This is a genomic window from Brenneria sp. hezel4-2-4 (assembly GCF_013155275.1).
GTDB lineage: Bacteria > Pseudomonadota > Gammaproteobacteria > Enterobacterales > Enterobacteriaceae > Brenneria.
Map to the genome: position 1 here is coordinate 57,672 of NZ_JABJXS010000006.1, position 57,671 is coordinate 115,342.

At 53.3% G+C, this 57,671-nt stretch carries 48 protein-coding genes, 3 pseudogenes and 1 riboswitch (2 of these 52 cut by a window edge); of the genes and pseudogenes, 21 read left to right on the plus strand and 30 right to left on the minus strand.

All coding sequences use genetic code 11. The annotated features are described in order from the left end of the window. The 16 genes and pseudogenes from lpxC to mraZ form a co-directional block, all read right to left on the minus strand. On the minus strand, positions 1 to 607 hold the 5' portion of the coding sequence (lpxC, locus tag HOY33_RS13360; protein WP_172290855.1) for a UDP-3-O-acyl-N-acetylglucosamine deacetylase. Its footprint begins 311 nt before the window's first position; the window shows 607 of its 918 coding nt (coding positions 1–607); it begins with the start codon at positions 605 to 607; its stop codon lies beyond the left edge, outside the window. Between the two features lie 102 nt (positions 608 to 709). Then, positions 710 to 1,861, minus strand: a complete 1,152-nt coding sequence (gene ftsZ, locus HOY33_RS13365) for a cell division protein FtsZ (RefSeq protein ID WP_172290714.1) — start codon at positions 1,859 to 1,861, stop codon at positions 710 to 712. Positions 1,862 to 1,929: 68 nt separating this feature from the next. Beyond that, entirely contained in the window at positions 1,930 to 3,186 is a 1,257-nt protein-coding gene (gene ftsA / locus HOY33_RS13370; RefSeq protein ID WP_172290715.1) for a cell division protein FtsA, read from the minus strand. After that, positions 3,183 to 4,043, minus strand: a complete 861-nt coding sequence (gene ftsQ, locus HOY33_RS13375; RefSeq protein ID WP_172290716.1) for a cell division protein FtsQ — start codon at positions 4,041 to 4,043, stop codon at positions 3,183 to 3,185. Before ftsQ ends, ftsA begins: the two co-directional genes overlap by 4 nt. Position 4,044: 1 nt before the next feature. Continuing rightward, positions 4,045 to 4,965 carry a D-alanine--D-alanine ligase gene (locus tag HOY33_RS13380; RefSeq protein WP_172290717.1) on the minus strand — a complete coding sequence of 307 codons (921 nt, stop codon included), beginning with the start codon at positions 4,963 to 4,965 and terminating at the stop codon, positions 4,045 to 4,047. Next, positions 4,958 to 6,390 (minus strand): annotated as a pseudogene (gene murC, locus HOY33_RS13385) (UDP-N-acetylmuramate--L-alanine ligase). Before murC ends, HOY33_RS13380 begins: the two are co-directional and overlap by 8 nt. A gap of 105 nt (positions 6,391 to 6,495) precedes the next feature. Continuing rightward, on the minus strand, positions 6,496 to 7,587 hold the full coding sequence (gene murG, locus HOY33_RS13390; protein WP_172290719.1) for an undecaprenyldiphospho-muramoylpentapeptide beta-N-acetylglucosaminyltransferase: 1,092 nt from the start codon (positions 7,585 to 7,587) through the stop codon (positions 6,496 to 6,498). After that, on the minus strand, positions 7,584 to 8,786 hold the full coding sequence (gene ftsW, locus HOY33_RS13395) for a cell division protein FtsW (protein WP_172290720.1): 1,203 nt from the start codon (positions 8,784 to 8,786) through the stop codon (positions 7,584 to 7,586). The genes murG and ftsW overlap by 4 nt, the downstream gene beginning before the upstream one ends. Next, positions 8,786 to 10,102, minus strand: a complete 1,317-nt coding sequence (gene murD, locus HOY33_RS13400) for a UDP-N-acetylmuramoyl-L-alanine--D-glutamate ligase (RefSeq protein ID WP_172290721.1) — start codon at positions 10,100 to 10,102, stop codon at positions 8,786 to 8,788. The genes ftsW and murD overlap by 1 nt, the downstream gene beginning before the upstream one ends. 3 nt (positions 10,103 to 10,105) lie before the next feature. After that, positions 10,106 to 11,188: a phospho-N-acetylmuramoyl-pentapeptide-transferase gene (gene mraY / locus HOY33_RS13405; protein ID WP_172290722.1), complete on the minus strand. Its 1,083-nt coding sequence runs from the start codon at positions 11,186 to 11,188 to the stop codon at positions 10,106 to 10,108. Beyond that, the gene (gene murF / locus HOY33_RS13410) at positions 11,182 to 12,543 is read right to left on the minus strand and encodes a UDP-N-acetylmuramoyl-tripeptide--D-alanyl-D-alanine ligase (RefSeq protein ID WP_172290723.1); all 1,362 of its coding nucleotides are present in this window, start codon (positions 12,541 to 12,543) and stop codon (positions 11,182 to 11,184) included. The genes mraY and murF overlap by 7 nt, the downstream gene beginning before the upstream one ends. Beyond that, entirely contained in the window at positions 12,540 to 14,027 is a 1,488-nt protein-coding gene (gene murE / locus HOY33_RS13415) for a UDP-N-acetylmuramoyl-L-alanyl-D-glutamate--2,6-diaminopimelate ligase (protein ID WP_172290724.1), read from the minus strand. Before murE ends, murF begins: the two co-directional genes overlap by 4 nt. Beyond that, positions 14,014 to 15,777: a peptidoglycan glycosyltransferase FtsI gene (locus HOY33_RS13420; protein ID WP_172290725.1), complete on the minus strand. Its 1,764-nt coding sequence runs from the start codon at positions 15,775 to 15,777 to the stop codon at positions 14,014 to 14,016. Before HOY33_RS13420 ends, murE begins: the two co-directional genes overlap by 14 nt. Positions 15,778 to 15,800: 23 nt before the next feature. Further along, on the minus strand, positions 15,801 to 16,121 hold the full coding sequence (gene ftsL, locus HOY33_RS13425) for a cell division protein FtsL (RefSeq protein WP_172290726.1): 321 nt from the start codon (positions 16,119 to 16,121) through the stop codon (positions 15,801 to 15,803). Then, positions 16,118 to 17,059 carry a 16S rRNA (cytosine(1402)-N(4))-methyltransferase RsmH gene (rsmH, locus tag HOY33_RS13430; RefSeq protein ID WP_172290727.1) on the minus strand — a complete coding sequence of 314 codons (942 nt, stop codon included), beginning with the start codon at positions 17,057 to 17,059 and terminating at the stop codon, positions 16,118 to 16,120. The genes ftsL and rsmH overlap by 4 nt, the downstream gene beginning before the upstream one ends. A gap of 2 nt (positions 17,060 to 17,061) precedes the next feature. After that, positions 17,062 to 17,520 carry a division/cell wall cluster transcriptional repressor MraZ gene (mraZ, locus tag HOY33_RS13435; RefSeq protein ID WP_136166100.1) on the minus strand — a complete coding sequence of 153 codons (459 nt, stop codon included), beginning with the start codon at positions 17,518 to 17,520 and terminating at the stop codon, positions 17,062 to 17,064. Positions 17,521 to 18,411: 891 nt separating this feature from the next. Here mraZ and HOY33_RS13440 point away from each other — a divergent pair. Continuing rightward, positions 18,412 to 18,855: an L-alanine exporter AlaE gene (locus tag HOY33_RS13440; protein ID WP_172290728.1), complete on the plus strand. Its 444-nt coding sequence runs from the start codon at positions 18,412 to 18,414 to the stop codon at positions 18,853 to 18,855. 23 nt (positions 18,856 to 18,878) lie between these two features. On the opposite strand, the gene def is transcribed toward HOY33_RS13440, so the two are convergent. The 6 genes from def to HOY33_RS13470 all read right to left on the minus strand — a co-directional run bounded on the left by def (position 18,879) and on the right by HOY33_RS13470 (position 26,293). Beyond that, positions 18,879 to 19,400 carry a peptide deformylase gene (gene def / locus HOY33_RS13445; protein WP_172290729.1) on the minus strand — a complete coding sequence of 174 codons (522 nt, stop codon included), beginning with the start codon at positions 19,398 to 19,400 and terminating at the stop codon, positions 18,879 to 18,881. Beyond that, a complete protein-coding gene (locus tag HOY33_RS13450; RefSeq protein ID WP_172290730.1) occupies positions 19,387 to 20,640 on the minus strand; it encodes a DUF2075 domain-containing protein in 1,254 nt (417 codons plus the stop codon). The genes def and HOY33_RS13450 overlap by 14 nt, the downstream gene beginning before the upstream one ends. Positions 20,641 to 20,738: 98 nt before the next feature. After that, positions 20,739 to 21,743 (minus strand): catabolite repressor/activator, encoded by a 1,005-nt coding sequence (gene cra, locus HOY33_RS13455; RefSeq protein ID WP_172290731.1) that lies wholly within the window; start codon positions 21,741 to 21,743, stop codon positions 20,739 to 20,741. 263 nt (positions 21,744 to 22,006) lie between these two features. Next, positions 22,007 to 22,498 carry an acetolactate synthase small subunit gene (gene ilvN, locus HOY33_RS13460; protein ID WP_172290856.1) on the minus strand — a complete coding sequence of 164 codons (492 nt, stop codon included), beginning with the start codon at positions 22,496 to 22,498 and terminating at the stop codon, positions 22,007 to 22,009. A gap of 2 nt (positions 22,499 to 22,500) precedes the next feature. Continuing rightward, positions 22,501 to 24,219: an acetolactate synthase 3 large subunit gene (ilvI, locus tag HOY33_RS13465; protein WP_172290732.1), complete on the minus strand. Its 1,719-nt coding sequence runs from the start codon at positions 24,217 to 24,219 to the stop codon at positions 22,501 to 22,503. Between the two features lie 268 nt (positions 24,220 to 24,487). After that, positions 24,488 to 26,293, minus strand: a complete 1,806-nt coding sequence (locus HOY33_RS13470) for a long-chain fatty acid--CoA ligase (protein ID WP_172290733.1) — start codon at positions 26,291 to 26,293, stop codon at positions 24,488 to 24,490. A gap of 402 nt (positions 26,294 to 26,695) precedes the next feature. Here HOY33_RS13470 and leuA point away from each other — a divergent pair, with 402 nt between their 5' ends. From leuA to HOY33_RS13515, 8 genes and pseudogenes are all read left to right on the plus strand, one after another. Beyond that, positions 26,696 to 28,276 (plus strand): 2-isopropylmalate synthase, encoded by a 1,581-nt coding sequence (leuA, locus tag HOY33_RS13480; protein WP_172290734.1) that lies wholly within the window; start codon positions 26,696 to 26,698, stop codon positions 28,274 to 28,276. After that, positions 28,276 to 29,367 (plus strand): 3-isopropylmalate dehydrogenase, encoded by a 1,092-nt coding sequence (leuB, locus tag HOY33_RS13485; protein WP_172290735.1) that lies wholly within the window; start codon positions 28,276 to 28,278, stop codon positions 29,365 to 29,367. Before leuA ends, leuB begins: the two co-directional genes overlap by 1 nt. A gap of 2 nt (positions 29,368 to 29,369) precedes the next feature. Beyond that, the gene (gene leuC / locus HOY33_RS13490) at positions 29,370 to 30,770 is read left to right on the plus strand and encodes a 3-isopropylmalate dehydratase large subunit (protein WP_172290736.1); all 1,401 of its coding nucleotides are present in this window, start codon (positions 29,370 to 29,372) and stop codon (positions 30,768 to 30,770) included. Between the two features lie 13 nt (positions 30,771 to 30,783). Beyond that, positions 30,784 to 31,386: a 3-isopropylmalate dehydratase small subunit gene (leuD, locus tag HOY33_RS13495; RefSeq protein WP_172290737.1), complete on the plus strand. Its 603-nt coding sequence runs from the start codon at positions 30,784 to 30,786 to the stop codon at positions 31,384 to 31,386. 497 nt (positions 31,387 to 31,883) lie between these two features. Further along, positions 31,884 to 32,843 carry a sugar-binding transcriptional regulator gene (locus HOY33_RS13500; protein WP_172290738.1) on the plus strand — a complete coding sequence of 320 codons (960 nt, stop codon included), beginning with the start codon at positions 31,884 to 31,886 and terminating at the stop codon, positions 32,841 to 32,843. A 95-nt stretch (positions 32,844 to 32,938) separates the two neighbouring features. Next, positions 32,939 to 33,547 (plus strand): annotated as a pseudogene (locus HOY33_RS13505) (sorbitol-6-phosphate dehydrogenase subunit); the annotation flags it as partial. After that, positions 33,525 to 34,256, plus strand: a pseudogene (locus tag HOY33_RS13510) (zinc-binding dehydrogenase); the annotation flags it as partial. The pseudogenes HOY33_RS13505 and HOY33_RS13510, both read left to right, overlap by 23 nt. 65 nt (positions 34,257 to 34,321) lie before the next feature. Continuing rightward, positions 34,322 to 35,155, plus strand: coding sequence for a shikimate 5-dehydrogenase (locus HOY33_RS13515; RefSeq protein ID WP_172290741.1), 834 nt, complete (start codon positions 34,322 to 34,324; stop codon positions 35,153 to 35,155). A 240-nt stretch (positions 35,156 to 35,395) separates the two neighbouring features. Here HOY33_RS13515 and sgrT read toward each other — a convergent pair whose 3' ends face one another. After that, entirely contained in the window at positions 35,396 to 35,560 is a 165-nt protein-coding gene (sgrT, locus tag HOY33_RS13520) for a glucose uptake inhibitor SgrT (RefSeq protein WP_172290742.1), read from the minus strand. 90 nt (positions 35,561 to 35,650) lie between these two features. On the opposite strand from sgrT, the gene sgrR reads away from it, so the two are divergent. From sgrR to ilvN (HOY33_RS13560), 8 genes are all read left to right on the plus strand, one after another. After that, a complete protein-coding gene (gene sgrR / locus HOY33_RS13525; RefSeq protein WP_172290743.1) occupies positions 35,651 to 37,309 on the plus strand; it encodes an HTH-type transcriptional regulator SgrR in 1,659 nt (552 codons plus the stop codon). 37 nt (positions 37,310 to 37,346) lie between these two features. Next, a riboswitch (TPP riboswitch) is annotated at positions 37,347 to 37,455 on the plus strand. Positions 37,456 to 37,535: 80 nt separating this feature from the next. Then, on the plus strand, positions 37,536 to 38,522 hold the full coding sequence (gene thiB / locus HOY33_RS13530; RefSeq protein WP_172290858.1) for a thiamine ABC transporter substrate binding subunit: 987 nt from the start codon (positions 37,536 to 37,538) through the stop codon (positions 38,520 to 38,522). Further along, a complete protein-coding gene (thiP, locus tag HOY33_RS13535) occupies positions 38,498 to 40,108 on the plus strand; it encodes a thiamine/thiamine pyrophosphate ABC transporter permease ThiP (RefSeq protein WP_172290744.1) in 1,611 nt (536 codons plus the stop codon). Before thiB ends, thiP begins: the two co-directional genes overlap by 25 nt. Continuing rightward, positions 40,092 to 40,739 (plus strand): thiamine ABC transporter ATP-binding protein ThiQ, encoded by a 648-nt coding sequence (gene thiQ / locus HOY33_RS13540; protein WP_172290745.1) that lies wholly within the window; start codon positions 40,092 to 40,094, stop codon positions 40,737 to 40,739. The genes thiP and thiQ overlap by 17 nt, the downstream gene beginning before the upstream one ends. 754 nt (positions 40,740 to 41,493) lie before the next feature. Further along, positions 41,494 to 44,178 (plus strand): bifunctional acetaldehyde-CoA/alcohol dehydrogenase, encoded by a 2,685-nt coding sequence (gene adhE, locus HOY33_RS13545; RefSeq protein WP_172290746.1) that lies wholly within the window; start codon positions 41,494 to 41,496, stop codon positions 44,176 to 44,178. A gap of 293 nt (positions 44,179 to 44,471) precedes the next feature. Further along, a complete protein-coding gene (ivbL, locus tag HOY33_RS13550) occupies positions 44,472 to 44,573 on the plus strand; it encodes an ilvB operon leader peptide IvbL (RefSeq protein WP_172290747.1) in 102 nt (33 codons plus the stop codon). Positions 44,574 to 44,689: 116 nt separating this feature from the next. Then, on the plus strand, positions 44,690 to 46,354 hold the full coding sequence (gene ilvB, locus HOY33_RS13555) for an acetolactate synthase large subunit (protein WP_172290748.1): 1,665 nt from the start codon (positions 44,690 to 44,692) through the stop codon (positions 46,352 to 46,354). A 4-nt stretch (positions 46,355 to 46,358) separates the two neighbouring features. Further along, positions 46,359 to 46,652, plus strand: coding sequence for an acetolactate synthase small subunit (ilvN, locus tag HOY33_RS13560; protein ID WP_172290749.1), 294 nt, complete (start codon positions 46,359 to 46,361; stop codon positions 46,650 to 46,652). A 127-nt stretch (positions 46,653 to 46,779) separates the two neighbouring features. On the opposite strand, the gene HOY33_RS13565 is transcribed toward ilvN (HOY33_RS13560), so the two are convergent. Then, a complete protein-coding gene (locus tag HOY33_RS13565) occupies positions 46,780 to 48,909 on the minus strand; it encodes a LamG-like jellyroll fold domain-containing protein (protein WP_216660511.1) in 2,130 nt (709 codons plus the stop codon). Between the two features lie 581 nt (positions 48,910 to 49,490). On the opposite strand from HOY33_RS13565, the gene HOY33_RS13570 reads away from it, so the two are divergent. From HOY33_RS13570 to HOY33_RS13580, 3 genes are read left to right on the plus strand one after another with little or no spacing between them, the layout of a single operon-like run. Beyond that, a complete protein-coding gene (locus HOY33_RS13570) occupies positions 49,491 to 49,970 on the plus strand; it encodes an Hcp family type VI secretion system effector (RefSeq protein WP_172290751.1) in 480 nt (159 codons plus the stop codon). Positions 49,971 to 49,981: 11 nt separating this feature from the next. Beyond that, entirely contained in the window at positions 49,982 to 50,686 is a 705-nt protein-coding gene (locus HOY33_RS13575) for a hypothetical protein (RefSeq protein ID WP_172290752.1), read from the plus strand. Position 50,687: 1 nt separating this feature from the next. After that, positions 50,688 to 50,993, plus strand: a complete 306-nt coding sequence (locus HOY33_RS13580) for a DUF2645 family protein (protein WP_172290753.1) — start codon at positions 50,688 to 50,690, stop codon at positions 50,991 to 50,993. A gap of 112 nt (positions 50,994 to 51,105) precedes the next feature. On the opposite strand, the gene HOY33_RS13585 is transcribed toward HOY33_RS13580, so the two are convergent. The 6 genes from HOY33_RS13585 to HOY33_RS13610 form a co-directional block, all read right to left on the minus strand. Beyond that, complete coding sequence (locus HOY33_RS13585; RefSeq protein WP_172290754.1) at positions 51,106 to 51,876, minus strand: DedA family protein; 771 nt, start codon at positions 51,874 to 51,876, stop codon at positions 51,106 to 51,108. Positions 51,877 to 52,074: 198 nt separating this feature from the next. Continuing rightward, positions 52,075 to 52,770, minus strand: coding sequence for an ABC transporter ATP-binding protein (locus HOY33_RS13590; protein WP_172290755.1), 696 nt, complete (start codon positions 52,768 to 52,770; stop codon positions 52,075 to 52,077). Then, positions 52,763 to 53,545 carry an ABC transporter ATP-binding protein gene (locus HOY33_RS13595; RefSeq protein WP_330528035.1) on the minus strand — a complete coding sequence of 261 codons (783 nt, stop codon included), beginning with the start codon at positions 53,543 to 53,545 and terminating at the stop codon, positions 52,763 to 52,765. Before HOY33_RS13595 ends, HOY33_RS13590 begins: the two co-directional genes overlap by 8 nt. After that, complete coding sequence (locus tag HOY33_RS13600; RefSeq protein ID WP_370541749.1) at positions 53,532 to 54,515, minus strand: branched-chain amino acid ABC transporter permease; 984 nt, start codon at positions 54,513 to 54,515, stop codon at positions 53,532 to 53,534. The genes HOY33_RS13595 and HOY33_RS13600 overlap by 14 nt, the downstream gene beginning before the upstream one ends. Before the next feature lie 59 nt (positions 54,516 to 54,574). Next, positions 54,575 to 55,474: a branched-chain amino acid ABC transporter permease gene (locus HOY33_RS13605; protein ID WP_172290758.1), complete on the minus strand. Its 900-nt coding sequence runs from the start codon at positions 55,472 to 55,474 to the stop codon at positions 54,575 to 54,577. A 104-nt stretch (positions 55,475 to 55,578) separates the two neighbouring features. Continuing rightward, positions 55,579 to 56,715, minus strand: coding sequence for an ABC transporter substrate-binding protein (locus HOY33_RS13610; protein ID WP_172290759.1), 1,137 nt, complete (start codon positions 56,713 to 56,715; stop codon positions 55,579 to 55,581). Positions 56,716 to 57,298: 583 nt separating this feature from the next. Between HOY33_RS13610 and HOY33_RS13615 the strand changes: the two genes are divergently transcribed. After that, positions 57,299 to 57,671: the start of a sensor domain-containing diguanylate cyclase gene (locus HOY33_RS13615; RefSeq protein ID WP_172290760.1), read on the plus strand. 1,205 nt of this gene lie beyond the right edge of the window; the window shows 373 of its 1,578 coding nt (coding positions 1–373); the start codon lies at positions 57,299 to 57,301; its stop codon lies beyond the right edge, outside the window.

A 57,671-nucleotide genomic window follows, 5' to 3' on the forward strand; every position in this document is an offset into this window, starting at 1 on the left:
ACTGCAAGTATTCGATATCACGCATAAAACCGAAAGTACGCGCGCGGCTAATCTGCCGCACGAACGCATCGGCGGAGAAATCCAGACGATAGCGCTGGGAGCCGGCATCAATAGCCGGGTGGTTGAAATCGATAGTGAAGTCCAGACTAAAACCGTTGAACGGCGTCAGCTCGGCCCATTTGTCGCCATCTTCAACCCGCACAGGCTGTTTGATACGCACGAATTTCTTGGCGCTGTTCAGTTCTTCGATACCCGCATCCAACAGCAGGTAAACAAAAGGACTGGCGCTGCCATCCATAATTGGAATTTCCGGTGCGTCAACTTCAATGACGATATTGTCAATACCCAACCCTGCAAGCGCAGCGTTAAGGTGTTCCACCGTGGAAATACGCACGTCATGCTCATTAACCAGGCAAGTACAGAGCATGGTATCACGCACGGATTTTGCATCAGCCGGAAAATCAACCGGTGGATTCAAGTCAGTGCGACGATAGATGACCCCGGTATTTGCCGGTGCAGGACGCATGGTCAGGGTGACTTTCTTGCCGGTATGCAAACCGACCCCTGTCGCCTGAACAATACGTTTTAATGTACGTTGTTTGATCATCATTTTATCTCGCATGTTACTGAACCTACCGACCTAGCATACACCAGGCTCGGCGGGACAGTTTAGCACAAAGAGCGGAGATTCCAACGTTCTATGGCAGTATTAATCTGCCTGCTTGCGCAGAAACGCCGGGATATCCAGGTAGTCAGGCTCTTTATTGGTCTGCGGATTCTGGTCATTGACCACTTTAGCCGCCGGCTTTTCTTGCGTCAGCGGCGTCATGCCATGCTGCTGATAGCGATGATCCATCACTGGCTGACTGGCCTGCTTATTGGTCACCAGGGTAATTTCCGGACGCTTGTCCATACCGATGCCGGTGGCAACCACGGTAACCCGCAGTTCGTCATTCATTTCCGGATCAAGCGACGTGCCGATAACCACGGTCGCATTGTCAGAAGCAAACGCACGGATAGTGTTACCCACCGTTTCGAACTCATCCAAACGCAGATCGAAGCCGGCGGTGATGTTAACCAACACGCCGCGCGCGCCAGACAGGTCGATATCTTCCAGCAGCGGGCTGGAGATCGCCATTTCCGCCGCTTCTTCCGCACGATCTTCGCCGCGCGCCACACCCGAGCCCATCATGGCATAACCCATTTCAGACATCACGGTGCGAACGTCCGCAAAGTCGACGTTCATCAGACCGGGACGGGTGATCAGTTCGGCGATACCCTGAACCGCGCCTTTCAATACGTCATTGGCGGCGCCGAACGCATCCAGCAGGGAAATACCGCGCCCCAAGACTTTCAGCAATTTATCGTTCGGGATGGTAATCAGCGAGTCGACATGTTTAGACAGCTCGGCGATCCCCTGCTCGGCGAAAGCCATGCGCTTTTTGCCTTCAAAATTAAAAGGCTTGGTGACGACGGCAACCGTCAGAATGCCCAAATCCTTGGCGACTTCGGCAACCACGGGGGCTGCGCCCGTTCCGGTGCCGCCGCCCATACCGGCGGCGATAAACACCATGTCGGCGCCTTCAAGCGCCGTACGCAGCGCTTCACGGTCTTCTTCCGCTGAATTGCGACCCACTTCCGGGTTGGCGCCTGCGCCCAACCCTTTGGTGATGCCGCTGCCGATCTGAATCGTTTGGCCCACCGCCGTCTTACGCAATGCCTGAGCATCGGTATTCACTGCGAAGAATTCAACGCCTTCGATGCGCTCACGCACCATATGTTCGACGGCGTTGCCGCCGCCGCCGCCGACGCCGATGACTTTAATCACCGCGTCGTTGGTTAATTCCATTGGTTCAAACATAGTTTCTCTCCGTTTTGTGCCTGTAACTGCGAGATCATAAACTGTGCTAAGCGATCTCTTTGATAAAATTAAAATTCTTTCCTCAGCCAACTATTGATTCTTTTGAACCAGTTGCTCACCGAGGCGCGTTTTTCGACTTCATGCTCACCACCAAGGTGAGACTCTTTGCCGTAATGCAGTAACCCGACCGCCGTGGAGTAGTAGGGTTCCTGCGCATAATCCGTCAGACCTGTAATATTTAATGGCTGGCCGATACGCACCTGCGTGTGGAACACACGCTGGGCGCAGGCCGCCAGGCCGTCTATTTGCGCAGCACCACCGGTAAGCACAATACCCGCCGCCAGATGGTGTTTAACGCCTTGTTGACGTAACTGCTCCTGCAACTGTAAAAGTTCGTCATTCACCAAATTCAATAGTTCGGTGTAACGCGGTTCAATCACTTCCGCCAGCGTCTGCCGTTGCAGACTGCGCGGCGGACGTCCCCCTACGCTGGGGACCTCGACATTTTCATCTTTACTGACGATCGCGCCCAAGGCGCAACCGTGGCGAACCTTGATCGCTTCGGCGTCCGTCGGCGGCGTGCCGAATGCGTAGGCGATATCGCTGGTCACCACGTTACCCGCATAAGGGATAACCTTGGTGTGCCGCAGGGCGCCGCCGGTATACACCGCGATGTCCATCGTGCCGCCGCCGATATCCACCACGCAAACGCCCAGTTCGCGCTCATCTTCCGTCAACACGGCATAGCTGGACGCCAAACCGGCGAAAATCAGCTGATCCACCTTCAGGCCGCAACGCTCCACCGCTTTGACGATATTCTTCGCCATATCGTTATGGCAGGTGATCAGATGAACCTTAGCCTGCATACGCACGCCGGATAATCCGACCGGATTCTTAATCCCTTCCTGGTAATCGATGGCATATTCCTGTGGGATCACATGGAGTATGCGATGTTCATCGCGTACGCGTACCGACTTGGCGGTATGCACCACGCTTTCAACATCTTCCTGCATGACTTCTTCTTCTGAAATCGGCACCATGCCGATTTCATTCTGGCAGCTGATATGTTTGCCCGACAGCGCCAGATATACAGACGATATCTGGCAATCCGCCATCAGTTCGGCCTGGTCAATCGCCCGCTGCACACATTTGACGACCGACTCGAGATCGTTTACGCCGCCTTTATCCATACCGCGCGACGGGCAACTGCCCACGCCAATAATGTTGACCATGCCATCGGGCAGAATCTCCCCTACCAGCGCAGCCACTTTTGCCGTACCGATTTCCAGCCCAACTACCAGTTTTCTGTCCGTCGACTTGATCATTGTTGTTTAGCCTGTGCCTGATTACTGTTCTGTTGCCGATCAATGTCTTGCCGCTGATCAACGCTTGGCTGATCAATAAATGCCGGTCCCCAACCTACCGCTGCGCCCGTGTCATAACGCAAGTCTACATAGCTGATGCGTTTGTTCTCGCTCTGCGCCTGACGTTGCAACAGCGGATAAAGCTCGATAAAACGCGCCAGACGCCGCGCCCGTTCATCCCGCCCAAGTTCGAGCCGAATATCATCTTCCAACCCCAGTTGCCATGAATGACGCGCACTCATCGCCACCGTTTTTAAGCTGAATTTACCTGCCGCCAGTACCTGGTTCATCGTCCGATACCCCTCGAGCACGTCGGTTTCACTTCCCTCCGGCCCGTACAATAACGGCATTTTACGATTACCCACGCGTTCAGCCGGTACGCTAAACGCGTTGCCTTCGGCATCGACCATCAGCAGGTCATTCCAACGCGCTACCGGAATATATTCAACCAGATGAATCTTTAATTCATCCGGCCACTGCTTGCGCACGCTGGCCTGTTTGATCCACGGCAGACGTTCAATCTGCTGTTGGATCACATTCACATCCTGCGTCATAAACGTTCCCGGCGACCCCAGCGCCAGAATCGCCTGACGAATATCGTCGTGAGTCGTGTACTGCCGCTCGCCGGTCACCACCATTCTGGACAACGGCAGGCGGCTGGCATCCTTCATCCATCCGACGACCATCCAGCTCCCCCAGACGATCGTTCCTACCACCATCAGCAGGAAAATCATCCCCGCCAGCCGGCCTCCGTTACTGCGACGCGAACCTCTCGTTTCCGGCTCTCGTTCGCGGGTATTGAGCGCTGCCTGCGACATATCAGTCAGCCAGTTCCAACACTCTGGCCACCAGTTGCGAGAAGCTCAGACCATGTTGCCGCGCCGCCATCGGAACCAGGCTGTGGCTGGTCATTCCCGGCGAAGTGTTGACCTCAAGCAGATAGAACGCGCCATCACCGTCCATCATCAAATCCACACGGCCCCAGCCGCTGCAATCCAACGCGCGATAAGCCGCAATCGACAGCGCCGCCAGTTCCTGCTCTTTTTCAGCCGACAGACCGCTTGGGCAGAAATACTGCGTTTCATCCGACAGGTATTTCGCTTCGTAATCATAAAAGGTGCCGGCAGCCTGAATACGAATCGACGGCAGCACCTCATCGCCCAGAATGCCGACGGTGTACTCCGGGCCGCTCAGATACTTTTCCACCAGAACATCGTCGTCATGGCGGAACGCCTCTTTCAGCGCAGCCGGCAACTCTGCGGCCTGATCCACTTTACTCATTCCCACGCTGGAACCTTCGCGGCTGGGCTTCACAATCAGCGGCATGCCTAAATGCGCCAGTTTCTCCGTCAGTTCTTCCTGACTGGCTGCGGCAAACTGCCGGCGGTTCAGCGCCACATAAGGGGAGACCGGCAGTTTTAATGCCTGCCACACCAGCTTGGTGCGTAATTTATCCATCGTCAGCGAGGAGGCCATCACCCCGCTGCCGGTATAAGGTAGTTGTAAAAACTCCAGAACACCCTGTAATGTGCCATCTTCACCGCCACGGCCGTGCAAAGCGATAAAGACTTTGGTAAACCCCTCATCCTTTAAGTGCGTCACCGGAAACTCACGCGTGTCGACGGCATGAGCATTGATTCCCGCTTCTCTTAAACCTTCCAGCACCGCCTGGCCTGAAAGTAACGACACTTCACGTTCGGCAGAGGTGCCACCAAGCAATACAGCAACTTTCTCAGTCATGATGTTCCTCATTCACAAATCTGTGGCTTGCAGTCTGGCATCAGCCAGCTTACGCGCCAGTTTGCCGATATTACCGGCGCCCTGAACCAAAATCAGATCGCCGCCGCGTAGCGCCTGTGACAGCAGTTCCGGCAAGGTATCCACATCGGTTACCAAAATCGGATCAATCTTACCGCGACCGCGGATCGTGCGGCACAACGAACGGCTGTCGGCCCCGGGGATCGGCGACTCGCCCGCGGCGTAGACGTCCAGCATCAGTAAAACGTCGACCTGCGACAATACATGAGCGAAGTCATCATAGAGGTCGCGGGTACGCGTATAGCGATGCGGCTGAAAAACCATCACCAGCCGTTTGTCAGGCCAGCCGGCGCGCGCCGCTTTAATGGTCGCGTCAACTTCCGTCGGATGGTGACCGTAATCATCCACCAGCATGGCGCTGCCGTGTTGTCCGTTAACCAACTCCAGCGGGTATTCACCCAGAAAATCAAACCGTCTGCCGGTGCCTTCAAATTGCTCCAACGCCCGCAGAATCGACGCATCGTCAATCCCCTCGTCCGTCGCCACGGCAACGGCGGCGGCGGCGTTCAGCGCATTGTGACGGCCGGGCGCGTTCAAGGTGACATTCAGCATCGACTTGTCCTGACGCTCCAGCGTAAAGTGCCCTTGAGCGCCAACCTGCCGGTAGCTGGCGATGCGCACATCGGCATCGTCGCTAAAACCATACGTCGTGATATGACGCCCGACCCGGGGCAACAGCTCACGAATCACCTCATCATCCACACACATCACGGCACGGCCGTAAAACGGCAAATTATGTAAAAAGTTGATAAATGTTTGCTTCAGGTTTTCAAAATCGCCCTGATACGTATCCATATGGTCGGCTTCGATGTTCGTCACGATGGCGACCATCGGCTGCAAGTGCAGGAACGAGGCATCGCTTTCGTCCGCTTCAGCGATCAGATAACGGCTCGATCCCAAACGAGCGTGCGTTCCCGCCGCTTTCACCAAGCCACCGTTCACGAACGTGGGATCCAGTCCCGCTTCGGCATAAATGCTGGTGACCATCGCCGTCGTGGTGGTTTTACCGTGTGTTCCGGCGATCGCAATGCCGTGGCGAAAACGCATTAACTCCGCCAGCATCTCTGCCCGGCGAATCACCGGAATACGCGCTTCATGAGCCGCGACAATCTCCGGATTATCGACCGCGATAGCGGTGGAAACCACCACCACGCTGGCGTCCAGCACATTTTCCGCCCGATGATGGAAATAAATCTGCGCCCCCAACTCGGTCAACTGTTGGGTTACCGCATTCGGCGCCAGATCGGAACCGCTGATTTCATAACCTTCATTAGCCAACACTTCGGCGATACCGCCCATGCCGGCACCGCCGATGCCGACAAAATGGATGTGCCGGACGCGATGCATCTCGGGCACGAATGAACGCAGTTTCGCCAGTTGTTGAGTATTCACTTTTTTCTATCGCTACCTTGTTTAATCCCCGGCCGATGTTATCGCCGGCAATACCGTAAATTAACCATGAACCACGCGAGTAGTCCGACTGCCCGCCGCGGCGCTGACTTCCGCCGCAACACGGGCGGTCGCATCAGGAATCGCCACCCGACGGGCCTGCTGGGCCATTTTCATCAACGTTTGGCGATCCCAGCCCGCCAGCGTATCGCTCACCGACGCCACGCTAAACTGGGGCTGCTCAATAATCTTCGCCGCGCCCGCTTTTTCCAGCGGCAGCGCATTCCAGTACTGTTGCCGGTCTTTATGCTGAAAAGGCACAAACAGCGCGGGCAACCCTGCCGCCGCCACTTCACTGACCGTCAGCGCGCCTGAACGACACACCACCACGTCGGCCCAGGCATAGGCGGCGGCCATGTCATCAATAAATTCCACGATCTTATGCTGCGGCTGCCCGACCTGCCGATAGGCCTGCCGCACATCGGACAGCGCGCCCTTACCCACCTGATGCCAAAGGGTGATGCTGTCGCCTAAGCGGGCCGCCACACCCGGCAGCGTCTGATTAAGCACTCTCGCCCCTTGACTGCCGCCAATCACTAGCACCCGCACCGGGCCGGCGCGGTCGGCCAGACGAACCTCCGGCGCAGGCAAGGCCAGGACATCCGTTCGAACCGGATTACCGACCACCTCGGCATCAGGGAATGCGCCGGGAAAAGCCTGTAGCACCTTTTTGGCAATATGCGCTAACCAACGGTTGGTCAGCCCCGCAATGCCATTTTGCTCATGCAACACCACCGGAACGCCGCACAGCCAGGCGGCTAACCCGCCGGGGCCGGAAACATAGCCGCCCATGCCGAGAACCACATCGGGCCGATAGCGCCGCATAATGGCCTGAGCCTGGCGAACCGCCTTAAAAATACGCCAGGGCGCGCTCAATAGAGCCAGAACCCCTTTGCCACGCAGCCCGGAGATACGGATAAAATCAATCTCGATGCCGTGCTGCGGCACCAAATCCGCCTCCATGCGATCCGCCGTGCCCAACCAGCGCACCTGCCAGCCCTGCGCCATCAGATGATGTGCAACGGCAAGACCGGGGAACACATGTCCGCCCGTTCCGCCGGCCATCACCATCAAACGCTTGCTTTCGCCACTCATCGGGCACTCCTCGTAAACGCCTGCGCTTTCGTCAGACGCGTTTCAAAATCAATGCGTAACAGTAAAACGATGGCTGTCGACATAATGATCAAGCTGGAGCCGCCGTAACTGATCAGGGGCAACGTCAGACCTTTGGTCGGCAACATCCCCGCGGCGGCGCCGACGTTGACCAGCGTCTGGAAACTAAACCAGACGCCGATAGAGCAGGCCAGAAAACCGGAAAAACGCTGATTAATCTCCAACGCCCGACGCCCGATGGACATCGCGCGAAAAGCGACGAAGAATATCATTAACAGCGCCAAAACCACACCGATATAGCCGAGCTCTTCGCCTAAAATGGAGAAAATGAAGTCGGTGTGCGCTTCCGGCAGATATTCCAGCTTCTGCACCGAATTTCCCAGACCTTGCCCCCACAATTCGCCGCGTCCGAACGCCATCAGAGATTGGGTTAGCTGATAGCCGCTGCCGAACGGATCTTCCCACGGATTCCAGAAGGAAGTAACGCGCCGCATACGATAGGGTTCAGCAACAATCAGCAGACAGACGGCAAAAATACCGCAGCCGATAATCGCCAGGAACTGCCACAGCTTCGCCCCGGCCAAAAACAGCATCGCCAGCGTGGTGATAAACAGCACCACCACCGTTCCCAGGTCCGGCTGAGCCAGCAGCAGCACGGCCAGCACCACCATCACGCCCATCGGTTTACAGAAGCCCCAGAAATTGTTACGCACTTCTTCTACCTTACGAACCATATAGCTGGAGAGATAACAGAACAGCGCCAGCTTGGATAACTCCGCGGGCTGAATGCGCAACGGCCCCAGCGAAATCCAGCGGGACGCGCCATTTACCGAACTCCCGACCGCCAGCACCACCAGCAGCAAGACCATCGACGCCAGCAGCAGCACCGGGCTGTAACGCTGCCAAATCTCCATGGGAATGCGCAGCGTCACCATCGACAGCAAGAACGCCAGCCCCAAATATAGCGCATCGCGTTTGGCAAACAGGAAAGGATCGCTTGCCAAGCGTTGACCAATCGGCATCGAGGCGGACGTCACCATCACAAAACCAATCACGGCCAGCCCGAACGTCAACCACACCAGGGTACGGTCATACAGAACAACGCTCAGCGTATCGCTTTCCCGCGTCCCCATGACCCAGCTTTTTAGCCGTTCGATAAATGCCAGCCCGAAGAACCGCATCAGCCCAGTTCCTCCGCCAGACGGGCGAACTCATCGCCCCGTTGTTCAAAACTGCGGAACTGATCGAGACTGGCGCAGGCCGGCGACAGCAACACCATGTCGCCGGGCGCGACGCGTCGTGCTATCAGCCGCATGGCTTGCTCCATTGTCTCTGTCTGTTCCGCTATCTCCGGACGCAAAGCCGCCAACAGCGCGCCATCACGGCCAAAACAGTACAGACGGATATTGTCGCCCTGCAAATAAGGCAGCAGCGGCGAAAAATCAGCCGACTTGCCGTCTCCCCCTAGTAACAGATGCAAGATACCGTCCAGGTTGAGACCGCTTAACGCCGCTTGCGTACTGCCGACGTTGGTGGCCTTGGAATCATTAATCCACCGCACGCCGTTACGCTCCCAAACCAATTGGAAACGATGCGCCAGTCCGGTAAATGCGGTGAGCGCGGTCAACGCGGATGAACGCGGAATATCGACGGCATCAGCCAGCGCCAGCGCCGCCAGCGCATTCGTGTAGTTGTGCTGCCCCACCAATTTCATCTCACGGATGTTCAGCACCCGCTCGCCTTTAACCCGTAGCCAGGTTTCACCCTGCTGGCGGTTCAGGTGGTAATCGCCGACGTCGACGCCGAAACTCACGCAGCGCTCGTCCGCGCCGCGTACCGGCATCGTCAGCGCATCGTCGGCATTAACCACGCACACATCGGCATGTTCATAAATACGCAACTTGGCGGCACGATACTGCTGTAAACCAAAGGGATAGCGGTTGGTATGGTCTTCGGTCACATTCAGAATGGTCGCCGCCGCCGCATGTAAACTGCGGGTTGTCTCCAATTGAAAGCTCGACAGTTCCAGCACATAAAGCTGGCACTCATGCTGGAGCAACTGCAACGCCGGCAGGCCGATATTGCCTCCTACGCCCACCGACCACCCGGCGGCTCGCGCCATCTCGCCAACCAGCATGGTTACCGTGCTTTTACCATTAGAACCGGTAATCGCCACGATGGGCGCGTGCGCTTCTCGGCAGAACAGTTCGATATCGCCGACTATCTCAATGCCCGCCTCCGCGGCATCGCAAAGGATAGGCGTAGCCAGCGCAATGCCGGGGCTGGCGACAATCAGATCGGCGTCCATCAGCCAGGCTTCGTTGAGATCGCCAAGATGGCGTTCTACGTTTTCCGGCAATTTATCCAGGCCAGGCGGACTGACGCGGGTATCCACCACGCGCGGCGCCACGCCGCGCGCGAGAAAGAAATCAACACAGGAGAGCCCGGTCAGCCCCAACCCGATAATGACCACCTTTTTACCCTGATAGTCCACCATGTTTTACCGTACCTTCAGCGTTGCCAGGCCAATCAGCACCAGCATCAGCGAAATAATCCAGAAACGCACAATCACCCGCGGCTCCGGCCACCCTTTAAGCTCGTAATGATGATGAATCGGCGCCATGCGGAAAATGCGCTGACCCCGTAACTTAAACGACCCTACTTGCAAAATGACCGACAGCGTCTCCACCACGAACACGCCGCCCATAATCACCAGCAAAAATTCCTGACGCAGCAACACCGCGATAGTACCCAGCGCGCCGCCTAACGCCAGCGAACCCACATCGCCCATAAACACCTGGGCCGGGTAAGTGTTGAACCACAAAAAGCCCAGTCCCGCGCCCACGATAGCCGTACATACAATCACCAGTTCACTGGCATGACGGATATAAGGAATGTGTAAATAACCGGCAAAATTCATATTCCCCGTGGCCCAGGCGACCAGCGCAAACCCGGCGGCGACGAAGACGGTCGGCATGATCGCCAGGCCGTCCAGGCCATCGGTCAGGTTTACCGCATTGCTGGTGCCGACAATCACAAAATAGGCCAGCGCGATATAGAGCAGCCCCAACTGGGGCATAATGTCCTTAAAGAACGGCACCACCAGTTGCGTGGCCGGCGTATCTTTACCAATCGCGTACATGACAAAGGCGACCACCAGCGCAATCACCGACTGCCAGAAATATTTCCAGCGCGCGATCAGCCCTTTGGTGTCTTTACGCACGACTTTGCGGTAGTCATCAATAAAGCCGACCACGCCATATCCCATCAGCACAAACAGCACGCACCAGACATACGGGTTAGACAGATTGACCCACATCAGTACCGAAATAATGATCGACGCCAGGATCATCACGCCGCCCATGGTCGGCGTACCCCGTTTACTGAAATGCGATTCCGGCCCTTCGTTACGAACCACCTGCCCGATCTGCAATCGTTGCAGCCAGGCAATCAAATGCGGCCCCATCCATAAGGAGATCACCAATGCGGTCAGCAGGCTGACAATGGCGCGGAACGTCAAATAGGAAAAGACGTTAAAGCCGGAATAAAGTTTGACCAGATGTTCGGCCAGCCACACTAACATGTTGCATTCTCCTGTAATGCGTGTACTACCTGCTCCATCGCAGTGCTGCGCGACCCTTTAACGAGCACGCTTATTCTCTTGTGTTCCGATAGCAGCGCCTTCAAGCGTAAAACCAACGCCGCTTTATCCTGAAAATGTTCGCCGTTGCCGCTGGCCCCACCGATCAATTCGCTTAACGTTCCCACGCTTAATACTTTGTCGATGCCCGCCACCCGTGCGGCTTCGCCGACCTGACGATGACACTCCCGCGCTTCATCGCCCAGTTCGCCCATGTCTCCGACCACCATCACGCGGTATCCCGGCATATCGGCCAGCACCTGCGCCGCCGCCGTCATTGAACCCACATTGGCGTTGTAGCTATCGTCCAGCAGTAATTTGCCTGGCGCCAAAACCATCGGGAATAGCCGTCCCGGCACGGCCTGAAGCTGCGCCAAACCGGTTTTCACCGCATCTAACGTCGCGCCGACGGACATAGCGAGCGCCGCGGCGGCCAGCGCGTTCGACACGTTATGGCGCCCGGGCAATGGCAACTCCACCGCTATCTGACCGAACGGTGTATGCAGGATGAATTGCGTACCCAGATCCAGCACCTTGATATCGCTGGCAAAAAAATCGACATCACCGGCGCCCTGCGGTGAAAATCGCCACACCGTTTTATGATTCAACGTCGCCTGCCAGTGTGGAAAGTCATGACTGTCGGCATTGATAATCGCCACACCGTCGGCAGGCAGCCCAGCAAAAATCTCCCCTTTTGCCTGCGCGACCCCGGCCAGAGAACCAAACCCTTCCAGATGCGCGGCAGCCAGGTTGTTGACCAATGCGCTCTCGGGACGCGCCAGATCCGTGGTGTAGGCAATCTCGCCGATATGGTTGGCGCCCAGCTCAATCACCGCAAACTGGTGTTCCGGCGTCAGGCGCAATAAGGTCAGCGGCACGCCGATGTCATTGTTAAAGTTGCCGGCGGTATAGAGCACCTCGCCGCATTGCCGCAAAATGGCCGCCGTCATTTCCTTGACCGACGTTTTGCCGGAAGATCCGGTTAACGCCACGACTCGCGCCGGTGACTGTTCTCTTACCCACGCCCCCAGCTTCCCTAGCGCCAGACGCGTATCTTGCACCAGCAGTTGCGGCACGTTAACAGGTAAGCGCTTACTTACCAGCAGCGCCGCAGCGCCGTTTGTTACCGCATTTGATGCATAGTCGTGCGCATCGAACTTTTCGCCTTTCAAGGCGACAAACAGACAGCCGGCGGCAAGCTTGCGCGTATCGGTCGACACTGCGTCGATATCAATGCTGTCGCCAATCAATTGAGCGCTCAGCACGGAAGCCAGTTGCCGTAGGGAAACGCGAATCATACGATCACCCCCAACAGGCGGGCGACGGTAATACGGTCCGAATAATCCAGACGCCGATTGCCGACCAATTGATAATCTTCGTGGCCTTTACCCGCGATCAGCACCACGTCATTTTCTTTTGCCTGCATAATGGCGCTGGTGACGGCTTCGGCGCGGCCGTGAATGACCTGAACGCGGCCGGCATCCAACAGTCCGGTCAGGATATCCGCGATGATCGCCTGTGGTTCTTCGCTGCGGGGGTTATCGTCAGTCACCACCACCCGATCGGCCAGCTGTTCCGCAATGCCTCCCATAAGCGGGCGCTTGCCTTTATCCCGGTCGCCGCCGCAGCCAAACACACACCACAATTGCCCCTGACAGTGTAATCGCGCCGCCGCCAGGGCTTTTTCCAACGCATCCGGGGTATGAGCGTAGTCCACCACCACCGTCGGCCGGCCTGCGGCGTGAAAAACCTCCATTCTGCCGCACACCGGCTGCAACTGTGAACCAGAAGTAATCAATTGACTCAAGGGATAACCGAGGGAAAGTAGCGTAGCCAGCGCCAACAACATATTGCTAACGTTAAACGCGCCCATCAGGCGGCTTTCAATCTCGCCCTTGCCCCAGCTTGAGTCGAAACGGACGGTGGCGCCGCTGTCGTGGTAATCGACCTGGGTGGCTTTCAGCCAGCGACCGCGACAGCCGGGGATAAGATTATTTTCCATGGTTACGGCGACGGCGTCCGGCAGTTTATCCAGCCAGCGGCGGCCGACTTCGTCGTCGGCATTAATGATCGTCTGACCCACGCGGTGCTCGGCGAACAGAGACCATTTGGCGGCCTCATAGCGTTCCATATCGCCATGATAATCCAGATGATCGCGGCTCAGATTGGTGAATACCGCCGCGGCGAACGGCAATGCCGCAACCCGGTTTTGCACCAGCCCGTGGGAAGAGACCTCCATCGCCGCAAACGTGGCCCCCTGATCAACCAGTTGCCTTAGCACCTGCTGTACATCTATTGCCGAGCCCGTGGTATTCTCTGTCGGCGCGACACGCCCCAGCAAACCATTTCCTACCGTTCCCATTACCGCGCTGGTTTCGCCCAACGCCTGGCTCCACTGCGCCAGTAACTGCGTGGTCGTTGTTTTACCGTTGGTGCCGGTCACGCCGACCAGTTGTACTTTCTCTGCCGGCTGTTGATAAAAACGCCCCGCCAACGCGGAAAGACGATGATTCAGATTACTCAGGTAAACCACCGGCACACCGTGCATTTCACGCACGGCGCCATCGGTCGCCTCGCCCTCGGCTTCGGCAATAATCGCCGCCACACCTTGCGCAATGGCCTGCGGAATATAGCGCCGTCCATCCGTTTTGTGGCCGACAACGGCGACAAACAGATCCCCGGCAGCCGCGACGCGGCTGTCTAATGTCATTTCCCGCAGCGCACACGCCGGGGCATCCTGCACCCACGGCGCTAATAACTCGCGCAAATTACGATCTGCCACCTGAAGCCTCTTTTCTGTTAATTACAAACTCGTTTTTGTCGCCGGTGGGCAATGCATCGGGCTCTACGTTCATCGTGCGCAACACCCCGCCCATAATGGCGCCAAATATCGGCGCTGAAACCGCACCGCCGTAATATTTCCCGGCTTGCGGATCGTTGATGACCACGACCAGAGCAAACCGCGGGTTACTGGCGGGCGCAACGCCCGCCGTGTAGGCAATGTATTTATTAATGTATTTGCCGTCCGGACCGACTTTTTTCGCCGTCCCGGTTTTAATCGCAATCCGGTAGCCTTTGATCGCCGCTTTGGTGCCGCCGCCGCCGGGCAGCGCAACGCTTTCCATCATATGAACCACGGTGCGCACCAGCGCCTCGGGGAACACGCGTTCGCCGGCGACAGGCGGATCAACCCGGGTGATCGACAACGGGCGATAAATCCCAAAGCTGCCGATGGTGGCGTAGACTCGCGCTAACTGTAACGGTGTTACCATCAGCCCGTAGCCAAAAGAAAAGGTGGCCCTCTCTATGTCAGACCACCGTTGTTTTTGAGGGTATATGCCACTGCTTTCTCCGACCAACCCCAAATTGGTCGCTTTTCCCAATCCCATACGCGAGTAAGTCTCTACCAACGCAGAGGACGGCATCGCTAACGCCAGTTTGGAAACGCCGACGTTACTCGATTTCTGGAGGATCCCGGTCAGGGTCAATTCGTTGTAACGCGCCACGTCTTTAATCTCGTGACCGTTAACGTAATAAGGCAGCGTGTTAAGGACGCTGTTTTCTTTTATCACGTTGCGTTGCAGCGCCGTCATGACCACCATCGGTTTCACGGTAGAGCCGGGTTCGAAAATATCGGTGATGGCGCGGTTGCGCATAATATCTTTGGGCGTGCCGGCCAGATTGTTGGGGTTATAAGACGGGCTATTGGCCATCGCCAGCACTTCCCCGGTATTCACATCAACCAGCACCGCCGTACCGGATTCTGCTTTGTTAAACGCCACCGCGTTGCTCAGTTCGCGATAAACCAGCGCCTGTAAACGTTCATCAATGCTCAGCATCAGATTGTGGGCGGCTTGACTGTCAACGGAGGAGATGTCTTCGATCACCCGGCCAAATCGATCTTTACGCACGGTTCGTTCACCCGGCTGTCCGGTCAACCAGCGGTCAAAGCTTTTTTCGACGCCTTCAATGCCCTGCCCGTCGATATTGGTGAAGCCCATCAAATGGGCCGTGACCTGACCAGAGGGGTAGTAACGGCGCGATTCCTGCCGCAGGTTAATGCCGGGCAGCTTCAGCTTATGGATATATTCGCCAATCGCCGGGTTCACCTGACGCGCCAGATAGACAAAACGGCCTTTGGGGTTGGCGTTAATCTTCGCCGCCATCTGATCGAGAGGAATTTCCAACGCGTCGGAAAGCGCTTTCCAGCGCGTATCCAGCGTGATGCCGCCATGCTCATTCAATTCTTTCGGATCGGCCCAAACCGCGTTGACCGGTACGCTGACCGCCAGCGGACGCCCGGCCCGATCGCTAATCATGCCGCGAGCGGTCGGCACCTCCTGCACGCGCAGAGAACGCATATCGCCTTCACGCACCAGCTTGTCGGGGTTAATCACCTGAAGATAAGCGGTACGCACCATCAGGCCGACCATCGCCAGCAGAATGCAGCTACAGAGCAACGCAAAACGCCAGCTAACAAAGCTGGCTTGGTCTTCCTGGCGCTTTAATCTTCCTGTACGGGCTGCTTTCATGCTTAATTGGATGCCTGTTTAGTTCATTGCTTGACCACAATATTTTCCTGTGACGGATCAACATGCCCCATTTGCAGTTTTTCCGTCGCGATCCGCTCAACGCGACTATGATCCCCTAACGAGTTTTCTTCCAGAATCAGGTTACGCCATTCAATATCCAGCGCATCACGCTCCAGCAGCAGCTGTTCGCGTTCCGCGGTCAACAAGCGCGTTTTATGCGCCGTCGTTACGACGAACACCGCGGAAACCAGGGCGGCGATCATCAGCAGTATCGGGATCTTGGCATTACGCAGCAGATCCTCGCCGATAACACCGACCAGACCGTGACGCTCGTTGCCTATCATGCCGGCAATCTCTCGGCAAACCGCAAGACCGAACTACGGGCGCGCGGGTTTTCCGCCACTTCTTGCGCCGAGGGCATCATTTTTCCTACCGACTTAAGCGTTTGTCCGCCCTGACTGCGCAACTGTGCTTCCGTCAGCGGCATACCGGGCGGCACCTGCGGGCCACGGCTCTGATGGCGGATAAAACGCTTCACGATTCTGTCTTCCAGCGAATGAAAGCTAATGACCGACAAACGGCCATACGGCGCCAACACGCTCAGCGCCCCGTTCAACGCCTGTTCGATCTCTTCCAACTCACTGTTGATATAAATTCGGATAGCTTGAAAACTGCGCGTCGCCGGATGTTTATGCTTTTCACGAATCGGGCTGGCGGCCGCAATCAGCTCCGCCAACTCTTTGGTCCGTGTCATCGGTTCCGTGCGGTTGCGTTCCACAATGGCGCGGGCAATCCGCTTCGCAAAGCGCTCCTCGCCAAAGGTCTTCAAGACCCAGGCAATATCCTCCGCTTCCGCTTTCATTAACCATTCGGCGGCGGACAGTCCACGGGTCGGATCCATACGCATGTCCAACGGGCCGTCGCGCATAAATGAAAATCCGCGCTCGGGATCGTCAAGCTGCGGCGAAGAAACCCCCAGATCCAGCAACACGCCGTCAATGCGGCCGGTAAGCTCGCGTTCCGCCATGTAGTCGGACAGCGCGGAGAACGGACCGTGAATAATTGAAAACCGGGGATCGTCTATCGCTTTAGCCGCTTCGATAGCTTGAGGATCGCGATCGATCGCCAGTAAACGCCCTTCCGGTCCCAATTGGGAAAGAATAAGGCGAGAGTGGCCGCCACGGCCAAAAGTGCCGTCTATATAGGTTCCGTTGTTGCGGATGTTCAGACCGTTAACGGCTTCATCCAACAACACGCTTGTGTGTTTATAATTTTCCGGCATGACTATAGTGATAAGTCCTGCAACCGCTCAGACAACGGTTCCTGAGTCGATTGTTCAGCGTCGATATCTTCCTTGACCTGTTGATACCAAGTCTGTTCATCCCACAGTTCGAACTTGTTGAACTGCCCGACCAGCATCACTTCTTTTGTAAGGCCTGCGTGTTGCCGCAACGTACCGGCAATTAATAAACGTCCCGCGTTATCCATCTGACATTCACTGGCATGCCCCAATAACAAACGCTGAACGCGACGTTCGGCGGGGTTCATACTCGACAGACGAGAAAGTTTCTGTTCGATGATTTCCCACTCAGGCAAGGGATAAAGCAGCAGGCATGGCTGGTGAAGGTCAATGGTGCAAACCATTTGACCTTGCGATTCCTCGTTCAGCGTTTCCCGATAACGGGTAGGTACGGCAAGCCGCCCCTTGCTGTCGAGATTAACCAGCGTAGCCCCACGAAACATGCCTGAGTTACCCCTCCATAACCTTTTTCACCACTTTATCCCACAAATTCCCACATTGAAGAGTGTACGGAGGGTATGAAAACCTTGTCAAGCCAGAGCGGACGTGCTTTGGAATTATTTCTGTATGAATTTGGGTCGGCCTGAAGGAAAAAAGAATAAGGATGGATAATTAATAAAGATTAAGGTCATGAAAATTTGAGAGAAATTCACGGGCGGAATAACATTTCCCCGAGATATAGCTATAAATTTTCGTTGGTGAATTATTTTTATTGTCACAGACTGATACTAAATATAAATGTTTCCGGAATAATCTTAGCTGGCCGCAAGCCTTGCATGGCAAGGCTTTCACCGTTCGGCGCAATTATACTGCTGTTGTTAACACTTGTTCAATGTCACAGTTTTACCAACAACATCATCGTTTCTCTATTAATCGCCCGGTTTACCTTAATTTACGTTTTCTTCCTCGCCAGGTTCGTTACTAAAAAAAGAAAAACCCCGGTTTGCCTGGAACAAACTAATTAGCGTCTTTGGCCTTCGGCTGACGACGATGTAAAAGACCCCGGTATTATTCCGTCATTTATCATTACGGCATTACTCCCCTCTTTATATGCATGTTTTCATTGCCCGCCGGGCCGCCTGTACCTAAAAAACCAACTCATTGTTTATAAACATATTTATTCCCCACCTCGCGATAAATGAGCGAATCAATGCATTGGCAAAAATAAAGTAGCGAGAAGGATGAAAAAACTGCGAAAAATAAATATTTTTAGCTACTTATTAATCAATAAAGCAGTGATGTAAACTACGTGAAATTTCAAAAGCAAAATAAAAAACCATCATTAAGATTTTTCTCTGATTTTTATTCGCCAACAAAAAACGGAGTCATTGGGTATGCATTTTTCCCCAACATCACGGTTACGCAGCGCAACGGCGGATACGTTCGCCTTGGTTATTTACTGCTTCATTACCGGTATGGTGATTGAGATCGGGCTTTCAGGCATGAGTTTTGAGCAGTCTTTCTCTTCGCGTCTGCTGTCTATTCCGGTCAACATCGTCATTGCCTGGCCCTATGGTATTTATCGTGATCGCGTACTCAGCTTCGCCAAACGCCATGGCCCAAGACACTTTTTAGCACGCAACCTTGCCGATCTGTTGGCATACGTCAGTTTTCAGTCTCCGGTTTATGCCGCCATTCTTTGGACTATCGGGGCTGATTCAGCGCAAATACTGACCGCCGTTACCAGCAATGCGGCGATCTCAATGGCGATGGGTGTGCTATATGGGTATTTTCTGGAATATTGCCGCCGGTTATTCCGGGTCGCCATCTCCGGGTAACGGCCGTTACCCTCGGATATATATCACTCTCGGGATAGGGTTTTCCGGCGCAATTTGGCAAGCTGCGTCATGAGGCGACCACGCTTCAGGCCGGACAGATTATCGATAAGCGATCGCCCATCCAAATGATCGATTTCGTGCTGTAGGCACACGGCCAACTCACCGCCCGCTTCAATTTCCTGCTTCGCGCCATCCAGATCGAAAAAGGAGACCGTCACCCGTTTTGCCCGCTCCGCCGGCATTGGGTGGTCAGGAATAGAAGAACACAGTTCCAGATGCGCCGTTTTCTCTTCTGAATATTGAGTTATTTGCGGGTTAATCAACGCCAGACGCTGGCGTTTTCCCTGTTCGTCGGCCATATCGATCGCCACAATACGCTGCGGAATGCCAAGCTGGATCGCGGCAAGCCCCGAGTCTTTCATCGCATCAATCACGGCAAACATACGCGCCACCACCGCTTTAACGTTATCATCAATGGTTTCGACGTCGCGGGAAACCTGATTCATCCGCCGATCGTCGATCCATAGCACATCAGTTGCGTCCATTATTCTCTCCGTTAATACCTGTCTTTTGCTGTAGCGACATAAGCTTTGTGCGCAGCTTTTCATCATGCGCGTAGAGGTAGAGACCATAAATGGCCCGAGTCATCAGCACATTGATGGCGTTAAGCATAATGCGCACCTTCACCTCATCAACGTTATCCACCTGGGATTGCCCCTGAAAGGCCGCGCTGTCTTCATATTCAGCAGGATTGAGGGCAATCTCCCCGCGGCGATCATCCCACGTCACCGACGGCCCCAGAATCAGGCCGACATAGTTCAGGTCAAATCCCTGAACGGTGTACACCGAACCAACTTCATCTATCGTGTCTGCGCGCTCCGCCCAGGGCAATCGCTCGGTGGGTTTCGAGCGATCCCAGCGCAGGCGGAATTTCCCCTCTTCAATAAAATAATCCTGCCCGTCCAGCCGATAGGGATAGTCATAGGTTGACAGCATTCGCGCCAGACCGCCGGAAGCGTTTTTATCTTTTATTACTTCATACATAGCCTGCGCATCATCAAATATCCTGATGTCGAAAGCCTGTTCCCTGCCGGAGGTATTGGTTGATGGCAAAGGCAGCAGCCTGCGCTGACAAAAACAACGGATCCAGTGTTGCGTTGCCGCATCGGCCCGCATTCTGAACTGATGGCGCAGCACGTGGACCTCATGCGGCCAGCGGGCCATGATGCGCGACAGATCGCTTTCACGCCACAGGCTCTTGAATTTCAACACCTGCTGTTCATCAAAAACCAATACCACGATACGGGCCAGGCGAATAATCTCATCCAGATGATTATCCTGAAAAAAATGATTATACCTATCGCGCCGGGTCAGCAGCAGATGCGCTTCGTCAACCAGAACGATATCGGCCCTTGAACCGCGTTTATCCATTCGGTTGATAAAGGTGGTTGGCCGCTCATAATCTTTTTTTCTCAGGCCGGGCTGATTATCCGTCGCATTTTTATAGGCTTTAAGCATTTCGGGATGGTTGACGAGCAAATAGTTTTCGCTGCCATAAAGAGGATGCTGCGGCCGCAGGCGGGCACGGGTTTGCAGGTCGCAAAATAGGTTATTCAATAAAACGCTTTTGCCGGTTCCGGCTTCGCCGTGGATAACAAAGAAAGCATGGGTATCCTGTGCGTGCGCGTTCAGGAAGTCCTCGACGCTGCGCTTTAAAATATGCTGTTCATGCGAAAGGTTTTTTTCTGGCGATAGTTTGAAGCTGGCCTGATTAATGTCTGACATGTTAACTGACTGATTTATTAAGAATTCAGATTCTGCGTCTTTTCAATTGCAAGCAGGCGCCATACGTTTCGGTCATATGGCGCAATAAAAGCGAGAAGTTAACGCCGACTGAGCGAACCCCGGCGATAAAGGTTACGGCGAATACGGTTAAGCCCCGGTTTCGGCCTGTTGGGTTCATCCAGACTCGCCAGCACCAGTTCCAGCACCCGTTCAGCCACCTCACGATGGCGCTGAGCGACAGACAAAACCGGGCATTCCAGGAAATCCAGCAGCTCATTATCGCCAAAGGTGGCAATCGCCAGATTACTCGGCAGCCGCCCGCTCTGCTTCAGCGTGACATCCATTACGCCCTGTAAAAGGGAGAAAGAGGTGGTGAATAGCGCTTTGGGCATAGGATGGTGCTTAAGATACTCGGCAAATACCCCTGCCGCCGCTACACGCTCATAGCTATTGGCATACAGATAATGCACTTCCCGCGGATCGCCGGCCCAGGCCTGACGAAACCCCTGTTCACGCAGGAAACTGACGGAAAGTTCCGGCAACGCGCCCAGATAAAGAATGGATTCCGCCGGCACTTTTCGGAGTTCTTGCGCCAGCATTTCAGCATCTTCAAGATCGGCGCCCACCACGCTGGTGAAGTGCTCACGATCCAACGCCCGATCCAGAGCGATAATAGGCAAGCCATCTCTCGCCCAACGCTGATAAAACGGGTGCTCAGGCGGTAATGCCGTTGATACGATGATCGCATCGACCTGACGCTGCAACAGATGTTCGATGCAGCGCATTTCGTTGTCCGGTTGATCTTCAGAACAGGCAATCAGCAGTTGATATCCGCGTTGCCGCGCCTGACGCTCCAGATAATTGGCAATCCGCGTGTAGCTGGTATTTTCCAAATCGGGAATAACCAAGCCAATAGAGCGCGTGCGTCCGGCACGTAATCCAGCGGCGACGGCATTGGGATGATAATTGTGCTCCCTGACCACGGCCATGACTTTCTCAACGGTCTTATCGCTGACGCGATACTGCTTGGCTTTGCCGTTGATCACATAGCTGGCGGTAGTGCGTGAAACACCCGCAAGACGCGCGATTTCATCCAGTTTCACGATAACCCCTTAGTAAGCCGGATAAATAAAAAAGAGCGATGTCCATAAACTCGTCATGGATATCGACTAGATCTAACAGCAGAAGCGACTGAACGGCAACCGCTTTTATCACATACTCGTCATACTTCAAGTTACAGATGCATTGGCCGCTCTCATTGCCGCAACTCGAATGATTGAGAGTATACATAGGTTATAGACGGAAAAATTAAGAGGCCCGACGTTATTATCGGGCCTCTTAAACCAAAAATCAGCGAAAAATACCCTTAACGCATGATCTTATCACCGCGGGATACGCCGACGATCCCGGAACGCGCCACTTCCACAATCTCCGCCACTTCACGCACGGCGTTAAGAAACGCATCCAGTTTATCGCTGGTTCCGGCCAACTGAACGGTGTAAAGCGAGGCGGTGACATCCACAATCTGGCCGCGGAAAATCTCAGCGCAACGTTTGACCTCTTCACGGCCATAGCCCGTCGCCTGTAGTTTCACCAGCATGATTTCGCGCTCGACGTGAGACCCCTGCCCCAGTTCGCTGACGCGCAACACATCCACCAGCTTATGCAGTTGCTTCTCAATCTGCTCCAGCACTTTTTCGTCGCCGACGGTTTGAATGGTCATCCGCGACAGCGTCGGATCGTCAGTGGGGGCGACCGTCAAACTTTCAATGTTGTAGCCCCGTTGCGAGAACAGGCCGACGACACGCGACAATGCGCCTGATTCATTTTCAAGTAATACCGATAAAATCCGCCGCATGATCAGGTTCTCTCCGTTTTGCTTAGCCACATTTCGTCCATCCCGCCGCCACGGATCTGCATGGGGTAAACATGCTCGCTGCTGTCAATGTTGACATCCACGAACACCAGTCGGTTTTTCTGCGCCAGCGCCTGCGCCAGCTTGCTTTCCAGTTCATCGGGGGTATCAATGGAAATGCCGACATGCCCGTAAGCCTCCGCCAGCTTGACGAAATCAGGCAGCGATTCCATATAGGAACTGGAATGGCGACCGGAATAAATCATGTCCTGCCACTGTTTGACCATGCCGAGGAAACGGTTATTCAGGTTAACCACCACGATGGGCAGGTTGTATTGCAACGCCGTAGAAAGCTCTTGAATATTCATCTGAATACTGCCGTCGCCCGTCACGCAAATCACGGTCTCTTCCGGCAACGCCAGCTTAATCCCCAGCGCGGCGGGCAGGCCGAATCCCATGGTGCCCAGGCCGCCGGAGTTGACCCAGCGGCGCGGTAAATCAAAAGGATAATAAAGCGCGGCAAACATCTGATGCTGACCGACGTCCGATGCGACATAAGCATTACCGCCAGTCAACTGATACAGCGTTTCGATTACCGCCTGCGGCTTGATCTTGTCGCCGTCCGTGCTGTATTTCAGGCATTGACGGGAGCGCCATTGTTCGATGTTCTGCCACCAGTCGCGCAACGCATCAAACTGTTGCGGCGCGCCATCCTGCGCCAGTAGCTCCAGCATCAGGGTTAATACCTGTTTGGCGTCGCCCACGATCGGAATATCGGCATTCACGGTTTTGGAGATCGAAGCCGGATCGATATCAATGTGCAATACGGTGGCGTCAGGGCAGTATTTCGCCAGATTATTGGTGGTGCGATCGTCAAAACGCACGCCGACGGCGAAAATCACATCGGCATTATGCATCGCCATATTGGCTTCATACGTACCATGCATGCCGAGCATTCCCAACGATTGACGATGCGTTCCCGGAAAGCCGCCCAATCCCATCAGTGAACTGGCTACCGGCAGATTGAGCTTTTCCGCCAGCGCCAGCAGTTGCTGATGACAACCTGAATTGATCACGCCGCCGCCGCTGTAGATAATCGGTTTTTCCGCCGCCAGCAGCGTTTGCAACGCGCGCCGAATCTGCCCTTTGTGTCCCTGTACCGTCGGGTTATAGGAACGCATGCTGACATGATCGGGGTAAGCATAAGGCAGTTTGTTGACGGGGTTCATCACATCTTTCGGTAAATCCACCACCACCGGGCCGGGACGGCCGCTGGATGCCAGATAAAAGGCTTTTTTCAGTATCGTCGGAACATCTTCCGCCTGTTTGACCAGAAAGCTGTGCTTGACGATGGGCCGGGAAATTCCCACCATGTCGCATTCCTGAAAGGCATCATAACCAATCAGCGATGTCGCAACCTGACCGGAGAGCACCACCATCGGAATCGAGTCCATATAAGCGGTGGCGATACCGGTAATGGCGTTGGTCGCGCCGGGGCCGGAGGTCACCAGCACCACGCCGACCTCGCCGGTCGCGCGCGCATAGCCATCGGCCATATGTACGGCGCCTTGCTCATGACGCACCAAAATATGTTCAATACCGCCAACCGTATGCAAGGCATCGTAAATATCCAGCACCGCACCGCCGGGATAACCGAATACATGTTTTACGCCCTGATCGATTAACGATCGGACCACCATCTCGGCGCCTGACAACATCTCCATGGGTTTGCCTCTTAATACAACAGGGTTTGAAATATAACCAATCAACATAACGTGAGATTATGACTCAGGCAAACGACAAAAAACCACCATGCCATACGGTTATCATGGGGAATACATCGTAGGCGGAACCAGAACTAAGATAAAACACCAAAAAGTGGCCTTTGCGCCTGAAGTATCTTCCACAAAAGCCATAAATTACGGCGCGAAATCTTGAGACTAAAAACCAACGCGCATCCTCAGACAAAACCATTTCCCGCCACGGACGTCATCATGAGTCAGAATACATGGCATCAATTTCCAACTGATAACGCTGATGAATCACCTTACGACGCAGCTTCAATGTTGGGGTCAACTCCCCTTCTTCCATCGAAAACGGCGCTGACAGCAAAGTGAACTTTTTCACCTGTTCAACGCGGGATAGCTCTTTTTGCATTTCGCGCAGGCGCTGTTCAAACATCTCGATAATATGGCTGTGACGCAGCAGTTCCATACGATCGTGATATTTCAAATTGGCGGAGCGGGCGTACTCTTCCAGCGCGTCAAAACAGGGAACGATCAGCGCCGACACGTATTTGCGCGCATCGGCAATCACCGCTACCTGCTCAATAAACCGATCCTGCCCCAGCGTGCCTTCCAGATGTTGCGGCGCGATGTATTTCCCGCCAGAGGTTTTCATCAGATCTTTCAGCCGCTCGGTAATAAACAAATTGCCCTGAGCATCCAACTCCCCGGCATCGCCGGTTTTTAGCCAGCCATCAGCGGTAAACGCTTCAGCCGTTTCCTGCGGACGATGGAAGTAACCGCGCATCACCGTCGCGCCACGCACCTGAATTTCATTATCCGCGCCGATCCGCACGTCAATTTCCGGTAAGGGCGTGCCAATCGAGCCAAGCCGGAAATTCTCTTCTTCCCAGCAGGACACCGTGGCGCAGGTTTCGGTCATGCCGTAACCATAGACAATGCGGATCCCCATCGACTGGAAAAACAGGATAATATTGTCATCCAGCCGGGCGCCGGCGGCGGGCAGGAATCTGACCTGTCCGCCCAGGAGCTGGCGCAATTTATCCAGCACCAGACGGTCGGCATAGCGGTGCATAAGGCGACGCAACGCGCCAGGTCGCTTACCGGCGCGGCGCAGCAGAAAAACCCGTTGCCCCTGCGCGATAGCCCAGTGAAATAACCGCTGGCGATACCAGGGCGCCTGAGCCACTTTTTCATGAATGGCGCTGTAAACTTTTTCATAGAAACGCGGAACGGCGCACATCGTGGTCGGTTTCACCGCCTGCATGGCCGCGCGCACCAGATTGGTATCGTTGAGATACACATTCTGCGCCCCGCTGTGCATGATGAAAAAGCTCCAGGCACGTTCAAACACGTGTGACAACGGCAAAAAGCACAGCGACGAGTCCGTCGCCGATACGCTCAAGCGCTCATCGTGCAGCTTAAGCTGCATCGCCATATTGGCGTAATCCAGCATGACCCCTTTAGGTTCACCCGTGGTGCCCGAGGTATAAATCAGCGTAAACAGATCGTTGAGATCGCGGCTGTCGATACGGCTTTGCAGCACATCCTGCCAGAACGCGTCTACCGCCTGAGTTTCAAACTCATGCAGCGTCACGGCAATATCACAACCGCGCAAATCCACGCCGTCATCCATAACAATGATATTGCGTAATTGAGGACAGGTTTCCCGTAATGCCAGCAGCGCGTCAAACTGCGCCTGGCCGCCGACAAAAATAGTGCGAATATCGGCATCATTAATAATAAATGCGGCCTGCGCCGGCGTGTTGGTCGCATAGATCGGGACGCTGATCGCACGCAGGTGCAACATCGCCAGATCGGCCAGCGACCAGTTCATCGAATTATGAGCGAAAATGGCGGCGCGCTCCTGCACATCCAGTCCCTGCGCCAACAGACCGCAGGCGATTCGCCGAATACGCCTGCCCGCCTGAGACCAGGTAAGCCGCTTTTCGCCGTCCGGCGTCCACTCTCGCAACGCTGCGCGGCCCGAACAACCTTCAACCTGCTGCTGTATCCGGTGTACTACATGGTATTGCTGTAAATGATTATTCATTTGCAAAAGACGACTCACAGAGAAAGTTAACCCGCGGGCTTCAGCGTACAGCTGTATATTATTTTGGCCGCAGTCTACTGATATGATAGGAAACCGCAACACTCTTTCTGAGCCAGGCAATGGCCGTTGATGGTTTAATTGACGCCAGTCACACTGAAATCAAGGGTTGACATAACCCTGCTAATCAAGTACCAATAGAGAAAGCAAATCAATTTCAGATGACGAGATATCATGTTCAACTTCTCTTTCCTACTAGGCCTACTACTAAACGCATCTACATTGCGCGGTAGGCTGGTGGACAGAATTCAGAACTGATTCGCACCATCCAAAAAAACCCGCGCCAATGCGCGGGTTTTTTTTTACTCGCCGGGCGCTAAGTAAATACGATAAGGAATCAAGCCGATGAGCCAGCAAGTTATTATTTTCGATACCACATTACGTGACGGTGAACAGGCTTTGCAGGCCAGTCTGAGTGTGAAAGAGAAACTTCAGATTGCACAAGCCCTGGAAAGAATGGGTGTTGACGTAATGGAAGTTGGCTTTCCGGTGTCCTCGCCCGGTGATTTTGAATCCGTACAGACCATTGCCCGCCAAATCAAAAATAGTCGCGTTTGCGGTCTGGCCCGCTGTGTGGACAAGGATATTGACGTCGCCGCCGAAGCATTGCGGGTCGCCGAGGCGTTCCGCATCCACGTATTTCTGGCGACCTCTACGCTGCATATTGAATCCAAACTGCGCCTGTCTTTTGAGCAGGTGGTGGAGAAAGCGATTCATTCCGTAAAACGCGCCCGCAATTATACTGACGACGTTGAATTCTCATGTGAAGACGCCGGCCGCACGCCCATTGATAATCTGTGCCGCATTGTTGAAGCGGCGATTGATGCCGGCGCGCGCACCATCAACATTCCAGACACCGTTGGCTACACCACTCCGGTTCAGTTCGGCGGCATCATCTCTACCCTGTACGACCGGGTGCCCAACATCGATAAAGCCATTATCTCCGTACACTGCCACGACGATTTGGGCATGGCCGTCGGTAACTCCATTGCCGCGGTTCAAGCCGGCGCGCGTCAGGTTGAAGGAACGCTGAACGGTATCGGCGAACGTGCCGGCAACTGTTCGCTGGAAGAAGTGATCATGGCGATCAAAACCCGTCCGGATATCCTGAAGGTACACACCAATATCAACCATCAGGAAATTTACCGCACCAGCCAACTGGTCAGCCAGATTTGCAACATGCCGATCCCGGCCAACAAGGCGATCGTCGGTTCAAACGCTTTCGCCCACTCTTCCGGCATCCACCAGGACGGCGTACTGAAAAACCGCCAGAATTATGAGATCATGACGCCGGAATCCATCGGTCTGAAAGAAGTCCAGTTGAACCTGACCTCCCGCTCCGGCCGCGCGGCCGTGAAGCACCGTATGGAAGAGATGGGTTATCAGGATAGCGACTATAATCTGGATAACCTGTACACCGCCTTCCTGAAGCTGGCCGACAAAAAAGGTCAGGTCTTCGATTATGATTTGGAAGCGTTGGCCTTTATCAACAATAAGCAAGAAGAGGCCGATTTCTATCGTCTGGACTATTTCAGCGTACAGTCCGGTTCCAGCGTCATGGCGACCGCCTCGGTCAAACTGGTCTGCGGCGATGAAACCCAGTCTGAAGCCGCTACCGGCAATGGCCCGGTTGACGCAGTTTATCAGGCCATTAACCGCATTACCGGCTACCAGATTTCGCTGGTCAAATATCAACTGACCGCCAAAGGGCAAGGCAGAGATGCGCTGGGTCAGGTTGATATCGTGGCGGATTATCAGGGCCGCCGTTTCCACGGCATCGGTCTGGCGACGGATATCGTCGAATCGTCCGCCCAGGCGATGGTAAATGTCCTGAACAACATCAAACGCGCTCAGCAGGTAGAAAAAGAAATTCAGCGTCTGCAACAGCACAACAGTAAACAACAAAATAGTCAGGAAACAGTGTGATGACAAAGAGTTACCATATCGCCGTCTTACCCGGAGACGGTATTGGCCCGGAAGTAATGGCACAGGCTCACAAAGTATTGGAAGCGGTGCGTCAACGCTTCGGCCTGCGGATCACCACCAGCGAATACGATGTGGGCGGCATAGCAATCGACCGTCAGGGTACGCCGCTGCCGCCGGCAACCGTTGCCGGATGCGAGCAGGCTGACGCGATCCTGTTCGGCTCCGTGGGTGGTCCGAAATGGGTAAACCTGCCCCCGGACGAACAACCGGAACGCGGCGCCTTACTGCCGCTGCGTAAACATTTCCGCCTGTTCAGCAACCTGCGTCCGGCGCGTCTGTATCAGGGTCTGGAAGCATTCTGCCCGCTGCGCAGCGATATCGCCGCCAAAGGCTTCGATATTCTGTGCGTTCGTGAGCTGACCGGCGGTATCTATTTCGGTCAGCCGAAAGGCCGTGAAGGCAGCGGTCAATATGAACGTGCATTCGATACCGAGGTTTATCACCGTTTTGAGATTGAACGCATTGCGCATATCGCGTTTGAATCAGCGCGCAAACGTCGCGGCGTCGTCACCTCTATTGATAAGGCCAACGTTCTGCAAAGCTCCATCCTGTGGCGTGAAATCGTCAGTGAAGTCGCCCAGGCCTACCCGGACGTGAAGCTGTCTCACCTGTACATCGACAACGCCACCATGCAGTTGATTAAAGATCCCTCCCAGTTTGATGTCATGCTGTGCTCCAACCTGTTCGGCGACATTCTGTCCGACGAATGCGCCATGATCACCGGCTCGATGGGGATGCTGCCGTCCGCCAGCCTGAACGAACAGGGGTTTGGCCTGTATGAACCGGCAGGCGGTTCCGCACCGGATATCGCCGGCAAAAACATCGCCAACCCGATTGCCCAGATCTTATCGCTGGCGCTGCTGTTACGTTACAGTTTGGGCGCCGATGACGCGGCGGACGCCATTGAAAAAGCGGTGAACACCGCATTGGCCGAAGGCTATCGCACCTCGGATCTGGCCAGTGAAGGCAGCGCCGTCGGTACGGATGAGATGGGCGATATTATTGCCCGGTTTGTAGCGCAAGGGGCATAACCATGAGTAAGACGTTATATCAAAAATTATTCGATGCGCACGTCGTTTATGAAGCGCCGAATGAAACGCCTCTGCTGTACATCGATCGCCACCTGGTGCATGAAGTGACCTCTCCTCAGGCTTTTGACGGCCTGCGGGCGAAAGGACGTCAGGTTCGTCAGCCGGGTAAAACGTTCGCCACCATGGATCACAACGTTTCCACTCAGACCAAAGATATTAATGCCTGTGGCGACATGGCGCGTATTCAGATGCAGGAGCTGATCAAGAACTGTGCTGAATTCGGCGTACAGCTGTATGACCTGAACCATCCGTTTCAGGGCATCGTCCATGTTATCGGCCCCGAACAGGGCATGACGCTGCCGGGCATGACCATCGTCTGCGGCGATTCCCACACCGCGACGCACGGCGCGTTCGGCTCGCTGGCTTTTGGTATCGGCACATCGGAAGTCGAACATGTTCTGGCGACGCAAACCCTGAAACAGGGCCGCGCCAAAACCATGAAGATCGAAGTGACCGGCGACGCCGCGCCGGGCATTACCGCCAAAGATATCGTGCTGGCGATTATCGGTAAAACCGGCAGCGCGGGCGGCACCGGACACGTGGTTGAATTCTGTGGCAAAGCCATTCGGGCCTTAAGTATGGAAGGCCGCATGACGCTGTGCAACATGGCGATTGAAATGGGCGCCAAAGCCGGACTGGTCGCGCCGGATGAAACCACATTCAGTTACCTGAAAGGCCGCCAGTTCGCTCCGAAAGGCGCCGACTGGGACGCCGGCGTCGCTTACTGGAGCACGCTGAAGTCCGACGACGATGCCCGCTTCGATAGCGTCGTCACGCTGGACGCCGCCGATATTGCGCCGCAGGTAACCTGGGGCACCAATCCCGGTCAGGTGATTGCCGTTAATCAGGTTATTCCGTCACCGGAATCCTTCAGCGATCCGGTCGAACGCGCTTCGGCCGCCAAGGCGCTGGCGTATATGGATTTGCAACCCGGCATCAAACTGACCGACGTGGCGATCGATAAAGTGTTCATCGGTTCCTGCACCAACTCGCGGATTGAAGATTTGCGGGCGGCGGCCGAGGTTGCCAAAGGACGCAAGGTCGCCAGCGGCGTACAGGCCATCGTAGTGCCAGGTTCCGGTCCGGTCAAAACCATGGCCGAACTGGAAGGGCTGGATAAGGTATTTATCGAAGCCGGCTTCGAATGGCGCTTACCCGGCTGTTCCATGTGTCTGGCGATGAACAACGACCGTCTGAATCCCGGCGAACGCTGCGCGTCCACCAGCAACCGTAATTTTGAAGGCCGTCAGGGCCGTGCCGGGCGCACGCATCTGGTCAGTCCGGCAATGGCCGCCGCCGCCGCCGTCACCGGCCGTTTTGCCGATATTCGCGAGTTGAATTAAGAGAGAAACCGACATGACTAAATTTATCCAACATACCGGTCTGGTGGTTCCTCTGGATGCCGCTAACGTTGATACCGACGCAATTATTCCCAAGCAGTTTCTGCAAAAGGTGACGCGTACCGGTTTCGGTCAGCACCTGTTCAACGACTGGCGTTTTCTGGACGAGTCCGGTCAGCAGCCCAACCCTGATTTTGTGCTGAATAAGCCACGCTATAAGGGCGCCAGCATTCTGCTGGCCCGCGAAAACTTCGGTTGTGGTTCTTCACGCGAACATGCGCCGTGGGCGCTGACCGATTACGGTTTCAAAGTGGTGATTGCGCCGAGCTTTGCCGATATTTTTTACGGTAACTCGTTCAACAACCAATTGCTGCCCGTTACGCTCAGCGAAACGGATATTGATACGTTGTTTAAGCTGGTCGACAGCCAGGAAGGCATTACCTTCACGGTCGATCTGGAAAACCAGACCGTGCTGGCAGGCGATATCAGCTATCCGTTTGAAATCGACAGCTTCCGCCGTCACTGCATGATCAACGGGCTGGACAGCATCGGTCTGACGTTGCAGCACGAAGCATCTATTTCTGATTACGAAAAGAATCAACCCTCGTTTCTGCGTTAATCGCCCGGTTATATGCCGATAACACGTTAAGTGCGCTATCGGTGTGATACAACATCATCAAAACCCAGCGTTTTTTACAAAAACGTTGGGTTTTTTAATTGGCATTATTCCTGGCGTTTAAGTTTCGGGTGATACAGGTATCACCAAGTCGTTATCAAATTCGGCTTCATCTCTTCCCTATACCATTCATTCCTTTGCACAAATGTGCAATTTTCTATTTATCTACAAAAATAAAACTGTGACATACTGCTGATTTCCGCTCACTCGTGCAAAATAAATCGGATACAACAAAAGTAAGTTCTATCAAGGATATAGCCTTTAATGCACAACTGTGCATTATTTTATGCTTAAATAATGCAACAAAACGAGAATTAACACCAATAAACGCACGATTATTGCCGGGCCGCATTTTGACAAGGGCATATGAAAATGATTATATCAGGCTAGGACTAGATTAATCTCATTTGCACATTTGTGCAGGAACGCTGGGGTAATAAATGACTAATAACGATGAACTGCGTTTACTTATCAAAGTTGCCCAGATGTATTATGAGCAAGATCTGACACAATCACAGATCGCTAAATCACTCGGTATTTATCGCACTACCATTAGTCGGATGCTGAAAAAAATCCGCCAGCAGGGCATCGTAACCATTGCCATTAATTACCAGTTCAATGAAACCTTGCTATTGGAACAGCAGTTAAAAAAACGTTTCGAGCTAAAAGAAGCCATCATCTCCCCAGTCAATGCCGAGTCGCCGATGCAGGAGCAACTCGACAGCATGGGTTCGCTATGCGCCAACTTCCTCAATAGCATTATTGAAGACCGCGATGTGATTGGTTTCTCCTGGGGCAGTGCGTTATCGGCCGTCGTAGAACAAATGGCCGAAGGCTGCGGCAAAAAAAACGTCACCTGCGTGCCGATGGTCGGTGGCCCTTCCGGCAAACTGGAAAGCCGTTACCACGTCAATACCATCGTTTACACCGCGGCAAGCAAGATGCACGCGGAATCAAAACTTATTGATTTCCCAGCCATCCTTGAACAAAAAATGATTCGCGACGGGATTATGGAATCACAGCATTACCTTTCTATTTCAGAATATTGGAACAAGTTGGACATTGCCGTTTTTGGCATCGGCTCACCCAACATTAGCGGACACTCTGTCTGGCGAGCCTTTTATGGTAACGATGTCATTGAACACTTTAATACCGCACTGGTCGCAGGGGATATTTGCTCCCGCTTTTATGACGCGACCGGAAACAGCGTAGAAACGTATTTTTCCGAAAAAACCATTAATATTACGCTGGATAAAATTAAACGCGCCAATTACGCCATTGGCGTAGCACATTCTTATGAGAAGCTGTCCGGTATTATCGGCGCCATTAACGGCGGCTATATTAATTGTCTGGTGACGACCAAGGATACTGCGGAAAAATTGCTGGCGATGGCCCCATAGCCTAATAACAGGAAAATACGTTTAAAAAAATGGTTATCCACCATTTACGGCCTCCCCTTGCCCAAAAACAGCCAACCAACAATGAGGAGAAAAATATGCAGGACTGGTTAAATATCAAAAATAAAGTGATCGTCGTTACCGGGAGCGCATCCGGTATCGGCAAAGCGATTGTGGAAGAATTGCTGGCAAATGGCGCACAGGTGCAATTGGCTGACATCAATGCCGTTGAAGGAGAATTACCGCACCACTCGAAATTGCAGTTTATCAAAACCGATATTACCGATCGTTATAGCGTCGCCGCTATGGTCAATCATACGCTGGAAACCCATGGACGTATTGATGCGCTAGTGAATAATGCCGGTATAAATCTACCACGACTGCTGGTCGATCCCGCGCAGGAAGACGGCCATTATGAACTCAATGACGACGCCTTCGAGAAGATGGTCAACGTCAACCAGAAAGGCGTGTATCTGATGTCGCAAGCGGTGGCGAGAATCATGGTGAAACAGAGCCGCGGCGTCATCGTCAATATCTCGTCGGAAAGCGGACTGGAAGGATCCGAAGGCCAGAGTTGCTACGCAGCAACTAAAGCCGCCATGTACAGCTTTACCCGATCCTGGGCTAAAGAGCTGGGTAAGCACGGTATTCGCGTGGTCGGTGTCGCACCGGGCATTCTGGAAAAAACCGGGAGGAAATCTGCTGATTCTGGGGGGCACAGGACCAATGGGACTGCTGGCGATCGACTATGCGCTGCACGGCCCGATCCAGCCACGGCGTCTGGTGGTAACCGATCGTCATGAAGAAAAAATCCGTTATGCCGAACATCTGTATCCCGCCGATAATGATACACAGGTGAACTACATTAACGTGAAAACCTTAACGGACCAGCGCAGTTATCTGCTTGGCTTGACCGAGGGCGCAGGCTATGACGATATCTTCGTCTTCGTGCCGTCTGAAGAATTGGTCACCCTCGCCTCCTCACTGCTGGCGCCGGACGGCTGTATGAATTTCTTCGCCGGGCCGCAGGACAAATCATTCAGCGCGCCCATTAACTTTTACGATATGCACTACGCCTTTACCCATTATGTCGGCACATCCGGCGGCAATACCGAAGATATGCGTACCGCGGTGCGACTGATTGAGGACAAAAAGATCGATGTCAGCAAAGTTGTTTCTCATATACTTGGTCTGAATGCTGCGGCAGAAACCACACTGAACCTTCCACAAATCATTGGCGGAAAAAAGATGGTCTATACCGGGAAATCGCTTCCGTTGCTTAGCCTGGGTACGTTAACGCAGGAACCACAGGAAACGGAATTTACCCGCAAGTTGCAAAGGTTGCTGCGTGAAAATAACGGCCTGTGGTCAAAGGCCGCGGAAGATTTTGTGCTTAATCAGGCACCGGCCATCTGAATCCGCTGCTATTGGGCGTAGGCTGAAAGACGTAGATTCTTGTAAATGTACTAAGGATAATCCTCATGGGTCATGAAATTAACAAAGATACTCAACTGTGCATGTCATTGTCGGGACGTCCCGGCAATTTCGGTACCCGTTTCCATAACTACCTGTATCAAGAACTGGGCCTGAATTTTATCTACAAGGCCTTTACCACCAAGGATATACAGGCGGCGGTAGGCGGCGTGCGGGCATTAGGGATCCGCGGTTGCGCCGTTTCCATGCCGTTCAAAGAGATTTGTATCCCTTTTTTAGACCAGTTGGATACCTCCGCCGCAGTTATTGAATCGGTAAACACCATCGTCAATGACGACGGTTTCCTTCGAGCCTACAACACCGACTATATCGCCATCGCAAAACTATTGGATCAATACCAGGTGTCGCCAGCGACAACCTTTGCTCTACGCGGCAGCGGCGGCATGGCAAAGGCGGTCACCGCGGCGCTGCACGATGCGGGATTCAAAAATGGATATCTCATTGCCCGTAACGAGGCTTCAGGCAAAGCGCTGGCGTCACAGTATGGTTATACATGGCAACCCGAGGTGGGTGATTTACCCGCGGAGATGATAATAAACGTGACGCCTATCGGTATGGCGGGGGGCGCTGAATCCGAACAGTTGGCGTTTGAACCCGCTATCATTGATGCTGCGAAAATCGTGTTCGACGTGGTGGCTTTGCCAGCGGAAACCCCCTTGATCCGTTACGGACGGCAAAAAGGCAAGCAGGTGATTACCGGTGCGGAAGTGATCGTGCTACAGGCGCTGGAACAGTTTGTATTATACACCGGCGTACGTCCAACCGACGATCAGCTCACCCGAGCCGCAGCCTATGCGCGTGGGGAAGACGTTATCAAGTAGGGCGGCGGGATTGCTGTCGATTCCGCCATAACTTCGTTGGTTTGGCGCTACCGTTGCGTAATACCCCGCATCAAGACAAGTTAAGCAACTGTAGCGGTTGCTTAACGACAGCAACGCATTGGATACGTATTGCCGCTGACGGCGCTTTATTGAATAAGCATAAAAAAAGCCAGCGGAAAGTTTCGCTGGCTGGTGAAATGCACCATTACTCAGAATTTTTCAGTTGTCCGTGCCGTGCCGCTATATCCAGTGACGGTATTCCTCTTCCGACATTTCCGCTATTTGCCACTGGGTCGCCTGTTGCAATAACGCCATCCGCTGCTGAGCAGACATCCAACGCAGCCATTTCGCCTGACACGTCGAGAGATAGACCTGATAAAACCGATACAATGTTGAGATTGTCATAAGTCACCTCCACGCTTTCATTATGGGAAAGTATCGACGTAATATAGGGAAAGATAAATTGATGACTTTAGCGTGTGGAGTTCCTCTTTTATGTCTTCCAATCGTCTGCAACAGCAGTTCATCCGCCTATGGCAACGCTTTCAGGGACAGACAACAGAAACGACGCTACAAGAACTGGCGGGCGTATTAAGTTGCTCACGTCGCCATATCCGCTCACTACTGGGCGCCATGCAGCAGCAGGGCTGGCTTATCTGGCAGGCGGAAGCGGGGCGCGGAAAACGATCGCAGCTCACCTTTATCTACACCGGGCTGGCGCTGCAACAGCAGCGGGCTGAAGACTTACTGGAGCAGGATCGCATCGATCAACTGGTACAACTGGTGGGTGATAAAGAAACCGTGCGCCAAATGCTGCTGGCGCATCTGGGCCGCAGTTTCCGGCAAGGGAAACATATTCTGCGTATTCTTTATTATCGTCCGCTGCGTAATCTGTTGCCGGGTTCAGCCCTCCGGCGCTCGGAAATGCACATTGCCCGGCAAATTTTCAGCGGACTGACCAATATAAATGAGGAAAATGGGGAACTAAAACCCGATTTGGCGCATCACTGGCAAAGGCTGGAACCGCTGCGCTGGCGATTCTATTTACGCCCTTCCATTCGTTTTCACCACGGGCGGGAACTGACGATGGACGATGTCATCAGTTCGCTTACCCGGCTGACCACCATGCCATTGTTTGCCCATATCGAAAAAGTCACCTCGCCAATGCCTTTTGTGATTGATGTGCAACTGAGCAGCGCCGATTATTGGCTACCGTGGCTGCTCGGCAGCGTGCCGGCCATGATCCTGCCGCAGGAATGGCAAACCCTCCCCGATTTTGCCAGACGCCCCATCGGCACCGGCCCTTACGCGGTGGTGTACAATAACAACAGTCAACTGAAGATAAGCGCCTTTGACGACTATTTCGGTTACCGGGCGCTGATTGATGAAGTCAATATCTGGGTACTCCCCGATGCCTCAGATGAGGTGCCGGTCTCGGTACAGCTCCAGTCGGATGACTCCGCCTATGACAAGCAGGAAAGCCGAATGGAAGAAGGCTGCTATTTTCTGCTGTTTGATCAGCGTTCTCCGCTCGCCGCTAAACCGGAAATTCGCCGCTGGCTCTGGCAAATCCTCAATCCTATCGCCTTGCTCAGCCGTGCCGGTACCCCTCATCAGCGAGACTGGTCACCCGCCTACAGCCTGCTGCCGCGCTGGCATCACCATCAGCAGGGCGAGCCGTTGCCGATGCCCCCGGGACTTAGGCAAATCACGCTGACGTTTTATCAGGAGCACCCCGAATACCAGATATTGAGTGACATCATGTCCAGACTGCTGGCGGAGCATGGCGTGAAACTGCATGTTCAAACCGTCAGCTACGAGTCTTGGTATCAGGGCGACGCCGAGAGCGATATCTGGCTCAGTAGCGCCAACTGCTACTTGCCGTTGGAGTTTTCGCTGTTCGCCATGCTGTACGAACTGCCGCTGCTGCAACACTGCCTGAGCGAAGATCTGCATTATGATGCCAGCCTGTGGCGCAGCAAAGCGCTGCCAATGGCGGAGTGGTGCGAAAAACTGGTCAGCAGTGGTCAGATGCACCCACTGCTGCATCATTGGCTGCAACTTCAGGGACAACGCAGTATGCGAGGTGTCCGCATGAACACTCTCGGCTGGTTTGACTTCAAATCCGCCTGGTTCGCGCCGCCGGAAAACTGAGAACCTTTCGCTACCCGCCGGAACGCTCTACAATAGGCCGTTCTCAACGGGGTGCGGAAAACGTTTGACGCGTTTTTTCGCTGAGAAAACACCCGTCGAACCTGATCCGGCTAATACCGGCGAAGGGATTTGAGAGTGTTCTCCGCTGACTCAAAGTCCTTTGCCACCCCATGATCCTCAGGAGTGCAAAGTGTTAAATACGTCATTATTAAAACATTCAGCCGCCATGCTGAAAAAAATCCTGCCTTGCCTGCTATTGGTGTCAATACCGGCGTTCGCCAAACCGGCACTTACGATCTATACCTACGACTCTTTCGCCTCTGAATGGGGACCCGGCCCGGTGATCAAAACCGCTTTTGAGAAAGAGTGTGAATGCGAACTGAACTTTGTGGCGCTGGAAGATGGCGCGTCATTGCTGAACCGCCTGCGTATGGAAGGGAAAAACAGCAAAGCGGATATCATTCTGGGGCTGGATAATAACCTGTTGCAGGCGGCGGAACAGACCGGGCTATTTACCCAACATCATATCGACACCACCGCGGCGGTAAATGTCCCCGGCGGCTGGAGCAATACGACGTTTGTTCCCTATGACTACGGCTATTTCGCATTTGTTTACAACCGGGAAAAGCTGAAGAATCCCCCCAAAAGCCTGCACGAACTGATCGACAGCACTGAGCCGTGGAAAGTGATCTATCAGGATCCGCGCACCAGTACTCCGGGCCTGGGTCTGCTGCTGTGGATGCAGCAAGTATACGGCGAGCAGGCGCCCCAGGCGTGGCAGAAACTGGCGAAAAAAACCGTTACCGTCACGAAAGGCTGGAGTGAAGCCTATGGTTTGTTCCTGAAAGGCGAGGCCGATTTGGTGCTGAGCTACACCACCTCGCCGGCCTATCACCTCATTGAAGAGAAAAACGACCACTACGCCGCCGCAAACTTCAGCGAAGGGCATTACCTGCAAGTTGAGGTCGCCGGGCAACTTGCCGCCAGCAAAAACCCGGAACTGGCAAAACGTTTTATGCAGTTTATCCTGACCCCGACGTTCCAGCAGGCAATCCCCACCACCAACTGGATGTATCCGGTGATCAAGACCGATCTGCCGGCGGGCTTCGCCGCCCTTGCCGTACCGGAGAAAGCATTGCAATACAGCGCGCAACAGGTTGCAGAACAGCGGAATAACTGGATCCAGGCATGGCAACGCGCAGTCAGCCGCTGACTGCCGGAAGTCTGTGGCCAGGATTGCTGGCCACCGCGCTGTTAATTTCGGTGGCCGCGCTGGCTTTCGGCGCGCTGTGGCTACAGGCGCCGGAGAACCAGTGGCAAGCCTTATGGCATGACAGCTACCTGTGGCATGTCATCCGTTTTACGTTTTGGCAGGCGTTTTTGTCCGCCCTGCTGTCTACCTTGCCGGCGATCTTCCTCGCCCGAGCTCTTTATCGCCGCCGTTTCCCCGGCCATCGCTGGCTATTGCGGCTATGTGCCATGACGCTGGTATTACCGGTGCTGGTGGCGGTTTTCGGCCTGCTGAGCGTGTATGGGAGACAGGGCTGGCTGGCCGCATTACTGGGTTTTCTCGGCCTTCCCTATCCCTTTTCTCCCTACGGCTTGCAGGGCATATTGCTGGCGCATATTTTTTTCAACCTGCCGCTGGCGACCCGCCTGCTGCTACAGTCGCTGGAAGGCATTGCGACGGAACAGCGCCAGTTGGCCGCCCAGTTGGGCATGAACGACTGGCAGTCTTTTCGGATTGTCGAATGGCCCTGGCTGCGCCGACAAATTCCGCCGACGGCGGCCCTGATTTTTATGCTGTGCTTTGCCAGCTTCGCCACCGTTCTATCCCTCGGCGGCGGCCCGCAGGCCACCACCATCGAGCTGGCGATTTATCAGGCCTTAAGCTTTGATTACGATCCGTCGCGCGCCGCGCTGCTGGCGCTGATCCAGATGATTTGCTGCCTGGGGCTGGTTCTGTTGAGCCAGCGGCTGGGACGTATCTTGCCGGTGGGCAGCACCCGGCAGTTGGCGTGGCGTAATCCGCAGGACAGCCTGTTCAGCCGGGTATGCGACAGCCTACTGATTGGCGCGGCGCTGTTATTGATCGTGCCGCCGCTGCTGGCCGTGGTCATAGACGGCGTCAACCGCTCGCTGTTCACCGTATTGCAGCAGCCCACGCTATGGAAAACGCTGTTCACTTCGTTACGTATTGCGTTGGCCGCCGGCGTTATCTGCATCATCCTGACCATGATGCTGTTATGGAGCAGCCGGGAACTGAAGTTGCGCCAGAAGCCGCTATACGGTCAGTTGATGAATCTGAGCGGCATGCTGATCCTCGCCATGCCCGGTATCGTGCTGGCAACCGGTTTTTTCCTGTTGCTCAACAATACCGTGGGATTACCTGAATCTCCTTATGGACTGGTGGTGATGACCAACGCGCTGATGGCGATCCCCTATGCGATCAAGGTACTGGAGAACCCAATGATTGATATCGCGGAACGGTATAATCAACTCTGCCTGTCGCTGGATATCCGGGGTTGGCGGCGGTTGAAAATTATTGAGTTACCCGCGTTGAAACAGCCATTGGCTCAGGCGTTGGCATTTGCCAGCGTGCTTTCTATCGGTGATTTTGGCGTGATTGCCTTGTTCGGCAATGAGCAGTTCCGCACCTTGCCTTTTTATCTTTATCAGCAGATTGGCGCCTATCGCAGCGCCGATGGCGCCGTTACCGCACTGTTACTGATGTTGCTGTGCTTCACCCTGTTCACTCTGATTGAAAAACTGGCGGATCGTGATGATCTTTCTCGATAAACTGACCTACCTCTACCAGCAGATGCCGATGTGCTTCGACCTCAACGCCCAGCCCGGCGAACGCATTGCCATCCTTGGCCCCAGCGGAGCGGGAAAAAGCACGCTGCTGAACCTGATCGCCGGTTTTTTGCCGGCCGACAGTGGGAAATTGCGGCTGAACGGAGAAGATCATCGCCACACGTCGCCGTCAAAACGTCCGGTTTCCATTCTGTTTCAGGAAAATAATCTGTTTCCGCACCTGAGCATTGAGAAAAATATTGCGCTGGGGCTAAACCCCGGCCTGCGCCTTAATGCCGAACAGCGTGAAACGTTGAGACTGATTGCCGCACAGGTTGGATTAACCGAACTGCTCAGCCGCCTGCCGTCGCAGGTTTCAGGCGGCCAGCGCCAGCGTGCGGCGCTGGCCCGCTGCCTGGTTCGCCACCAGCCCATCCTGCTGCTGGACGAACCGTTCTCCGCGCTCGATCCCGCGTTACGACTGGAAATGCTGCAACTTGTGGAAAAAGTCTGCGATGAACGTCGGATCACGCTGCTGATGGTGTCGCATAATCTGGATGATGCGGAATACATCGCCAACAGGGTCATTACCGTGAACGACGGGCGTATTAGCGACAACCGCGCGCTCAGCTAATCCGTCCGGACATGACGATACCGCCGTCGGCCACGGTATTCAAATAGGGAAAACGCTGGGAAGATGATAGAAGACACGCTATTTTTTGACGTGGCCTAATGCGCCTTTACACCATATTGTGATCTAGCTGGTTATTCTGAGAAAAACTTTAAATTGGCGTATGAAATGCGACAAAAAATAAAATATGCTGCTGAACAAGAAATATAACGCAGCGTAACCATTTTCACATATTAAATAATCATGGAACTACCGTCTTTATTGGCAGTAAATAATATCTTTTTTTGATTAATTATTCCGTTAAATTTTCGTAAAAAGATGTCTTGCGCCCTTCTTATTTTGGCCTTGTTTTTATTACTCACGTTATACCAACAGATTTCAATATGCCGGAAGGCGACAGCCGAAAGAAAATCCGTAAGATCCGCCAAGCGGCATAACAACAAACGGAACACCCATAAAAATTAATTAAAATCAACAATATAAAAAAATAAGCCAATTAGCATTGATGATGGAAATGTCTTAGCCCGTCCTATCTGACGCCCTTATAAATTAACTCAAATAAAAATAATAAGCTGGCTATTATCCATATCGTCATTTTGGTACGAAACATATTTATTCTCGGCGTCTGTTTTTAAGTCCATGTCGCAGAGGTGGCAGCAAAGACTCAGGCAATCATACGTAGTATGTCGTTATCTGATTCTTGTTGCCTTATTTAGGGGAAGTTCCTGGCAAATATATTGCTTAATTGGAGACTACCATGGCCGTTACACAAAATGATTATCTTGATTCTTTGGTTTCCCGGGTGAAAAAAGCCCAACGTATCTACGCTGACTATACGCAGGAACAGGTGGATAAAATATTCCACGCTGCTGCGCTTGCCGCTGCCGCCGTTCGCATTCCGCTGGCGAAAATGGCGGTGGAAGAATCGGGCATGGGCGTTGTGGAAGATAAAGTGATCAAGAACCACTTCGCGTCCGAATACATCTATAACGCCTATAAAAACGAGATTACCTGCGGCATCCTGTCGCAGGACGACGCCTACGGCACCATTACCATCGCCGCCCCCGTCGGTCTTATCTGCGGCATCGTTCCCACCACCAACCCAACTTCCACCGCCATTTTCAAAGCGCTTATCAGCCTGAAAACGCGTAATGGCATTATCTTCTCGCCGCATCCGCGCGCGAAAAACGCCACCAACAAGGCGCTCGACATCGTCCTACAGGCGGCGATTAACGCCGGAGCCCCGCCGGATATCATTAGTTGGATCGCCGAGCCGACCATCGAGCTGACAAACCAGTTAATGCATCATCCGGACATTAACCTGATCCTGGCCACCGGCGGGCCGGGGATGGTGAAGGCGGCCTACAGCTCCGGAAAACCGGCCATCGGCGTCGGCCCCGGAAATACGCCGGTGGTGGTGGACGAAAGCGCCGATGCCAAACGGTTCGTCGCCTCCATTCTGATGTCGAAAATCTTTGATAACGGCGTGATCTGTTCGTCCGAACAGTCTGCCGTCGTGGTCAAGGATATTTATGACCAGGTACGCGCGGAGTTTCTCGCTCAGGGCGGCTATATCCTGCAAGGTGCGGAACTGGCGGCCGTAGGCGGCATCCTCAGAAAAAATGGCGGGTTAAATGCCGCCATCGTCGGGCAGTCGGCGGTGAAAATTGCCGAAATGGCCGGGATTAGCGTTCCGCCTGATACCAAGGTGCTGATCGGTGAAGTGTCCAAAGTCGATGAATCCGAACCTTTCGCTCACGAGAAACTCTCCCCCACGTTGGCGCTGTATCGGGCGCAGAATTTCAACGAAGCGGTCGACATCGCTGAAAAACTGCTCAACCTGGAGGGGATCGGCCATACCTGTTGCCTGTATACCGATCAGGATAACCACGCTGACCGTGTCATTTACTTTGGTGAAAGGATGAAAACCTCGCGGGTGCTGATTAATTCACCGACCTCCTACGGCGGCATCGGCGATCTGTACAACTTCAACCTGGTGCCTTCTCTGACGCTGGGCTGCGGCTCCTGGGGAGGCAACTCTGTCTCGGAAAACGTGGGGCCTAAGCATCTTCTCAATATAAAAACCGTAGCCAAGAGAGCGGAAAATATGTTGTGGCATAAACTTCCCAAATCCATCTATTTCCGGCGCGGTTCGCTGCCTGTCGCACTGGCGGAAGTCGTCCGCGATGGTGCGAAACGCGTATTTATCGTCACCGATCGTTTCCTGTTCAATAACGGTTATGCCGATCGGGTGATATCGCGCCTGAAACAACAGGGTGTCGCCACCGAAGTATTCTTCGAGGTCGAGGCCGATCCGACACTGAGCATCGTGCGTAAAGGAACTGAGCAGGTTAACGCCTTCAATCCGGATGTAATCATCGCGCTCGGCGGCGGCTCCCCAATGGATGCGGCCAAACTGATGTGGGTTATGTATGAGCACCCGGAAACCCGCTTCGAGGATCTGGCGCTGCGCTTTATGGATATCCGCAAACGCATTCACTCGTTCCCGAAAATGGGGGTGAAAGCGCGTATGATCTGCATCGCCACCACTTCCGGCACCGGTTCTGAGGTAACGCCGTTCGCCGTCGTCACCGATGATGCCACCGGGGTGAAATATCCGCTGGCGGACTATGCGTTAACGCCGGATATGGCGATCGTGGATGCCGACCTGGTCATGAATATGCCGAAATCACTGTGCGCATTCGGCGGTCTGGATGCGGTCACCCACGCGACGGAAGCCTATGTGTCGGTGCTGGCTAACGAATTCAGCGACGGGCAGGCGTTACAGGCGCTGAAGCTGCTGCACGGTTATCTGGTCGTCAGCTATCAGGAAGGGGCGAAAAACCCGATTGCACGCGAACGAGTGCACAGCGCGGCGACCATCGCCGGCATCGCCTTCGCCAACGCCTTTCTGGGCGTCTGCCATTCCATGGCGCATAAGCTGGGTTCCGAATTCCATATTCCACACGGGCTGGCCAATGCCATGCTGATCTGCAATGTCATTCGCTATAACGCGACCGACAAACCGACCAAACAGGCGACATTCAGCCAATACGGTTTTCCGCAGGCGCGCAAACGCTACGCAGAGATTGCCGATCATCTTGCGCTCAGCGCCTCTGGCGACGACGTGGGGCAGAAAATTGACAAACTGCTGGCCTGGCTGGAGGAAACCAAGGCGGCTCTGGATGTCCCGGCCAGCATTCGCGACTTCGGCGTGCCGGAAGCGGATTTTCTGGCCAAGGTGGATAAACTGTCCGAAGACGCGTTCGACGACCAGTGTACCGGCGCCAACCCGCGTTATCCGTTAATCTCTGAGCTTAAGCAGATTCTGCTTGATACTTACTATGGTCGTTCCTATAGCGATACGCCCATCAAAGCAGATCGATCAGCCACGGCGCCGAAAGCGGCCGGTAACGGCAAAAAGGGGAAAGCGAAAGGCTGACAACGCATCCGCACACGCCAGTGGAAGCCATGCTGAACACCGCATGACGCCCACTGGCGAGAAGTACGGCGGGACGAGAAGGTTGTTCATGCCGTCTCTCCCTGCTGGCTAATGTCAACCACTCAAGCTGGCGGGGCGTTCGTTCGGTTCTCCCTTATCCGACATCGGCGGCCGAGAGTCGCCAAGTGTGATCCAACGCGAATTTTAGGGTTTTATTCGTTGCGGGTATTGTGTCCTTTTCACCACCTGTGATTATATGGATAAGTGATTTAACCGTTAATAACAGGATCCCCGTGACGCACTATTCTTCCACTTCAGCACTACTAAGCACCGCGCATGTTGACGCGGTCGTCGTCGTGCGCGTGGTGGTGGTCGTCGTCGGCAGCGCGCCGTAACGGGTTCCGAATCAAGTCTAAAGATTCCCAAACCCCGCCGGCGCCAGCCGAGCGGGGTTTCTTGTCTCTACCCTCCCCGCTCTGATACCGCACCGGCCCTGATGAAGGATATAAATATGCGTTATACAGGCGCTCAGCTGATCGTTCGGCTGCTCGAACAACAGGGCATCACGACCATCGCAGGTATTCCGGGTGGCGCGGCTCTGCCGTTATATGATGCACTCGGTCAAAGTAAAACCCTACGCCATGTGCTGGCGCGTCACGAACAGGGTGCGGGGTTTATGGCCCAAGGCATGGCGCGGGCAAGCGGACGCGCCGCCGTTTGCCTGGCATCCAGCGGTCCCGGCGCGACCAATCTGGTCACCGCCATCGCCGATGCCAAACTCGACTCTATCCCGCTGGTGTGCATTACCGGACAGGTGCCTTCCGGCATGATCGGCACCGACGCCTTTCAGGAGGTGGACACCTACGGTATTTCCATTCCCATCACCAAACATAACTATCTGGTGCGTGATGTCAGAGACTTGCCGCGCGTGATCCCGGAAGCATTTCGCATTGCGCAGTCCGGCCGTCCCGGCCCGGTCTGGATCGATATTCCCAAAGACGTACAAACGGCTGAAATCGAGTTGGATGAATTGCCGGGGATAACCCTGAACGATATTCCTCCGGCTATCGATCGGCAGAAAATTGAGCAGGCCGCTGCCATGATCAATACCGCCCAACGCCCGATACTCTATCTGGGAGGGGGGATTATCAGCGCATCCGCGCATCAACAGGCCATCCAACTGGCGGAACGCGCCGGCTTGCCGACCACCATGACGCTGATGGCATTAGGGGCGATGCCCGTCGATCATCCACTGTCGCTGGGCATGTTAGGGATGCACGCCGCACGCTCAACCAATCTGATTTTACAGCAGGCGGATTTGTTAATCGTGCTGGGCGCCCGTTTCGATGACCGGGCGATCGGTAAAGCGGAGCAGTTCTGCCCGGACGCCAGCATCATTCATATCGACATCGATGCGGCGGAACTAGGGAAAATCAGGCAGCCTCATGTCGCCTTACATGCCGACGTAGCGCAGGCGCTGGATCAATTACTGCCGTTGATCGAGCCCCGGCAGCGTGAGACGTGGCATTCGGCGATTGGTCAGTTGCAACGTGAATTCCCATTCAGCATGCCGGGCGCGGACGATCCGTTAAGCCACTACGGATTGGTACAGGCCACGGCGCAGGCGCTGACGGACGAGGCGATTATTACCACTGACGTCGGTCAACATCAGATGTGGGTCGCCCAGTCTTATCCGCTGCGCAGACCGCGACAGTGGCTGACCTCCGGCGGGCTGGGCACCATGGGGTTTGGTTTACCCGCGGCGATCGGCGCGGCGCTGGCCGAACCGGAACGCACCGTGGTGTGTTTTTCCGGCGACGGCAGCCTGATGATGAACATTCAGGAAATGGCGACCGCCGCAGAAGAAGGGCTGAATATAAAAATCATCTTGATGAATAATCAGTCACTCGGTTTGGTTCATCAGCAACAGGATCTGTTCTTTAAACAGCATATCTTTGCGGCGGATTATCGCTACCGCACCAACTTTCTGGCGATCGCCGCGGGTTTCGGGTTTTCCACCTGCGATCTGAACGCGGCGGAAGATCCCCTGGCCGCATTGGCCGACGCGCTGAATCGCCCGGGACCGGCGTTGATTCATGCGCTGATTGACGTGAATGAAAAAGTTTATCCGATGGTGCCGCCGGGCGCTGCCAACATCGATATGATTGGAGATTAATGCCATGCTAAATCAATCAACCTCAACGCAGGTGACGCTGGAGCTATCGGTACGCAATCACCCTGGCGTGATGTCTCACGTATGCGGATTATTTGCCCGCCGGGCATTTAATGTCGAAGGGATCTTATGTATGCCGCTGGCCGGGGGCGACGAAAGCCGCATCTGGCTGCTGGTGCAAGACGATCAGCGCCTGCAACAGATGATAAGCCAGGTGGAAAAACTGGAAGATGTAATACAGGTGCGCCGCCACGGCGAGGAAATGCGCATCTTTGATCAGGTGGCGGAATTTTATCGCTGATGAGCGAACCGCAGGCGTCGTGGTTAAATGACCGCCTGCGGCGCTCACGCATAATCGGAAAAGCCTCTAAAACCAGCCGTCACAAGGTGTTAAGACCCTGTAACCAGGCGGCTTTGTGAATAGAAGCTTACCCCCTTCCCTCACTCAACGCGGTAATCTCGTCAGGGTTAAGCGCGCCATGCCAAATCTTAAAATAGTCATAACGCCCCGCGGTATAAGGATCAGCCTCATATTGCGAGCGCCCGAGGTAGGTGTTATTTTCCGGCCCCAGATGATAGGGCGCCAACGTAAACTCATCATTGCGGCCCACCGCCACGCCGTCCAGATATAATGTGCACACCTTGCCGGACAGCGTAACGGCGATATGCACCCACCGCCCTACCGGCATTGCCACATTCGACGCCACCCGCTGAGTATCGTAGCTATGCACCGTAGAGATGCCGAATTCCGGCCTGCCATCTCCGCCTTCCAACGTTAACATCATCCAACGGCGAGGGCCGGAGCCGGCGTCGAACACTCTCGCCCATTTGCTTTGCCTATCAGCGTAAAATCGCGTTTCAATTGTAAAGTCGGCGAGCGACGCAAGCAGCCCTTCCGGAAGATTGATGTAACCGCCAGCCCCATCGAGCACAACGGCGCTGCCGCTCATGCCGCTTCCCCAACTGGCGCCGCCAACCAGTTCGCCATTGCCCTGATTTGCGATGCGGTTCGACGCAACCCGCCCGGAAGCTTCATCAAAATCGAGCTGGAAGATCGTCTTTGCCTTTATACCGACGCCGACCGCCTGCGAAGGCGCGTTTTCCACGCCATCAACGACTGCGGTTACCTTATAAAAGTATTCGGAAGCGCCGGCAATATCCGTATCTTCATAGGTCAGCGGATCGGTAATATCGGCGGCAATCGTCACGTAGTCGCCATTAACCGCGGTGGATCGCTTAACCTGATAGCGTTCCGCATCAATGACGCCCCACCACGATAAAACCACGCTATCACCGCGCAGGTATGCCGTCAGACCGGAAGGCGAAAGGGAAGGCGCCTGCTGTTCGCGTGAAAATAGCAACGTGCCGAAACCGAGCTGATCGCCATTGCGATTGTTGGTTTCCGGGTACATCAGTGCCGCCTGCTTACGAACATATGGCGCGGCGATACCCTTGCGCATCGCATAGTGATGATAAACACACTCCCAGGTCGGCCGTGCGTTGCCCTGTCCGGCGGGAGAAATCCCTACCGCCAATCCATGCCGATTTCTATAGTCGAGCCACGGCAACGTATAAAACTCGCCGCTCCCTGCTTTCAGGTTAGATTTGGCGACATATTCAGCCCCAGCCAGAAAACGGTTGTTGTCATAGCCGTACATATCATCGCCCTGATTCCAGGCCATTTCGCAGAATGCGGCGGCAAGACTGATACCCAGCGTACAGTGCCCCTGATCGCGCCCGCTCTCCTGCCACTGCCCAAGATAACCGGGGTGGACGTGATAAACCGCCTGAAGCGCCGCGCCATTACCTTGCCCGTATTTATAATAATTCACCGCCTCTGCATAGATATCCGGCCGATCGCACAACACGCCGGTCGCCAGAATGCAGGCAATGGCGCACTGATCCCAATTTGCCCAGTAGTTGGTTATTTCAGCGTCATTATGTTCGCGCAAAAAACGTGACGAAAGCGGGTAGAACACCGTAAGCATCATTTCTTGAAAGCGCGCTAAATCGCTGGACGACCAGCCCTGATAGGTGCGCATAATCTCGCCGACATTGGCGAACTGATAGCCGTAGATACCCGCCGCAAGATAGCGATCGGCGTTGCCGGTGAGGGTTTTCAGCGTGGATGACCAAGCATTGAGGTAAGCCACCGCCTGATCCCCATAGCGTGCGTCCTGAGAGATTTTCCAGCGTACCGCCAGTTGATAGGCCCGTTGTATATCGCCATGCAGTTGAGCGTAGTTATTGCCAGTTCCGCCGCGAACCACCGTTTCCACCGGCCTCGGCGCGCGATCGGGCTGAGAATATCCGTCCGACAGTAAAGCGTTCCATCCATCCAGCCAGGGTTGTGCGGAAACCGCGATTTTCTTTCTGATAAGCGCAAAGTCATCTTCCGTGTGCAACAAACCAGGGTGAACAAACGTCCTTTCGGCTGCCGCAACTTCCGTGCCGGCGACCGCCAGGGCAAGGCTTCCTGTAGATATAAGCCGTCCGTACAGCGTCCCCATCAATGCGGCGGAAATACCGCCTTTTAAGAGCTGTCGCCGACGAGGCATATTGACGGTTTCTTCTGACCGAGACACATCCTGATCGCTGATAGGCGGTAGGTAATCCTTTGATACCATGATAGTTTTCTCCATTAATCCGGACGCTGGCATTTAGGCCCCGTCGCTTGATTATCCTTGAAATCCCAGGGATTCGTTTCGAACCGCTTTCCTGTCTTCCGACATCCCGTGAGTACAGCATCTCCTTTTTACCCGATTATAGTAAACATGATTTTATCACCCCTGCAACACCTGCCACACCTGCCACAGCAGGTGGCGGAGTTTTATCGCTGAGATAAATTGAGAAAATGAGAACTACGGTATCATTTCAGCGGTAGATCGGAATGGTAGACGCGCCTCTGTCTCTTTTAATTTTGGGAAAGTATTTTCGGAGAGTTTATCCTTGGTCGTTATTCCAATGATTTTCAATTAAATTAATTATTAACATGCTAATAATATAATTAGCACTCGTTGACAATAATATTTTCATAATGTGATAATCCGTGTTATCTATTTATAGGCTTACACTCAGAAAACCGCAAAGAAACACTAGCAACATCTTAGCGTTTATCATAACAAGAATGGATATCTACATGGCAAATTTAATTTATGTAACGATAGAAGGTAAAAAGCAAGGATTGATATCATCTGGATGCTCTACATTTGATTCAATAGGAAACAAATATCAGGCCATTCATAAAGATGAAATATTTATCTTATCATTTGAACATGATATGAACAGATCGATGAATATAACACACATGCCAGTATCATTCATTAAACTTATTGATAAATCCTCTCCCTTATTAGGTACAGCCATAACAGATAATGAAGAGCTTTTTCTTGAGTTTAAATTTTATAGAACATCAGATAAAGGTGGAAACGAACTTTATTACTCGATAAAGATACGAAAAGCTTTTATTGTAAAGCTAAGTGTTGTATATCCTCACGCAATAAATCACTCCGATAATCAACCAGAAGAACTAGTAAGTGTAAAATATTCGAGCATAGAATGGACTCATCATATCTCAAGAACATCTGGATATAGTTTATGGGGTGAAAGTGTTTTTTAAGGAAATAAAAAATGCGAAACCAATTTTGTGACGTTGATGCCTTGGGTTTTCCTAAATTTACAGGATTTGATTTCATCAGATACCATTTACCAGAAAGTTCTACTTATGTAACGGGAAAATCTTATTTATGGGCATATAAATCGGCTTATTTAGCCTATAATAAAGATAAGATAATAAGGTATGCACACGAAGAAAAAATACCGGTGCTATTATTGGCTGGCGTAGCGATAGCCGAAGTTGGCGGGGTGCCTGAAAGATTCAAAGCATATGGAGTTTTACAATTCAGGCAGATGATTAATGATACGATTAATGGTAATAATAAATCTTCTAATTCTACATCTGTTGGTTCTCTCGCGATCCAGCTACGAGCAGCAGCAGAAACTATAGGGCTGCCGCCTTCCTCTTTAACATCAAGGCAACAATTACAACTTTCAAATTGTTTACTTTCTGACGATTTTAATATAAGAGTAGTTGCCAAACATCTCCGGGAACTCATTTTATTTGATAATCCAGAAATAGATGACACCCGACAATTAAATGATGAACAAATTATTTTAGCTGGCTCCAGATACAATAGGGGAACGCAGAGAGAGAAGAAAGATTTTTTGAAGTCGATATCATCGCCGGTTGGTTCACCAGAACGAGAGTATAGTGCTTATGGCAGACGAATTCTTGAGAAGAAAGAGTCTATATATAAAATTTTAAGAATGAACTAACATGTTAAGATATAGATGGATTTTATTTTTTACGTTTTGCTGCGTTGCAATATATTTACTTTCCTCTTTTGAAGAGGATATTTATATTGATGGCAAAGAGATATTAAATTCCTGCATGGCTTTCAGGGCGTTTGTTGTTGATGACACTAGAGATATTACTGGAACGATTTCATTCGCTTTTTTTGTTTTTCCTTTTCTACTGTTAAGTTTCAGGAAAAAATTTAGAGATATCAGTATAAATATACTGACCTTTTTTTTATTGCTGTTCTGGGCATGGCGTTTTTTTATAAGACTCCATCTCTGCTGATTACCATTAACAACACACGGTGATTTTCCGCTAATATGTCCGTTCACTGTTGCAATATAAGCAAACAGTGAACGGGCATTATAGGGATAAAATGACCTAAAACCCGATTTTATTACCCCTGCAACACCTGCCACAGCAGGTGGCGATAAACAGGTATTAACGGATGTTGGATCAGCATGACCAGGCTCAGGCCCGCCGCCGTCAGCGTCAACGGAGCAACCCAGCGTAAACGGCGCAGCGGCAGCCGTTTGCTGAACCAGTCGCGTTTTTTGCGTTTATCGCCTCGCCACCAGCGCCAGCTTAACCACGCGGCGATCCACACCAGTAACACGGTAACCAGCAATAGCCATTTAAAACCGCTGCTATTAACGCCAGCGGGAATATCAATCGCCACGCCGGCCAATATACCGGGTAAAAGATACGCCGGCGGCCACAGCAGGCAACCGATGATATTCGGTACGGCGAACTTATGAGGCGGCAGGCCCAGCATGCCGGCGACCATCGGGATCAGCGGACGCGTCGGCCCGACAAAACGCCCAATCAACACCGTCGGAACCGGATGCCGGTGCAAGGCATGCTCCGTTTTACGAAGCAACGTTTGATGCTTTTTCAGAAAAGACCATTGGTGCAGCGGTTGCTTAAACCGTCTGCCAATGAAGTAGGAAATCCAATCCCCCAGCAAACAACCGACAATACCCGCCAGCCACGCCGGATATAACCCTATCTGACCGCTGCCGATCAGCGCCCCCAACGTTGCCATCATCACGGTGCCCGGCAGCAACAGACCGACCAGAGCAAGCGATTCCAGAAAGGCTACCAGCATAATGGCGATCGATGAATACGCTAATGATTGAGTAACCAGATGATCCAGCCACGCTTCCATAAACCCCAGCTCGTTGTTGGTAAAAAATGGATTGTCTGGATCTTGGCGGATAACGTCAACGGGTCATTTTCAGTATGGGGAAAGCGAATGCCGCATATGCATCGCAGTCCCGTCATGCCCGCGCCTGCGGGTATGACGGGAAACTGCCGGCAAACGCGGGTCCCCGCCTGCGCGGGGGATGGGACGGCGGAGAAAAATTTAGCCCCCCAGATACATCTTCTTCACTTCCGGGTTGGCCAGAATAGCCTGCGCCTGCCCTTTCAGAACAATCTGACCGTTTTCCAGCACATAAGCGCGGTCGGCAATCTTCAGCGCCGCCGTGGCGTTCTGCTCAACTAAAAGGATGGTGATATTTTCCTTTTGCAATTGTTTAATAATATTGAACATTTCGCCCACAATCTTCGGCGCCAGCCCCAGGCTTGGTTCATCCAGCATCAGCAGTACCGGCTCGCTCATCAACGCCCTGGCAATCGCCAGCATCTGTTGCTCGCCGCCGCTCATGGTGCCGGCCAACTGGCTGCGACGCTCTTTCAGACGCGGAAACAGCGTATACATTTTATCTTTCAGGTGATTGAAATTAAGCGGGTTATTGTAGGCTCCCATGCGCAGGTTTTCTTCAATGGTCAGGTTGGTGAAAACCTTTCGCCCCTCCGGCACCAGCGCCAGCCCTTTACGCACAATCTGATGCGTCAGGCTGTGGGAGATATCTTCATTAAGGAAATTCACCTGCCCGGTCGATTTCACCAGATTGATAATACCGTTAAGCGTTGAGGTTTTCCCCGCCCCATTGCTGCCGATCAGGGTGACGATTTCACTATTATTGACCTCAATATCAATCCCCTTTAATCCCTGAATCAGCCCATAAAATACCCGTAGATCATCGGCCTTAAGCATAATCGACATCTCCAAGATACGCGGCAATCACCTCTTTATTATTAATTGCCTCATGGGTAGTGCCACTGAATAACGGTTTGCCATAATCAAGCACCAATACCCGTTCACACAGGGTGTTAACAAAAGACATGTCATGTTCAATCAGCAATACCGTTAATTTGTAATCTTCACGCATTTTAAAAATCAGTTGCGCCAGTTCATTGGTTTCTCTTGGGTTCATGCCCGCCGCCGGCTCGTCCAGTAACAGTAACGCCGGTGACGTGGCTAACGCTCTGGCAATCTCGACTTTACGCTGATTCCCGTAACTCAGATTGGTTGCCAGTAAATGCGCATGCTCCGCGATACCGATATAGTCGAGGATCTCCATCGCCTGCGCTTTAGCCTGTTTTTCCGCCGAGAAAAAGCGCCCCATATGCAATGCCGCTTCGATAAAGGAATAACGAATGGCGCGATCGAAACCGATTAATACGTTTTCCAGCACCGTCATTGAATTGAACAGACGAATATTCTGGAACGTGCGGGCGATGCCGCGATTGACCACCTGATTCGGTTTTAATCCGGTAATTCTTTCATTACCCAGCATCACCGTTCCCGACGTCGGTTTATAATTCGAGGTAATCACATTAAATAACGTGGTTTTCCCCGCGCCGTTCGGGCCAATCAGACCGAATATTTCCGCCTGATTCAGCGTAAAGCTGACGTCGTCGATCGCGCGTAAGCCGCCGAATTGCATAATGATATTTTCAACGTTGAGAATAGCCTTATTTTCCATGATGGCGCTTCCTCTTCACTTCCCAGATTTCCTGCTTACCCAGCAACCCTTCGCGGGCAAAAAGCATAATAATCAGCAGTACCAATGAAAAAACGACCATCCGTAAACCGGGGTAAGCGCCCAAGTTCTCGCCAAACAGACTTAGCGGCTGATCCAGGAAACGTAGCCATTCTCCGCTGCCCACCACCACAATCGTCCCCAGAATCGCGCCGCTGGTACTGCCCAGCCCGCCCAGGACAATGATGATCAGCAACTGGAACGTCAGCATAAAATCAAACAGATCGGGGGAAATAATCGTCAGCAGCGAAGCCAGCAAACCGCCGCCGATCCCTTCCAGAAAGGCGCTGGTGGCAAAGGCGCAGGTTTTGATTTTGAAGGTATTAATGCCCATGGCGATGGCGGCGTCTTCATCATCACGCACCGCTTTCATCGCCCGCCCGTATTTTGAATACACAATCTGTAAAATAAGCAGCACAGCGATAAGGGCAATAAAACCGCACCAGTACAGCATGTTGCCGGCCTGAGGAATTTCATTCAGCCCGATGGCGCCATTGGTGATTTGCGGGTTATTGATGGCCAGAATTTTAATAATAAAACCAAACCCCAGCGTCACAATCGCCAGATAGTCGCCGCGCACGCGAAAGACAGGGAACGCCAGACACACGGCTAACAGCGAGGCGCAGATCCCGCTGATAATCAACGCGGGCAAGAAAGAGGTATGCAGCGCCAGCACCAACGCGCTGGGGGAAGCCATCTCATACATTTCCAGCTTGGTGTCCGCGCTTAACAACAGGATGGCGGTAATATAGGCGCCGACGGCGACAAAACCGTTAGGCTCCAGGGATAACTGTCCGGTGACGCCATTGATCAGGTTGTAACTCACCGCCAGGATCATAAAAATAAAAATATTACAGACGATACGCAGGATGTAATCGTCAAATACATTCTGCAATGTAAACAGCACCAGCAGCATGATCACAAATAACGCGACATAGCCGGTTAACAGCGAAAATGAATTTGTTGGCATTTTCATCAGAAACGGCTCCTTTCCAGTCTTTCATCACCCATAATGCCCACCGGTCTGAATAGCAGAACCAGAATCAGAAACAGAAACGCAAAGGCGTCTTTATATCCGCCCAGTTCAGGAAATACCGCCACGGCAACCACTTCGGTGAAGCCCAGAATAAAGCCGCCGATCACCGCTCCCGTGACGCTGCCAATCCCACCGAGCACGGCGGCGGCAAACGCCTTCAGGCCAATCAAAACCCCCATTAAAGGATCGATCGTCGGGTAGCTGGTGGCGTAAAAGATCCCGCCGAGCGCCGCCAGCGAGCTTCCCAGAGCGAAAACAAAAGCAATAATATGGTTGGCGTCCACCCCCATCAGGCGGACGGTATTGACATCAAAAGCGACGGCGCGGATCGCCATCCCTTGCCGGGTCCGGTAGAGGATAAACAGAATGCAGCCCAGCAAAACCAGCGTCACCAGCGGCACCAGCCAGGCGACATTGGTGATAATGATGCCCCAGAACGAGACGGTTTGATTGAAGAAATCAGGCGCCGCAAAGAAGCGCGGGCTGCCGCCGAACAACACGTTAAACAGGTTCTCTAAAAAGAAACTGACGCCGATGGCGGTAATCAGCATGGATATTTTGGACGCCTGGCGCAAAGGACGGTAGGCAATCTGGTCGATACACACGCCCAGCAACGCCGAAAAGAGAATGGCGAATAAAATAGCCGCCCCGAAAGGCAGTTCAAAGGTGGTTGAACCAAACAGGGCAAGAAACGCCCCCACCATCATAATATCGGCATGAGCAAAGTTGATCAGTCGTAATACGCCGTAAACCATGGTGTAACCAATCGCAATCAGCGCATACATACTGCCCAGACTCATGCCATTAACCACCTGCTGGAAGAAAATAGCAGCATCCATAATTCAATCCTTATTGGCCTTTATATACTTGAGGTTATGACGGGCTATCCTGCCCGCTTCCGGGGGCTGACGCCCCCGGTGTTTTGCAAGATGAAAGGGATATCTTAAGGGTTGACCACCGTCTTGAAGGCCAATTGTCCATCTTTGACTTCATTAATGACGGCGCTGCGGATCGCGTCGCCATCTTTCAGCGTCAGCGTGCCGGTAATGCCGGAGAAATTGCTGGTGGCGCGGATTTTCTCATTGACGCAAACACGGTCTTTAGGATCGCTGCACTGATTCATCCCGTTGACGATCATTTTGTAAGCGTCAGCGGTCATTGCGCCCCAGGTATGGGTCGGTTCTTTATATTTTTCTTCCCAGGCTTTGATAAACGTCTCACCTTCAGGCGTCTGATCTTTGGCATTCGGCGAGTAGTAGTCGGTGGTCATATAACCTTCAACCGCATCCTGTCCCAGCTTGAAGAACACCGGATCGGCCGCCAACCCGTCACCGCCGACAACCGGCACTTTCAGCCCCAGTTGTTTGGCCTGCACCGCGATCAACGCCCCTTCGGTGTAATAGATCGGCATATAAATCATATCGACATTTTTAGCTTTGATGGTGGAAAGCTGGGCTTTGAAATCTTTACTGCCGCCTGGAGCCTGAACTTCGACCGCAATGGTGCCGCCGTTTTTGAGAAACTGGGTGCGGAAGGATTTTGCCAGACCGACGGAATAGTCGTTGCTGCTATCAAACATGATGGCGGCGGTTTTCGCGCCTAAATCGCGCGATGCCAGATTGGCCCCCACCACCCCCTGGAAACTATCGGAAAAGCACACGCGACTGACATACTGGCGATTACGGGTCACACGGTCATTGGTGGCGGTCGGGGAAACCAGCGGCGTTTTGGTGTCTTCAGCCATTTTGGTCATCGCCATGGTGTTGGTTGAAGTCACCTCGCCGATCACCGCATCGACTTTATCACTGGAAACCAGACGCTGCATGGCGTTGGCCGCTTCAACCTTGTCGCTTTTATCGTCAATGATGACAAGTTTGATCGTATCGCCGTTTTTCAGCGTCGGCTCCAGACTATTAATCAGCTCAACGCCTTTTTGAGAAGGTTGTCCATAACCGCTAAGCGCCCCGCTCAGAGGCAGAACCACCCCTATCTTTACTTCAGCCGCCAGCGCGCTGTTGGCACAGATGACGGAGGAAACAAATGCAGCAGCTACCGTTACTCTGACAAAATTGTTATTCATGATCGCCTCTTTTAATAGTGAGAGATTCAAATCCGAGTTGTGGAATAAAGCAGTACATCTGACTGTGAGAGTCTCAAAAGTGCCACAGGGATATATTCTGTTGGCGGAATTAAAATCAGCAATAAATGTGCCAGAACAACGAAATAATTGTTAACACTCTAATAAAAAAAGAAAAAATCCATTACTATCCACCAAGAAAATAACGGTAGAGAAAAGGGATGAAGTGGAATGCACCATTTTGTTTCGCGGTTGCTTTTAAAAAGTGCGTTGAGGTTAATGACGATATTTTATAAGGAAATCAATCTTTCATCGCGGGTGGGCAATACCCTCTTCTTATGAATGTAAGATATTATTTTTATTCAACTCCATGTTACGGAAGCATGATTTTATAGTGATAATTCCTTTAAATATGCCATTTACCACTTTTTATGCTAAAACATAGGGGAAAAGGTTTACTGCATGGGGCGTTGTCAAAAAATTTATAATCCCACCGGATTGGATGACTATACTGACCAGAATTTACAGGCTATAAACCAGTACTTATGATACCGACTATTTTTATCACCGCGCCAATCAACCCACTATGTTGTTAAAACTGTCCAATCGCATCGGATTACGGCGACTTATCCTGCTGCTAGCCGTCACCAGCGCGCTGATTATGTTAGTTAACAGTCTTCATGCCAGTTATCGCGTGCAGCGCCAACTGCTGATCGACAATACACTGGAAGCCAATCGCGTTTACGCCACCAAGCTGGCGGCCATCACCGATGTCTTCTTCAAAACATCGCTGCAACAGTTATCTTACAGCACCAGCACGATCGCGGATCGAATGGATGACAGCGACAGGCTGAACGAGGAAGCCAGACGTATCGGGTCACAGAGCGGTAGTTTTAACACCGTATCGATTGTCGACGAACACGGCGTGGTCAAGGCGACCTTTCCCGACCGACTGCAAT

Bases quoted from the DNA above. Each gene is read 5' to 3' on its own strand.
- ilvN (WP_172290856.1), bottom strand. From the start codon at position 22,498: ATGCGGCGGATTTTATCGGTATTACTTGAAAATGAATCAGGCGCATTG.
- thiQ (WP_172290745.1), top strand. From the start codon at position 40,092: ATGATCTTTCTCGATAAACTGACCTACCTCTACCAGCAGATGCCGATG.
- adhE (WP_172290746.1), top strand. From the start codon at position 41,494: ATGGCCGTTACACAAAATGATTATCTTGATTCTTTGGTTTCCCGGGTG.
- leuC (WP_172290736.1), top strand. From the start codon at position 29,370: ATGAGTAAGACGTTATATCAAAAATTATTCGATGCGCACGTCGTTTAT.
- HOY33_RS13600 (WP_370541749.1), bottom strand. From the start codon at position 54,515: ATGCTGCTGGTGCTGTTTACATTGCAGAATGTATTTGACGATTACATC.
- HOY33_RS13610 (WP_172290759.1), bottom strand. From the start codon at position 56,715: ATGAATAACAATTTTGTCAGAGTAACGGTAGCTGCTGCATTTGTTTCC.
- murF (WP_172290723.1), bottom strand. From the start codon at position 12,543: ATGATTCGCGTTTCCCTACGGCAACTGGCTTCCGTGCTGAGCGCTCAA.
- HOY33_RS13585 (WP_172290754.1), bottom strand. From the start codon at position 51,876: ATGGAAGCGTGGCTGGATCATCTGGTTACTCAATCATTAGCGTATTCA.
- HOY33_RS13450 (WP_172290730.1), bottom strand. From the start codon at position 20,640: ATGTCAGACATTAATCAGGCCAGCTTCAAACTATCGCCAGAAAAAAAC.
- murD (WP_172290721.1), bottom strand. From the start codon at position 10,102: ATGGTGGACTATCAGGGTAAAAAGGTGGTCATTATCGGGTTGGGGCTG.
- HOY33_RS13515 (WP_172290741.1), top strand. From the start codon at position 34,322: ATGGGTCATGAAATTAACAAAGATACTCAACTGTGCATGTCATTGTCG.
- HOY33_RS13580 (WP_172290753.1), top strand. From the start codon at position 50,688: ATGTTAAGATATAGATGGATTTTATTTTTTACGTTTTGCTGCGTTGCA.
- HOY33_RS13470 (WP_172290733.1), bottom strand. From the start codon at position 26,293: ATGAATAATCATTTACAGCAATACCATGTAGTACACCGGATACAGCAG.
- ftsZ (WP_172290714.1), bottom strand. From the start codon at position 1,861: ATGTTTGAACCAATGGAATTAACCAACGACGCGGTGATTAAAGTCATC.
- ftsA (WP_172290715.1), bottom strand. From the start codon at position 3,186: ATGATCAAGTCGACGGACAGAAAACTGGTAGTTGGGCTGGAAATCGGT.
- leuB (WP_172290735.1), top strand. From the start codon at position 28,276: ATGACAAAGAGTTACCATATCGCCGTCTTACCCGGAGACGGTATTGGC.
- HOY33_RS13605 (WP_172290758.1), bottom strand. From the start codon at position 55,474: ATGGATGCTGCTATTTTCTTCCAGCAGGTGGTTAATGGCATGAGTCTG.
- ilvI (WP_172290732.1), bottom strand. From the start codon at position 24,219: ATGGAGATGTTGTCAGGCGCCGAGATGGTGGTCCGATCGTTAATCGAT.
- ftsQ (WP_172290716.1), bottom strand. From the start codon at position 4,043: ATGTCGCAGGCAGCGCTCAATACCCGCGAACGAGAGCCGGAAACGAGA.
- murG (WP_172290719.1), bottom strand. From the start codon at position 7,587: ATGAGTGGCGAAAGCAAGCGTTTGATGGTGATGGCCGGCGGAACGGGC.
- ilvB (WP_172290748.1), top strand. From the start codon at position 44,690: ATGCGTTATACAGGCGCTCAGCTGATCGTTCGGCTGCTCGAACAACAG.
- HOY33_RS13590 (WP_172290755.1), bottom strand. From the start codon at position 52,770: ATGCTTAAGGCCGATGATCTACGGGTATTTTATGGGCTGATTCAGGGA.
- thiP (WP_172290744.1), top strand. From the start codon at position 38,498: ATGGCAACGCGCAGTCAGCCGCTGACTGCCGGAAGTCTGTGGCCAGGA.
- mraZ (WP_136166100.1), bottom strand. From the start codon at position 17,520: ATGTTTCGTGGGGCTACGCTGGTTAATCTCGACAGCAAGGGGCGGCTT.
- HOY33_RS13575 (WP_172290752.1), top strand. From the start codon at position 49,982: ATGCGAAACCAATTTTGTGACGTTGATGCCTTGGGTTTTCCTAAATTT.
- HOY33_RS13565 (WP_216660511.1), bottom strand. From the start codon at position 48,909: ATGCCTCGTCGGCGACAGCTCTTAAAAGGCGGTATTTCCGCCGCATTG.
- leuD (WP_172290737.1), top strand. From the start codon at position 30,784: ATGACTAAATTTATCCAACATACCGGTCTGGTGGTTCCTCTGGATGCC.
- HOY33_RS13500 (WP_172290738.1), top strand. From the start codon at position 31,884: ATGACTAATAACGATGAACTGCGTTTACTTATCAAAGTTGCCCAGATG.
- sgrR (WP_172290743.1), top strand. From the start codon at position 35,651: ATGTCTTCCAATCGTCTGCAACAGCAGTTCATCCGCCTATGGCAACGC.
- ftsW (WP_172290720.1), bottom strand. From the start codon at position 8,786: ATGCGGTTCTTCGGGCTGGCATTTATCGAACGGCTAAAAAGCTGGGTC.
- rsmH (WP_172290727.1), bottom strand. From the start codon at position 17,059: ATGCCGGAAAATTATAAACACACAAGCGTGTTGTTGGATGAAGCCGTT.
- leuA (WP_172290734.1), top strand. From the start codon at position 26,696: ATGAGCCAGCAAGTTATTATTTTCGATACCACATTACGTGACGGTGAA.
- HOY33_RS13570 (WP_172290751.1), top strand. From the start codon at position 49,491: ATGGCAAATTTAATTTATGTAACGATAGAAGGTAAAAAGCAAGGATTG.
- def (WP_172290729.1), bottom strand. From the start codon at position 19,400: ATGGACGCAACTGATGTGCTATGGATCGACGATCGGCGGATGAATCAG.
- ilvN (WP_172290749.1), top strand. From the start codon at position 46,359: ATGCTAAATCAATCAACCTCAACGCAGGTGACGCTGGAGCTATCGGTA.
- ftsL (WP_172290726.1), bottom strand. From the start codon at position 16,121: ATGATAGGCAACGAGCGTCACGGTCTGGTCGGTGTTATCGGCGAGGAT.
- sgrT (WP_172290742.1), bottom strand. From the start codon at position 35,560: ATGACAATCTCAACATTGTATCGGTTTTATCAGGTCTATCTCTCGACG.
- HOY33_RS13420 (WP_172290725.1), bottom strand. From the start codon at position 15,777: ATGAAAGCAGCCCGTACAGGAAGATTAAAGCGCCAGGAAGACCAAGCC.
- HOY33_RS13440 (WP_172290728.1), top strand. From the start codon at position 18,412: ATGCATTTTTCCCCAACATCACGGTTACGCAGCGCAACGGCGGATACG.
- mraY (WP_172290722.1), bottom strand. From the start codon at position 11,188: ATGTTAGTGTGGCTGGCCGAACATCTGGTCAAACTTTATTCCGGCTTT.
- HOY33_RS13380 (WP_172290717.1), bottom strand. From the start codon at position 4,965: ATGACTGAGAAAGTTGCTGTATTGCTTGGTGGCACCTCTGCCGAACGT.
- thiB (WP_172290858.1), top strand. From the start codon at position 37,536: ATGCTGAAAAAAATCCTGCCTTGCCTGCTATTGGTGTCAATACCGGCG.